57 protein-coding genes and 1 other annotated feature (1 of these 58 running past the window's edge) are annotated in these 57,671 nt (G+C 41.8%); of the genes, 36 read left to right on the top strand and 21 right to left on the bottom strand.

The window, feature by feature from the left end; all coding sequences use genetic code 11:
• Positions 1-1,359: the 5' portion of a chloride channel protein gene (locus Q4546_RS01220; protein WP_102439263.1), read on the bottom strand. Its footprint begins 366 nt before the window's first position; the window shows 1,359 of its 1,725 coding nt (coding positions 1-1,359); it begins with the start codon at positions 1,357-1,359; its stop codon lies beyond the left edge, outside the window.
• A 67-nt stretch (positions 1,360-1,426) separates the two neighbouring features.
• On the opposite strand from Q4546_RS01220, the gene Q4546_RS01215 reads away from it, so the two are divergent.
• The gene (locus Q4546_RS01215; protein WP_102439262.1) at positions 1,427-2,140 is read left to right on the top strand and encodes a DUF6776 family protein; all 714 of its coding nucleotides are present in this window, start codon (positions 1,427-1,429) and stop codon (positions 2,138-2,140) included.
• Between the two features lie 79 nt (positions 2,141-2,219).
• Positions 2,220-2,570, top strand: a complete 351-nt coding sequence (gene erpA / locus Q4546_RS01210; protein WP_055024237.1) for an iron-sulfur cluster insertion protein ErpA — start codon at positions 2,220-2,222, stop codon at positions 2,568-2,570.
• Positions 2,571-2,639: 69 nt separating this feature from the next.
• Here the strand turns inward: erpA and Q4546_RS01205 are convergent, their stop codons facing one another.
• The 5 genes from Q4546_RS01205 to Q4546_RS01185 form a co-directional block, all read right to left on the bottom strand.
• The gene (locus tag Q4546_RS01205; RefSeq protein WP_102439287.1) at positions 2,640-3,065 is read right to left on the bottom strand and encodes a hypothetical protein; all 426 of its coding nucleotides are present in this window, start codon (positions 3,063-3,065) and stop codon (positions 2,640-2,642) included.
• Positions 3,066-3,184: 119 nt separating this feature from the next.
• Positions 3,185-3,571 carry a DUF2750 domain-containing protein gene (locus tag Q4546_RS01200; RefSeq protein WP_102519304.1) on the bottom strand — a complete coding sequence of 129 codons (387 nt, stop codon included), beginning with the start codon at positions 3,569-3,571 and terminating at the stop codon, positions 3,185-3,187.
• Between the two features lie 182 nt (positions 3,572-3,753).
• Positions 3,754-4,458, bottom strand: coding sequence for an aquaporin Z (gene aqpZ, locus Q4546_RS01195; RefSeq protein ID WP_102519303.1), 705 nt, complete (start codon positions 4,456-4,458; stop codon positions 3,754-3,756).
• Between the two features lie 247 nt (positions 4,459-4,705).
• Positions 4,706-5,818, bottom strand: a complete 1,113-nt coding sequence (locus Q4546_RS01190; RefSeq protein ID WP_102519302.1) for an anhydro-N-acetylmuramic acid kinase — start codon at positions 5,816-5,818, stop codon at positions 4,706-4,708.
• Positions 5,819-5,919: 101 nt separating this feature from the next.
• A complete protein-coding gene (locus tag Q4546_RS01185) occupies positions 5,920-7,434 on the bottom strand; it encodes a peptidoglycan DD-metalloendopeptidase family protein (RefSeq protein WP_102475601.1) in 1,515 nt (504 codons plus the stop codon).
• Positions 7,435-7,558: 124 nt separating this feature from the next.
• On the opposite strand from Q4546_RS01185, the gene tyrS reads away from it, so the two are divergent.
• Positions 7,559-8,755 (top strand): tyrosine--tRNA ligase, encoded by a 1,197-nt coding sequence (tyrS, locus tag Q4546_RS01180; RefSeq protein WP_102439257.1) that lies wholly within the window; start codon positions 7,559-7,561, stop codon positions 8,753-8,755.
• Between the two features lie 124 nt (positions 8,756-8,879).
• On the opposite strand, the gene Q4546_RS01175 is transcribed toward tyrS, so the two are convergent.
• From Q4546_RS01175 to gltB, 7 genes are all read right to left on the bottom strand, one after another.
• Positions 8,880-9,365 (bottom strand): nuclear transport factor 2 family protein, encoded by a 486-nt coding sequence (locus Q4546_RS01175; RefSeq protein ID WP_102439256.1) that lies wholly within the window; start codon positions 9,363-9,365, stop codon positions 8,880-8,882.
• Positions 9,366-9,992: a trimeric intracellular cation channel family protein gene (locus tag Q4546_RS01170; protein WP_102439255.1), complete on the bottom strand. Its 627-nt coding sequence runs from the start codon at positions 9,990-9,992 to the stop codon at positions 9,366-9,368.
• Positions 9,985-10,365: a DUF2721 domain-containing protein gene (locus Q4546_RS01165; protein ID WP_102439286.1), complete on the bottom strand. Its 381-nt coding sequence runs from the start codon at positions 10,363-10,365 to the stop codon at positions 9,985-9,987. Before Q4546_RS01165 ends, Q4546_RS01170 begins: the two co-directional genes overlap by 8 nt.
• An 81-nt stretch (positions 10,366-10,446) precedes the next feature.
• Positions 10,447-11,448, bottom strand: coding sequence for a cobalamin biosynthesis protein (locus tag Q4546_RS01160; RefSeq protein ID WP_157936105.1), 1,002 nt, complete (start codon positions 11,446-11,448; stop codon positions 10,447-10,449).
• Between the two features lie 103 nt (positions 11,449-11,551).
• Entirely contained in the window at positions 11,552-12,244 is a 693-nt protein-coding gene (locus Q4546_RS01155; protein WP_102439253.1) for a 5'-methylthioadenosine/adenosylhomocysteine nucleosidase, read from the bottom strand.
• A 205-nt stretch (positions 12,245-12,449) separates the two neighbouring features.
• Positions 12,450-13,862, bottom strand: a complete 1,413-nt coding sequence (locus tag Q4546_RS01150; RefSeq protein ID WP_102439252.1) for an FAD-dependent oxidoreductase — start codon at positions 13,860-13,862, stop codon at positions 12,450-12,452.
• A gap of 6 nt (positions 13,863-13,868) precedes the next feature.
• Complete coding sequence (gene gltB, locus Q4546_RS01145) at positions 13,869-18,317, bottom strand: glutamate synthase large subunit (protein ID WP_102475605.1); 4,449 nt, start codon at positions 18,315-18,317, stop codon at positions 13,869-13,871.
• Positions 18,318-18,832: 515 nt separating this feature from the next.
• On the opposite strand from gltB, the gene Q4546_RS01140 reads away from it, so the two are divergent.
• From Q4546_RS01140 to oxyR, 3 genes are all read left to right on the top strand, one after another.
• Entirely contained in the window at positions 18,833-19,768 is a 936-nt protein-coding gene (locus tag Q4546_RS01140; RefSeq protein WP_303445538.1) for a TIGR01212 family radical SAM protein, read from the top strand.
• Between the two features lie 176 nt (positions 19,769-19,944).
• Positions 19,945-20,310 carry an Hpt domain-containing protein gene (locus Q4546_RS01135; RefSeq protein WP_076542524.1) on the top strand — a complete coding sequence of 122 codons (366 nt, stop codon included), beginning with the start codon at positions 19,945-19,947 and terminating at the stop codon, positions 20,308-20,310.
• 164 nt (positions 20,311-20,474) lie between these two features.
• Positions 20,475-21,380 (top strand): hydrogen peroxide-inducible genes transcriptional activator OxyR, encoded by a 906-nt coding sequence (gene oxyR, locus Q4546_RS01130; RefSeq protein WP_102439249.1) that lies wholly within the window; start codon positions 20,475-20,477, stop codon positions 21,378-21,380.
• Positions 21,381-21,419: 39 nt separating this feature from the next.
• Here the strand turns inward: oxyR and Q4546_RS01125 are convergent, their stop codons facing one another.
• Together Q4546_RS01125 and mutH are read right to left on the bottom strand one after the other, a co-directional pair.
• The gene (locus Q4546_RS01125) at positions 21,420-22,496 is read right to left on the bottom strand and encodes an adenylate/guanylate cyclase domain-containing protein (protein WP_102439248.1); all 1,077 of its coding nucleotides are present in this window, start codon (positions 22,494-22,496) and stop codon (positions 21,420-21,422) included.
• A gap of 121 nt (positions 22,497-22,617) precedes the next feature.
• Positions 22,618-23,283: a DNA mismatch repair endonuclease MutH gene (mutH, locus tag Q4546_RS01120; RefSeq protein ID WP_102439285.1), complete on the bottom strand. Its 666-nt coding sequence runs from the start codon at positions 23,281-23,283 to the stop codon at positions 22,618-22,620.
• 733 nt (positions 23,284-24,016) lie between these two features.
• Here mutH and rppH point away from each other — a divergent pair.
• The 9 genes from rppH to Q4546_RS01075 all read left to right on the top strand — a co-directional run bounded on the left by rppH (position 24,017) and on the right by Q4546_RS01075 (position 32,483).
• Complete coding sequence (gene rppH / locus Q4546_RS01115; protein ID WP_076542529.1) at positions 24,017-24,535, top strand: RNA pyrophosphohydrolase; 519 nt, start codon at positions 24,017-24,019, stop codon at positions 24,533-24,535.
• 24 nt (positions 24,536-24,559) lie between these two features.
• Positions 24,560-26,794 (top strand): phosphoenolpyruvate--protein phosphotransferase, encoded by a 2,235-nt coding sequence (gene ptsP, locus Q4546_RS01110; protein WP_102475607.1) that lies wholly within the window; start codon positions 24,560-24,562, stop codon positions 26,792-26,794.
• A gap of 160 nt (positions 26,795-26,954) precedes the next feature.
• Complete coding sequence (locus Q4546_RS01105; protein ID WP_102439246.1) at positions 26,955-27,758, top strand: sulfite exporter TauE/SafE family protein; 804 nt, start codon at positions 26,955-26,957, stop codon at positions 27,756-27,758.
• Positions 27,759-27,833: 75 nt separating this feature from the next.
• A complete protein-coding gene (locus tag Q4546_RS01100) occupies positions 27,834-28,685 on the top strand; it encodes a thymidylate synthase (RefSeq protein WP_102439245.1) in 852 nt (283 codons plus the stop codon).
• 501 nt (positions 28,686-29,186) lie between these two features.
• Positions 29,187-30,359 carry a Na+/H+ antiporter NhaA gene (nhaA, locus tag Q4546_RS01095; protein ID WP_102439244.1) on the top strand — a complete coding sequence of 391 codons (1,173 nt, stop codon included), beginning with the start codon at positions 29,187-29,189 and terminating at the stop codon, positions 30,357-30,359.
• A 14-nt stretch (positions 30,360-30,373) separates the two neighbouring features.
• Complete coding sequence (locus tag Q4546_RS01090; RefSeq protein WP_102439243.1) at positions 30,374-30,760, top strand: hypothetical protein; 387 nt, start codon at positions 30,374-30,376, stop codon at positions 30,758-30,760.
• 28 nt (positions 30,761-30,788) lie between these two features.
• A complete protein-coding gene (gene nhaR, locus Q4546_RS01085) occupies positions 30,789-31,721 on the top strand; it encodes a transcriptional activator NhaR (RefSeq protein WP_076542538.1) in 933 nt (310 codons plus the stop codon).
• Between the two features lie 30 nt (positions 31,722-31,751).
• Complete coding sequence (locus Q4546_RS01080) at positions 31,752-32,000, top strand: succinate dehydrogenase assembly factor 2 (RefSeq protein WP_102439242.1); 249 nt, start codon at positions 31,752-31,754, stop codon at positions 31,998-32,000.
• A 51-nt stretch (positions 32,001-32,051) separates the two neighbouring features.
• Positions 32,052-32,483, top strand: a complete 432-nt coding sequence (locus tag Q4546_RS01075) for a protein YgfX (RefSeq protein WP_102439241.1) — start codon at positions 32,052-32,054, stop codon at positions 32,481-32,483.
• A gap of 11 nt (positions 32,484-32,494) precedes the next feature.
• Here the strand turns inward: Q4546_RS01075 and nadB are convergent, their stop codons facing one another.
• Positions 32,495-34,105, bottom strand: a complete 1,611-nt coding sequence (nadB, locus tag Q4546_RS01070; protein ID WP_076542542.1) for an L-aspartate oxidase — start codon at positions 34,103-34,105, stop codon at positions 32,495-32,497.
• Positions 34,106-34,329: 224 nt separating this feature from the next.
• Here nadB and rpoE point away from each other — a divergent pair, with 224 nt between their 5' ends.
• The 12 genes from rpoE (at position 34,330) to Q4546_RS01010 (ending at position 44,564) form a co-directional block, all read left to right on the top strand.
• A complete protein-coding gene (gene rpoE / locus Q4546_RS01065) occupies positions 34,330-34,908 on the top strand; it encodes an RNA polymerase sigma factor RpoE (protein WP_102439239.1) in 579 nt (192 codons plus the stop codon).
• Between the two features lie 24 nt (positions 34,909-34,932).
• Positions 34,933-35,547, top strand: coding sequence for a sigma-E factor negative regulatory protein (locus Q4546_RS01060; protein WP_102439238.1), 615 nt, complete (start codon positions 34,933-34,935; stop codon positions 35,545-35,547).
• A gap of 12 nt (positions 35,548-35,559) precedes the next feature.
• Positions 35,560-36,492: a MucB/RseB C-terminal domain-containing protein gene (locus Q4546_RS01055; RefSeq protein WP_303445537.1), complete on the top strand. Its 933-nt coding sequence runs from the start codon at positions 35,560-35,562 to the stop codon at positions 36,490-36,492.
• 181 nt (positions 36,493-36,673) lie between these two features.
• Complete coding sequence (locus Q4546_RS01050; protein ID WP_102439284.1) at positions 36,674-37,141, top strand: SoxR reducing system RseC family protein; 468 nt, start codon at positions 36,674-36,676, stop codon at positions 37,139-37,141.
• A 141-nt stretch (positions 37,142-37,282) separates the two neighbouring features.
• Positions 37,283-39,073, top strand: coding sequence for a translation elongation factor 4 (gene lepA / locus Q4546_RS01045; protein ID WP_102475611.1), 1,791 nt, complete (start codon positions 37,283-37,285; stop codon positions 39,071-39,073).
• A 208-nt stretch (positions 39,074-39,281) separates the two neighbouring features.
• Complete coding sequence (gene lepB, locus Q4546_RS01040) at positions 39,282-40,196, top strand: signal peptidase I (protein ID WP_102475612.1); 915 nt, start codon at positions 39,282-39,284, stop codon at positions 40,194-40,196.
• Positions 40,196-40,876 carry a ribonuclease III gene (rnc, locus tag Q4546_RS01035; RefSeq protein WP_102439234.1) on the top strand — a complete coding sequence of 227 codons (681 nt, stop codon included), beginning with the start codon at positions 40,196-40,198 and terminating at the stop codon, positions 40,874-40,876. The genes lepB and rnc overlap by 1 nt, the downstream gene beginning before the upstream one ends.
• A complete protein-coding gene (era, locus tag Q4546_RS01030; protein ID WP_102439233.1) occupies positions 40,873-41,877 on the top strand; it encodes a GTPase Era in 1,005 nt (334 codons plus the stop codon). The genes rnc and era overlap by 4 nt, the downstream gene beginning before the upstream one ends.
• A 47-nt stretch (positions 41,878-41,924) precedes the next feature.
• Positions 41,925-42,632 carry a DNA repair protein RecO gene (gene recO, locus Q4546_RS01025; protein ID WP_303445536.1) on the top strand — a complete coding sequence of 236 codons (708 nt, stop codon included), beginning with the start codon at positions 41,925-41,927 and terminating at the stop codon, positions 42,630-42,632.
• Between the two features lie 113 nt (positions 42,633-42,745).
• Positions 42,746-43,483, top strand: coding sequence for a pyridoxine 5'-phosphate synthase (gene pdxJ / locus Q4546_RS01020; RefSeq protein WP_102439231.1), 738 nt, complete (start codon positions 42,746-42,748; stop codon positions 43,481-43,483).
• A complete protein-coding gene (gene acpS, locus Q4546_RS01015) occupies positions 43,483-43,863 on the top strand; it encodes a holo-ACP synthase (protein ID WP_102439230.1) in 381 nt (126 codons plus the stop codon). Before pdxJ ends, acpS begins: the two co-directional genes overlap by 1 nt.
• Before the next feature lie 158 nt (positions 43,864-44,021).
• Positions 44,022-44,564, top strand: coding sequence for a DUF962 domain-containing protein (locus Q4546_RS01010; protein ID WP_303445535.1), 543 nt, complete (start codon positions 44,022-44,024; stop codon positions 44,562-44,564).
• A gap of 78 nt (positions 44,565-44,642) precedes the next feature.
• On the opposite strand, the gene Q4546_RS01005 is transcribed toward Q4546_RS01010, so the two are convergent.
• Positions 44,643-45,926: an HlyC/CorC family transporter gene (locus Q4546_RS01005; protein WP_102439228.1), complete on the bottom strand. Its 1,284-nt coding sequence runs from the start codon at positions 45,924-45,926 to the stop codon at positions 44,643-44,645.
• A gap of 100 nt (positions 45,927-46,026) precedes the next feature.
• A complete protein-coding gene (locus Q4546_RS01000; RefSeq protein ID WP_102439227.1) occupies positions 46,027-46,815 on the bottom strand; it encodes an inner membrane protein YpjD in 789 nt (262 codons plus the stop codon).
• A 266-nt stretch (positions 46,816-47,081) separates the two neighbouring features.
• Here Q4546_RS01000 and ffh point away from each other — a divergent pair, with 266 nt between their 5' ends.
• The 8 genes from ffh (at position 47,082) to Q4546_RS00960 (ending at position 53,552) form a co-directional block, all read left to right on the top strand.
• Positions 47,082-48,455, top strand: coding sequence for a signal recognition particle protein (ffh, locus tag Q4546_RS00995; protein WP_102439226.1), 1,374 nt, complete (start codon positions 47,082-47,084; stop codon positions 48,453-48,455).
• Between the two features lie 216 nt (positions 48,456-48,671).
• Entirely contained in the window at positions 48,672-48,923 is a 252-nt protein-coding gene (gene rpsP / locus Q4546_RS00990; protein WP_102439225.1) for a 30S ribosomal protein S16, read from the top strand.
• An 18-nt stretch (positions 48,924-48,941) separates the two neighbouring features.
• Positions 48,942-49,472 (top strand): ribosome maturation factor RimM, encoded by a 531-nt coding sequence (gene rimM / locus Q4546_RS00985; RefSeq protein ID WP_303445534.1) that lies wholly within the window; start codon positions 48,942-48,944, stop codon positions 49,470-49,472.
• Between the two features lie 15 nt (positions 49,473-49,487).
• Positions 49,488-50,234, top strand: a complete 747-nt coding sequence (trmD, locus tag Q4546_RS00980) for a tRNA (guanosine(37)-N1)-methyltransferase TrmD (protein ID WP_076542576.1) — start codon at positions 49,488-49,490, stop codon at positions 50,232-50,234.
• Between the two features lie 35 nt (positions 50,235-50,269).
• On the top strand, positions 50,270-50,623 hold the full coding sequence (gene rplS / locus Q4546_RS00975) for a 50S ribosomal protein L19 (RefSeq protein WP_076542580.1): 354 nt from the start codon (positions 50,270-50,272) through the stop codon (positions 50,621-50,623).
• A 249-nt stretch (positions 50,624-50,872) separates the two neighbouring features.
• Positions 50,873-51,946 carry a 3-deoxy-7-phosphoheptulonate synthase gene (locus tag Q4546_RS00970; protein WP_076542582.1) on the top strand — a complete coding sequence of 358 codons (1,074 nt, stop codon included), beginning with the start codon at positions 50,873-50,875 and terminating at the stop codon, positions 51,944-51,946.
• Between the two features lie 25 nt (positions 51,947-51,971).
• On the top strand, positions 51,972-53,111 hold the full coding sequence (gene tyrA, locus Q4546_RS00965; RefSeq protein ID WP_102439223.1) for a bifunctional chorismate mutase/prephenate dehydrogenase: 1,140 nt from the start codon (positions 51,972-51,974) through the stop codon (positions 53,109-53,111).
• A 108-nt stretch (positions 53,112-53,219) separates the two neighbouring features.
• Complete coding sequence (locus tag Q4546_RS00960) at positions 53,220-53,552, top strand: hypothetical protein (RefSeq protein WP_102439222.1); 333 nt, start codon at positions 53,220-53,222, stop codon at positions 53,550-53,552.
• Between the two features lie 100 nt (positions 53,553-53,652).
• Here Q4546_RS00960 and pheA read toward each other — a convergent pair whose 3' ends face one another.
• The 3 genes from pheA to Q4546_RS00945 all read right to left on the bottom strand — a co-directional run bounded on the left by pheA (position 53,653) and on the right by Q4546_RS00945 (position 56,574).
• Positions 53,653-55,608, bottom strand: coding sequence for a prephenate dehydratase (gene pheA / locus Q4546_RS00955; protein ID WP_102475616.1), 1,956 nt, complete (start codon positions 55,606-55,608; stop codon positions 53,653-53,655).
• A gap of 62 nt (positions 55,609-55,670) precedes the next feature.
• Positions 55,671-55,786 (bottom strand) — a sequence feature (Phe leader region).
• A 131-nt stretch (positions 55,787-55,917) separates the two neighbouring features.
• Positions 55,918-56,271 (bottom strand): ribosome-associated translation inhibitor RaiA, encoded by a 354-nt coding sequence (raiA, locus tag Q4546_RS00950; protein ID WP_102439283.1) that lies wholly within the window; start codon positions 56,269-56,271, stop codon positions 55,918-55,920.
• 162 nt (positions 56,272-56,433) lie between these two features.
• On the bottom strand, positions 56,434-56,574 hold the full coding sequence (locus tag Q4546_RS00945) for a hypothetical protein (protein WP_157936104.1): 141 nt from the start codon (positions 56,572-56,574) through the stop codon (positions 56,434-56,436).
• Between the two features lie 296 nt (positions 56,575-56,870).
• On the opposite strand from Q4546_RS00945, the gene Q4546_RS00940 reads away from it, so the two are divergent.
• Entirely contained in the window at positions 56,871-57,551 is a 681-nt protein-coding gene (locus tag Q4546_RS00940; RefSeq protein WP_102439220.1) for a cytochrome b/b6 domain-containing protein, read from the top strand.
• Positions 57,552-57,671: the final 120 nt, after the last annotated feature.

The following is a 57,671-nucleotide window of genomic DNA, read 5'->3' as shown; positions in this document are numbered from 1 at the left end:
AACCGGCGGCACTTTATAGCCAAGCCCCATAATGTCCAATTGTTTTAAAAAAACCGAATTGGTATTAAAGCCCTGATAGGCAATCAAAAAGGCGGGGATAGTGACAAACATGGCAGGTAAAATAATCGCAGCGTCATTGGTGAGCTCTAATAGTGCCACTAATGCGGCTAGTGGCGCACTTAAACACACCCCCATCATCGCCGTCATTCCGATCACGGTATAAAGGCCAACATAAGGCGCAATTGACGGAAAAAAAATCGCACTAACAAGGGCTAACATGGCGCCAATTAATGCCCCTATTCCGTACAAGGGGCCAATTAAGCCACCAGGAATGCCAAAACTGATTGCAGCAATGGTGGCGATTATTTTAGCCACAAGCAATGCGCCTAAAAACCATAAACTTGGATGCTCGCTAATGGCGGCTTCAATGGCTAAATCACCAGAGCCTAGTGCTTGTGGCAGTATTAAGCCGATTAAGGTGGTGATGACCGCGGCAATCATTAATCGATAAATTAAAGGCCAATGCTGACCAATGGCGGTCATTTTAAGTAATGAGTGATTAAACAGCGCCGCAGTGCAGCCTAAAACGATACCGCCTATGGCAAGAATTGGGTATTGATCTAACGGAATACGAGTGACGTTGATTAAGTCATATTCATGAATATTGCCGAAAACTAACTGGCTTGATAATGCACCACATATGGCTGAAAGCATGATCGGAAAGAAGTAATGAATCTTGTATTCGCGCACAATCACTTCAAATACAAATAATACAGCGGCTAATGGCGCGTTAAAAATGGCGGCGATACCTGCAGCAATGCCACTGGCACACATAATGCGCACACTGTTGTCAGGCAATTTAAATTTTTCAGCTAAAAAGCTCGCGCTCACCGCGCCAAGGTGAATAGCTGGGCCTTCTTTACCCACTGAAAAATTTGCCACTAGCGCAATTAATGCTTGAAAAAACTGACCCGCAGCCGATGGTAACGGCACTTTGCCGTAATGTAATTTGAATCGGTGTAAGACATAGGCAATGCCCATACGGCGATAGCGTTTGGAACCAATACCAGCCACCAACCAAATAAGTAATGCGCCTAAAATGGGTAAGTAAGTGCGCCAATCACTGACTGTGTCAGTGAAATGGGTGGCTTCAGCAAGGGTATACACTTGTGCCCAGTTCAAGGTTAAGCGAAATAAGATGATCACACCGGAGGTAATGAGAGCAAATAGAAGCGCTAACGCACAAAGTTGCACACTAATTTTCGCTTGAGAAAGTTTATCTCTCAAATCGTTACGAAGATATTTGCGTGTAACTGCTTTGGTGTGAATAATAGCGGCTTTACTAAACTTGAATTGCACTTTATTGCCTAACTTCCATCTGTGGGCATATTGTTAGCATTGTATTTTATTAAAGGCTTGTTACCTAATGTTAAATTATCGTCGCTTGCTGAACCGCTTGCAAGTTTTAGAACGAAAAAAGCGCACTTCAGGTCTGTATTTATTTGGGCTGATTGTGATTAGTTTCACCATTGGGGTGCTGAGCCAACATTTTGTTATGTCAGAAGTGATAGAACCCGAGCTTAATGCGGAAGAAATTCAGGCATTACAAACGGCTTACCAGAAACAATCTCTGGTGATTTCACGGCTTGAAATGGCAGTATCAATTGCTGAAAAAGCCAATAGCAACATGCAAACCATGTTCAAAGAACAACTGCAACAGCAAAAAACTATCGAACAAGAGTTAGCATTTTATCGCAGCTTAGTGTCACCAGAAAAAGAGGTGGATGGCATTGCTATCCATGGTCTCGAACTGTCAAAAGGCTTAGTCGCCAATAGTTATCAATTAAGATTAATTTTGACCCAAAACCAAAAGCGTAAAACCAGCGTTAAAGGGGTTGCAGATATTGTGTTGGTGGGTTTACAACATGAACAGCAAGTTGAAATTTCATTATCTGACATTGATATTGAAAAATTTGCATTTGGTTTTCGCTACTTTCAAATATTTGATACTGAAATGAACCTGCCTGAAGGCTTTGCTTTACAACGTGTAAAAGCGGTAGTGCTAGTCTCAGCTGCCCGCGGGGTACGAGGTGGACGTATTGAGCAAACGTTCGATATCGCAGAGTTACTAGAAAGCTAAAAAAGAACTAAGGGTAATACTTGAACAAATTAGTCAGGTAATAGATAATCCCGATCTGAAACTGAAGTTAGAGGTAGTAATGACTGAACAAACAGATGCAGCAATGCCAATCCAATTTACCGATGCTGCGGCAACTAAAGTTAAAGGGCTGCTAGAAGAAGAGCAGAATCCTGAATTAAAACTTCGAGTATACGTAACTGGAGGCGGTTGTTCAGGTTTCCAGTATGGTTTTACTTTTGATGAAAAAGTGAATGAAGGTGACTTCACTATTGAAAAGCAAGGGGTACAACTGGTTGTTGATCCTATGAGTCTTCAATATCTTGTTGGCGGTGAAGTTGACTACACTTCAGGCTTAGAAGGGTCACGTTTCTTCGTGAAAAACCCAAATGCAACAACAACCTGTGGTTGTGGGGCCAGTTTCTCAGTTTAATAGCTAAACTGAGACCAATAAAAAAGCCGTCATGTGACGGCTTTTTTGTGTCTTAAATTGACTATCAAATCAACTAATAATATTGAAGTTCATCCGCGGCTTAAACCACTTCAGCACTTTTGCATTAAAGCTAATCCACACTTGGATTAATGCCAAAATAATTAGCGCTGTAAAGATAATCCAATCAGGCAGTACCATTTGCATAAAGCCAAAATCAAAAGTAGTCGGCCCAGCGACTAAGTTGTCAGGATCATACATAATGACAGGTAGCATGCTATATAAGGCCAGCTGCAAGATCCCGTAGCCACGAAGCATGTATAAAGCCGCTTTTTGACGTCCTGTAATACCGAGCACCATCATTAAGGTCAATATACAGAGCAATACACCTTGCTGGGCCATTAAACCGCTGACGGACGAGATAACGTAGACCGCCAATAAAGCCATTAACCTTTTAGGGAAAACAGCTTTAGTTTGGCTTTCAGCGCTTTGCTCCATTGCGGGAGTATTATCTTTATCAGGGCATATCTCGCTTGTGGTCACATTTTTATCTGTCATGGTTTATATCTGTATTAAAGTATTATGTTTGTGCTTAAGAATTATGTTTTGCTTAAGAGTTAGTGCTTTGATTGCTTTTTCGGCGTTAAACGTGAATCAAGTTCAAATGGTGGGATCACTACACCCAAATCTTCATGAACTGGGAATACGGCAATGAATAAATCATCTTCTTCCATACCGCTTACCCAACGCTGTTGAAATTCATTAAGTGGAATTGATAATGGTTCACAATCACTCCATTCATCAACAGCCCATAATTTTGCCGCATCTTCAGAAGGCCACATTGGAATACAATCTTCATCTTCAGTGGTGAGCATCACGCAGCCATCTTGATCTTGTAGGCTCCAGATTTGCTGCTCTTGCTTAACTTGCTCAACAAGGTAATCGTATCTTGCTTCTGGGGTCATGTTTAATTGGTCGGCAATAGATTTTGATTTGCTACTCATGGTGTATTCTCAATAAAATAAGTAAATAGGTTGCGGTATTGGCTAAATTGAGCAGCTAAAGAGCAAGCTTTAGCGTTACCAAATCCCGTCGGTGGCTCATGATAACATCGACTTTTAGATTGAAAAAGAAAAGAGCACTCAAGGTGCTCTTTTATTCGTGACTCAGTGGCTAATGAGTGTGCTTATGTATTGTCAGCTGGCTTTTCAAAAAAGCGATAAATCAAACCTGCAATAATCGCCCCTGCAATGGGTGCAAGCCAAAATAACCACAGCTGAGATACCGCCCAATCGCCGACAAATAATGCAGGCCCAGTGCTACGAGCAGGGTTAACTGAGGTATTTGATACTGGAATACTGATCAAATGAATTAACGTTAGCCCTAAACCAATCGCAATCGGGGCAAACCCCGCAGGAGCACGAGAGTCTGTGGCACCTAAGATGATTAATAAAAAGAATAACGTCATTACCACTTCAGTAATTAATACCGCCGTTAAACTGTAGCCACCAGGAGAGTGCTCACCAAAACCATTTGAGGCAAAACCGCCTGCTAAACTAAAGCCATCTTGACCTGTGGCAATAAGGTATAAAATACCTGCGCCAGCAATACCGCCAGCCACTTGGGCAATAATATAGGGCGCTAGCTCAGATGCGGGGAAGCGACCCCCAGCCCATAAACCAAATGAAACTGCTGGATTTAGATGGCAGCCAGAAATATGACCAATGGCAAATGCCATGGTGAGTACGGTTAAACCAAAAGCTAAGGATACGCCCAATAGCCCAATACCTACTTCAGGAAAAGCCGCGGCCAATACCGCACTACCACAGCCGCCTAACACTAACCATAAGGTTCCTAGAAACTCTGCAAACATTTTTTGCGAAATACTCATTTAACCTTCCTTAATTTAAATTGAATACTGCTGTACGAACAAAAAATAATCACTACAAAGAGTTAAGCAGTAATTTACCGTTATTACAATGTGACTTTGTACAAGAGAGGGAATTTAAAGAAAAAGTATTAACGCTGAACAAAGCTTGTGGGTGAAACCCTACTCACTTTTGTTCAGTTATATGCATCGCTTTGATATCGAGTTTTGATAGCGAGTTTAGGTACTAGTATTGCTATCTATTCACTTACTAAATAGCGCTGTAAAAGCTGCCAAGGATCGCCGCTCTACTTGCGCCAGTCACAGCGGGTAAGTTGGCCGTTAAGCCGTGGTGATGTCTCATAGCAAGCCAGGCAAAGGCGATGGCTTCAACCCATTTGGGGTCCATACCGATTGCTGTGGTACTTGACAGGGTAAAGTTAGGCACCAGCATGGCTAAACGCTGCATCAACTCAGTGTTAAAAGCGCCGCCGCCACAAACAAAAATATCGCCAGCATCCGTGAGTTGATTAATATCATTGGCGATTGTCTGACAGCTAAGATCAAGTAGCGTGGATTGAATATCCTCTAGTGCTAGATGAGAAAAATCAGCCAATTGCTGTTCAAGCCAAGCATGATTAAATAGCTCTCTACCAGTGCTTTTAGGATAGGCCATCGAAAAGTACGGGTGAGTTAACAGGTGAGTTAATAACTCGGCATTGGTGTTACCTGATGCGGCCCATTGACCTGATTCATCAAAACTGAGCTGCTGCTGTTGCAGAATGAATGCATCCATGAGGGTGTTACCTGGGCCTGTATCAAATCCAATAACCTGATCAGATTCCCCTGGCAAGTAAGTGATATTAGCAATGCCGCCAATATTTAAAATAATCCGTGGTGTGTGAGCTTTAGCAAATAACGCTTGATGAAATGCTGGTACTAACGGCGCCCCTTGACCGCCTAAGGCAATATCTTTGCGCCTAAAGTCTGCAATGACGTTAATACCCGTGGTAACCGCTATGGTATCCGCATCACCAATTTGTAAGCTGAAACCATGCTCAAGATTGGGCATGTGGCGAATGGTTTGGCCGTGACTACCAATGGCTATGACATCGGCTTTATTAATAGTGGTGGTTGCTAATAATTCGTTGACCGCCTGTGCAAACAGTAAGCCCATACTTCTGTCCATGCGGCCCATAATGTTCAGTTCATCATTATTAGGACTACATAGACGGTGTAATTGATGCAGAACATGCTCTGGAATTGCTACCGTATAGGTAGCGATTAAGCGGGTTTGGTTATTGCTAAAATCAACTAAAACAGCATCGACACCATCCATACTGGTGCCTGACATTAAACCGATATAATACTGAGGTTTATCCATGGTATTGGCTCATTTATGAAGCGGGCTAGATTCTGTATGAAACTAGCCCAACAAAGGAATGGGTGACTAGAGAAACGCTAGTTCAATCGCGGCATCACAGGTTAATTACTGGCATAATGCTGCTGCTTGTTTTGCTCAATTTTAGCCATTATTTGCTTGCTGAGTATATCAAACTGCGCTTTTTCTTTTTTATCAATTGGCTTAGATTGCGGTAACTTGATGGTTCTTGGATTGCGATGCACGCCATTAACGATAAATTCGTAATGTAAGTGAGCGCCAGTAACGCGACCTGTTTTTCCTAAAGTACCAATAATCTGCCCTTGCTTAACGGTTTCGCCACGTTTTACTTTGCGTTTTGTTAGATGCAGATATTTAGTGGTGTAGGTATCGTTATGCTTGATAAAGACATAGTTACCATTGTATTTGTTATAACTTGACTCAATCACTTTACCGCGACCTGCAGCTTTAATAGGGGTACCAATAGCAGCCACATAATCTACCCCACGGTGTGCTCTAACCTGGCCTGTGACTGGGTGTAAGCGACGCGGATTAAAGCTTGAGCTGACATATTTAAAGTCAACAGGTGAGCGAAGGAAGGCTTTTCGCATGCTACTGCCTGTTTCTGAGTAATATTCGCCATCGGTATAACGTACAGCTGTGTAGCGCTCACCTTGGTTAACAAATTCGGCGGCTAAAATGTTGCCGGTACCAATAAATTGGCCATCAACAAACTCTTCTTCAAACATCAATGAGAAATGATCGTCTTTACGTATATCTAGAGCGAAATCGATATCCCAACCAAAAATGTTGGCAAGTTGCATAATATGGTTAGCTGATAAACCGGCGCTGGCTGCAGCGCTCCAAAAATTAGTACTAATATTGGCGGTGATGAACTTCGTTTCTAAGGTAATGGACTTAACATTGACCTTTTCTTCGAATTTATCATCAAACTTTGAAATCAATAGGGTAGAGACTTTGTCCATTTGATAACTAATTTGAGTCACTTCATCTTGGGCATCTTTAGAGACAATAATCTCTTCACCGGGCATGATTTTGAGTAAATTTTTCTTAGATACAGGCAAACGGGTAATTTGATAAACATCTTTTGGACTTAAGCCTGCTCTATTGGCTAAGCCACCAAAAGTGTCACCTTTAGCGACTTTAAAGGTTTTATGTGACAGTAAATCTGCTTCACGATAGGGTACGGCATTTTCAACATCTGCTTGGGTGGCTAATAAGCCGTCTGAGGCTGTCATTAATGGGTTTAAATCAGCAATAGGATTACTTTCTTGCGAAGGGCGAAGCTGAGCATCATTATTGCTTGCCGTTATAGTGTTTGCTGGGGCGCTGCCTCCAGGCGGAGTTGGGGTTCTAAAGGCCAGCGGTACAGAGTATTGGCTTTGTTTGTCATTGTTACTGACATGACCTTCTTCAGACGAAGGGGCTTGGATGCCAATTCTATCGGAAATATCAACTGTACCAGTGTTAGCTTGTTTGGATGCTTGGGCATTATCTGATGGGAATAACACGATAACTATCGTGAGAATAACTAATGAACACAGTGCAATTTGGTGCACTTTAGGGAGCAATTTAAATAAAGTGATAAACTTTGCCATTGACCTAGGTACCAATTTCTCTTTTTCGTTGTAATCCCCTTAGTGTACACACTTTCAATTACTGTGGCTAACAAGTAACATAGGCGTCTTATTTTTTATCCAAGCTGCAGGAGTAGGTGCCGAAATGGCTGATTTAGACCAAGTGTTAGCAGAAATTAAACGCGGTACTGACGAGATTTTAGTTGAGTCTGATCTGCTAGAAAAACTTAAAGAAGGTCGTCCTTTAAGAATTAAACTAGGTGCAGACCCAACCGCTCCAGATATTCATTTAGGTCACACGGTGATCTTAAATAAGCTACGTACCTTCCAAGAGTTAGGTCATGAGGTGATTTTCCTTATTGGTGACTTTACCGGTATGGTTGGTGATCCTAGTGGTAAAAACACCACGCGCCCGCCATTAACTCGTGAAGATGTACTGGCCAATGCTGAAACATACAAAGAGCAGGTATTTAAAATTCTTGACCCGGCAAAAACCCGCATTGAGTTTAACTCATCGTGGTTAGAGTCACTGGGCGCTGCTGGTATGATCCGTTTAGCATCACAACAAACCGTTGCACGCATGATGGAACGTGATGACTTTAAAAAGCGTTATGCAGGTGGTCAATCAATTGCAATTCATGAGTTTATGTATCCATTACTGCAAGGCTACGATTCAGTTGCATTAAAAGCTGACGTTGAATTAGGCGGAACCGATCAAAAGTTCAACCTATTAATGGGTCGTGAGTTACAAAAAGCGGAAGGGCAAAAGCCACAAACCGTGATCATGATGCCTTTATTAGTGGGTTTAGACGGCGTGAAGAAAATGTCTAAATCGGCACATAACTACATTGGCGTTAGCGAGCCTGCAAATGAGATGTTTGGCAAAATTATGTCAATCTCAGATGACCTAATGTGGAGCTACTTTGAATTGTTGTCATTCCGCCCATTGGCTGAAATTGCACAATTTAAGCAAGATGTTGAAAACGGTCAGAACCCACGTGATATCAAAATTGCCTTAGCAAAAGAAATCATCGCTCGTTTTCATGATCAAGCTCAAGCAGACTCAGCACATCAAGCCTTTATTGATCGTTTCCAGAAGGGCGCTATTCCTGATGATATCGAAGAAGTTGAGCTTGAAGCTGGCGAAGGCTTAGCGATTGCTAACTTACTTAAGAGTGCGGCACTGGTTGCTTCAACATCTGATGGCATGCGCATGATCAAGCAAGGCGCGGTTAAAATGGATGGCGAAAAGCTCACTGATACTCGTCAGGTATTTACTGCGGGTATGACCGCGGTATTCCAAGTAGGTAAGCGCAAGTTTGCTAAAGTTTCGCTTGTATAGGCAGACAATAAATTCTGATGGGGCTTAATCCCTAAAAGCAAAAAACGGCTCAATGAGCCGTTTTTTTATGGGTAAAATTTACCAAATAATGGCAATCTACACAGGTTTTTAGCGCGAGTTAACTTTATTGTGACTCAAGTTGATCGGACATGGTTTGATAGTCCATTAAGTCAACTTGTTCTGTCACCCGCTCGGTTTTCATATCGAACTTTAAGGTGGTAACACCAGGCACGGCGATTTCAATAATCTTGCCGGGTTTGCCAAATTGATCACCTGGGCCTCTAAGGTGATAGTTACCAATGAGTACCACTAAAGAGCCAGTATTAAACATGTGCTCAATATTCAATTTATACTCAAGAACGCCATCATGGGCGCGCTGGAAAAACTCGATAATATGACGACCGCCGGTGTATTTTACATTGGCGGTTTTATCAAAAAAGACGCTTTCACGATTATAAAACTTCTTTAAAGTGCGGTAATCATGGCTGGTTAATGCTTGCATGTATTGCACTGCAAGCTGCTGCTGTTTTGGCATTTCGCCGCTATTAGCCAGGCTTGAAGTGCTCCAAATACTACTCAATAAACAGCATACTAATAAAATGAGTCGCATCTAATGGCCCTTAGTTTTTAAATCGAATGCAGGTAATGATAAATGCCAGCGAATTGCACTTAAGCGAATAATCAAGGTGCTAAACATGGCCAAAAACAGCGCGTAAGTGCTATCCATACCCACTGCAATACTCAAGGTATAACAGATACCGCCAACAATAGAGGCTGTGGCATATATTTCGGTGCGCAGTACCATAGGCACTTGCTGGCATAATAAGTCTCGGATAATACCACCACCGACACCGGTGATTAAACCTAAGATCACCGCAGACATGCCAGATAACCCTAGTTGCAATGCTTTTTCTGCACCAATCACGGTAAACAGAGCCAAGCCAAAGGCATCGGCTATGGGGAGGGTTAACTTAGGTAATTTATGAGGTTTACGAACTAAAATGAAACAGGCAATCACGGTTGCCAAAATGACCACCACATAACTGGGGTTACTGATCCAAAACACCGGTGTTGAGCCAATAAGCGCATCACGAATACTGCCGCCACCAATGGCGGTCACTGAGGCCAAAACAATTACCCCAAATGGGTCCATTTTATGCTTACCTGCGGCTAATGCGCCTGATAAGGCAAAGACCGCGGTGCCACACAAGTCAAAAAAGTAAATCCACTCAATCATTGCTAAGCTCTTTTAAGTGGATATTGAGTGCATCGACCGAAATACGGATTTCAACTACAGATAAAATCAGTGAATAAAGTAAAAATAATAAACTCACCCCAAATACCATTGAGCCGATATCAAACAGCCCCAAATAAATAAAAATCATGCTAATGACACAGATGGCAAAACTGATGACGCCTGCTTCTTGCATGCGTCTAATAATCTTAATGCGCTGACGAAGGTTTTTAATTTGTTCGCTATTAATTGGCTTACCTGAGGAGCTTAAGTTTCTGATTAAAGCTGCTAATGCGAAAAAACGGTTAGTGTAAGCTAACAGCAATAATGAAATAGCTGGGAATAACAAACCTGGGGTCGTTAAAGATATTTGCAGATTATCTAACAAAAGGAGTCGCCTCTACATCAAACAACAAAAAATGACTAAGCTGGGTATAATAACCTTTTTATAATAAAGTTACATCGCTTGAAACCACCTTAATGCGGTCCACAAAATCGGAATGGCAATGGTAAAACAAATCCAAAAGCTGATTGCCCATGATGTCAAGCTGATCGCGTTGCGGATATCTTGAGTAAGCGGCATTCTTGATGGGTTTATCTTGCTTAATTCAACTCGTTGCAATTGGTGTTTTAAGATAAATTTTTGCGGCCCGCCTAACTCCACTTCCAACACTTTACTGCCAATGTATAAGCTTGAGTAACCGAACACTCCAGCTGTATGAGCTGGCTGTTTAACTAATGCTGATACGTTTTTTAATTTGCCTTGCAAAATTAAAGTCAGATTCCACAGTAAACTGGGGAGAGCAAAAATGATTTGGTTGAGGGCATAAATAGGGGCGCTGAAGTAGCGGTATTGCGGCACGTAATTAGGCCAGCAATGTTCTAATTGACGTAGCAAATGGATAAATAACACCAAGGGGGCACCGCCAATGGCAAAAAATAAGATGGTGGCGACAGTGCCATAACTTGGGCTGATTAATAGCCTTTCAATGGTGGCTTTACAAATACCGACTTCTGACAAACTATCGGTTTGCTGAATTAGCCATGGGCTCAGTAACTTTTTGGCTCGTTGTTTATCATTAAGCTTTAGGGAGTTTACAACGTCATTCGCGACGGGTCTAAAGCCTGCGTCACTGATGCAAAAATACACTAATAAAAAGTCAAAAAACCACGGGTATACCGCGAGCGACAAGATAAAGTAGACGCTAAACCACAGTGGTAAAATCAGTAACAGTGTTGCGAGTAGGCCGGCGGTAACTTGCTGTTGAGAAGAACGCTGTGGATGGTTAACTTTCGCGCTTAATTTATTAGCCAGTAGCTGAAAAAAAACAATTGGCTGCAAATGTCTAGGTATTGGCGCCACTCTAGAAATGAGCAACGCCATAAAAAGCACCAGACAGTTAGCTAGAAAACTACCATCAACCGTAATGAGCTGTTGGTAAAAAGAACTATCAAACAATGTCATAGCACCTTATTAGTCCACATCCACAGTGTTAACCCTATTGGCAGAACGACATCATTTTGCTGCCAATAACGGCTAAATTAAATTACCTTGGGCTTCTTTATAGGTTTTTTAGTAATGCAATGACCATTAATGCTGAGTAATGACCTGCTTTTACAATGTAGGAATCAAAATCAACAGGCGAGTCGTTGTTAGCATTATCTGATAATGAGCGGATGACAACAAACGGCACCTTAAATTGATGACAAACTTGCGCAATCGCAGCGGCTTCCATTTCACATGCCGCCATAGTTGGGAAGTTAGCCAGCATCACTTTTGTGCGTTCAGGATCGCAAATAAAGCTATCACCTGTGGCGATTAAACCTTCAATCACCTTAGCTTCACCTAATGATGAAATAGCCGCTTTTGCGGCAGTGACTAACTTTTCATCAGGGATGAAAGCAGCAGGCTGCGATGCCATTTGACCAATTTCATAACCAAAGGCGGTTACATCAACATCGTGATGACGTACTTCAGATGAAATAACAATATCGCCAATATTTAAACTGTCAACAAATCCACCTGCAGAGCCAGTGTTAATCACAGCGTCAACCTTAAAGTTGTTGATAACTAATGTGGTTGCAACGCTGGCAGCGACTTTACCAATGCCTGAACGGGTGACGACAACATCTTTACCTGAAAGTTGTCCTTCAACGAATTCGATTCCCGCTACAGTTGAGTGTACTGGATTGGTCATTGATTCAATTAGGTGAGCAACTTCAGGTTCCATTGCACCGATAATAGCGATTTTCATAATTAGCGTCTCAAACAGTTCATTTAAATAATGGCGGCTAATATAGCACAAAAGCAAACAGGGAATGAGCACTGTAGTAGCAATTTCAGCAAATAAAAAAGCGCATCAAAAGATGCGCTTTAAGAGCTTTGCTATCACAAGTTTTGCTATTAATCAGCCCAAGCTGTGTTATTGACCGCGGCTTGTCAGTGGCTGCAAAAGTGAGTTATGCGTCTTCAAAAGCGTTTAAAATCCCTTGAGCTGCATCGCGGCCTTCAGCAATAGCGGTAACGACTAAGTCTGAACCACGTACCATATCACCACCGGCAAACACTTTCGGGTTGGTTGTTTGGAAAGGGTTATCGTCAAACTTACTGGCTTTTACTAAACCCCATTCATTGGTTTCAATGCCAAAGTCGCTAAACCAAGCTGCAGGGCTGGCTTGGAAACCAAAGGCAATGATAATGGCATCAGCTTCAAGGGTTTGCTCACTACCGGCAATGACTTCAGCTTTTTGACGACCAGATTCATCGGCTTCGCCCATTTGAGTTTCTACACACTCAATGCCTGTGACTATGCCATCTTGCTCTTTGATTGCCACCGGTTGACGGTTAAATAAGAAGTTGACGCCTTCTTCGCGGGCATTTTGCACTTCACGGCGAGAGCCTGGCATGTTTGCTTCATCACGACGATAAGCACAAGTGACGCTTTTAGCCCCTTGGCGCACAGCAGTGCGGACACAATCCATAGCTGTATCACCACCGCCTAATACCACCACGTTTTTACCTTCAAGGCTTAAATATGGGTTTTCAGAGCATTCAGTGCCCATTAAATGATGAGTATTACCAATCAAGTAAGGCAGTGCTTGAATGACACCTTGACTGTCTTCACCGGGTAGGCGAGCTTTCATTGCTGTGTAGGTACCCATGCCGAGGAACACAGCATCATAACCATCTAGCAGGCTTTGAAAGGGAATGTCTTTACCAACGGTAACGCCCATTTTAAATTCAATGCCCATACCTTCAAGTACACTACGTCGGGTGGCCATAACCTCTTTATCAAGCTTGAAAGATGGAATGCCATAAGTTAGCAAACCACCAATCTGTGGGTATTTATCATATACCACAGCTTTAACACCGTTACGACTTAAGATATCAGCACAACCAAGGCCCGCTGGCCCTGCACCAATAATTGCCACGCGCTCTTTGCGTGGCTTCACTTTTGTCATATCGGGTCGCCATCCCTGGCTGATTGCAGTATCGGTAATGTATTTTTCAACATTACCAATGGTGACTGCGCCGAAATCATCATTGAGGGTGCAAGCCCCTTCACATAGACGATCTTGAGGGCACACTCTGCCACATATTTCTGGCAAGGTATTGGTTTCATGAACCAAATCTGCCGCTTCTAGAATACGACCTTGTTCGGCCAGTTTTAGCCAATTAGGAATGTAGTTATGCAGTGGACACTTCCACTCGCAATAAGGATTACCACAATCTAAACAACGGTCTGCCTGCTCAGCCACTTGAGGCTGAGAAAACGGCTGATAAATCTCAATAAATTGAGTTGAACGTTTCGAAGCGGCGTGTTTAGTTGGATCTTTACGATCGACTTCTATAAATTGAAAATCATTACTCATCTTAATTTACCCCGCCTTTACTGCAAGTTCCGGGCTTTTTTGCTCAATTTTGAGCAAGTCAGCAACGGCAATGTTCTTCGGCTTCACTAATACAAAACAATCTAACCAGTTCTCAAAATCACTTAAGATCATTTTGGCATGCTCACTGCCAGTGGCGCTTGCATGCTCTTCAATCAAGCCTTTAAGGTGTTGCTGCTGTATTGTTGATTCTAGTTTTTGGGTATCAACAAGCTCAGTATTAACTCGGCGACTAAAGTGATTAAAGCGATCAAAGATATAAGCAAAACCACCCGTCATACCTGCGCCGAAGTTAACCCCTGTTTTACCAAGAACAACTACGATGCCGCCAGTCATGTACTCACAACCGTTGTCACCCACACCTTCAACCACAGCTACGGCGCCAGAGTTACGCACCCCAAAACGCTCGCCAGCTTGACCTGCAGCATAAACTCGGCCGCCAGTTGCACCATATAGACAGGTATTACCCATAATGGCACTGCGCTCACTTTGGAATGGGCTGCCAACAGGAGGATGGATAATAATCTTACCGCCAGACATGCCTTTACCGACATAGTCATTAGCATCACCAATTAGCTCTAAATCTAACCCCGGGCTATTCCATACCCCAAAGCTTTGACCTGCACTGCCGTTAAATTGCAGTGTGATAGGTGATTTAGTGCCTTCTTTACCAATGTTGGTGGCAATAAAACCTGATAATGTCGCGCCGATTGAGCGGTCGGTATTGTTAATGGCATATTGCTTGGTTAACGCCTCACCGGCTAATACCGCTTGGGCTGTGTCTGAAACAATTTGTAGATTTAACTCACCTTTATCAGAAGGCGGGTTTAACTCTTTCCAAGTTATAGCACTTCCGTCAGCGACTTTTGGCTGATATAAAATTGGCGCTAAATCGAGTCCTAACTGCTTGGCTGTTTGGCCTTCAAGGGCATATAACCAATCAGTACGGCCGACTAAATCTTCAAATTTAGCAACGCCTAATTTTGCCATCCATTCACGGACTTCTTGAGCGACAAACTCAAAGTAAGTAATTACTCGCTCTGGCAAGCCATGATAATGCTTGTCACGTAAGTTTTTATCTTGGGTTGCTACACCGGTTGCGCAGTTGTTTAAATGACAAATACGCAGGTATTTACAACCTAAAGCAATCATAGGTACGGTACCAAAGCCAAAGCTTTCTGCACCTAACAACGCGGCTTTAATGATGTCTTGACCGGTTTTTAAGCCGCCATCGACCTGTAAGCGAATTTTATGACGCAAACCATTCTCAACCAGTGATTGATGCACTTCCGCAAGGCCAAGCTCCCATGGTGAGCCAGCATATTTAACTGACGTAATTGGACTGGCACCAGTACCGCCATCGTAACCTGATATGGTGATCATATCGGCGTAAGCTTTCGCAACACCCGTTGCGATGGTGCCAACGCCCGGCTCAGATACCAGTTTCACTGACACTAAAGCTTTAGGGTTGATTTGCTTTAAATCGAAAATCAGCTGGGCTAAATCTTCGATAGAATAAATGTCATGATGCGGCGGTGGCGAAATTAAGGTAACCCCAGGGCGCGCATGACGAAGACCAGCGATTTCAACACTCACTTTATGGCCAGGTAACTGACCACCTTCACCGGGTTTTGCCCCTTGAGCGACTTTAATTTGCAATACATCAGCATTAACAAGGTAGTGGGCTGTAACGCCAAAACGGCCAGAGGCAATTTGCTTAATCGCTGAGTTACGTTCGCTATTGAAACGACTTGGGTCTTCACCACCTTCACCAGAATTTGAACGGCCACCAATGCGGTTCATAGCAACGGCTAAGGCTTCATGGGCTTCCGGACTTAATGCGCCGATACTCATTGCAGCGCTATCAAAGCGTGGGAATAAGTTTCCGGCAGCTTCAACATTTGACTCGTCAATGGCCGCATTTGTGCCTTTAATGCCAATTAAGTCACGTAAGGTCGCAATAGGGCGGTCATCGACTAACGCTGCAAATTTCTTATATTTAGGGTAATCCTGATCTTTAAGACTTTGCTGTAACGTATTGACGACATCGGGGTTGAAACTATGATACTCGCCGCCTTCAACATACTTTAATAAACCGCCTTGTGGCAGTGGTATGTGAGCGCGAAACGCTGCGGTATGAAGCACTTTTTGATCGGTAGCTAAATGTTCAAAGCTTGCACCTTCAATACGGCTAATCACGCCTTTAAAGCACAATTCAATTACATCTGAAGATAAACCAATGGCTTCAAATTGCTGGCTACAACGGTAAGAGCCTACAGTACTGATCCCCATTTTCGACATGATTTTACGCAGGCCTTTTTCAATACCTTGGCGGAAGTTCAACATCAAGATACTGTCATCTTCTACTTGATGTTTCTTTGCCATGGCTGAAATAGACTCATAAGCCAGATAAGGGTAAATCGCTGTCGCGCCAAAACCTAATAGCACGGCAAAGTGATGTGGGTCGCGCGCTGATGCAGTTTCAACAATAATGTTGGTGTCACAACGTAAGCTTTGATCAACAAGGCGTTGCTGCACCGCGCCCACAGCCATAGCGGCAGGGATCACTTGAACATTTTTAGCGGCGGCTCTGTCTGACAGGATTAGTAAGGTTGTGCCACTTCTTGCTAAACGCTCAGCTTCATCGGTAATGCGCTCGATAGCTTGCTTTAAGTTTTCGTGGGCGTCGTAGTTTAAATCAATAGTATTCGCACGGTAGTAACTGCTATCAAGACCAAGTAACTGATTAAAATCACTAAAAAGTAAAACGGGTGATTCAAACATCACTCGATAAGCCACGCCGGTTGTTTCGCAAAATAAGTTTTGCTCGCGCCCAATACAGGTGGTTAACGACATCACATGTTTTTCACGTAATGGATCAATAGGCGGGTTGGTGACTTGTGCAAACTTTTGACGGAAATAGTCATACAGTGAGCGAGATTTTTTCGACAATACCGCCATTGGAGTATCATCACCCATTGAGCCAGTAGCTTCTTCACCTTTACTTGCTAGCACCCAAATAACTTGCTCTAACTCTTCACGGCTGTAACCAAATTGCTTTTGATACTGAAGTAACACATCAGCACTAAAATTACTGGCGCCTTGTTGAGCGGCATCAATTTTGGTCGCAGGTTTTAAGGTGCGGCTATTTTTAGCCATCCATTCTTTGTATGGGTGGCGACGTTTTAAGTCATTATCGATTTCAAATGACGAATACAAACGGCCATTCATGGTATCGAGTACTAATAATTCGCCAGGGCCAACACGGCCTTTTTCTACCACTTCATCGGCAGAATAATCCCAAATACCCACTTCTGATGCCAGTGTTAGGATGCGATCCTTGGTTATAACGTAGCGAGAAGGGCGTAGGCCGTTACGGTCTACGGCGCAGGCAGCATGGCGGCCATTGCTCATTACGATGCCAGCAGGGCCGTCCCACGGCTCCATATGCATCGAGTTGAAATCATAAAATGCTTTCAACTCATCATCCATTTCAGGATTACTTTGCCAGGCTGGTGGTATAAGTAAGCGCATAGCACGGTATAAATCCATGCCACCGGCTAATAGCATTTCCAGCATATTATCCAATGATGATGAATCAGAGCCAGTTTCATTAACAAAAGGCGCGGCTTGTTGTAAATCAGGCAATAGCGGTGAATTAAATTTATAAGCACGGGCTCTGGCCCATTGGCGGTTACCGGTAATGGTATTGATTTCACCATTATGTGCTAAAAATCTAAATGGCTGCGCTAATGGCCACTTCGGCGAGGTGTTAGTTGAAAAGCGCTGATGGAATAAGCAAATGGTGCTTTTGAGACGAATATCGGCTAAGTCAGAATAAAATGCTGGCAAGTCTGCAGGCATCATTAAGCCTTTATAGACAATAACCTCACCCGATAAGCTGGCAACATAGAAGTCGCTATCATCGATGATTTGCTGTTCAAGACGGCGTCTGGCCATATAAAGCCGACGTTCTAAATCTTTTTCACGCCAGCCCACAGGGGCATTAATTAACACTTGGTAAATTTGTGGCAGGCTTTTGCGGCCAATCTCACCCAGTACATCAGGGTTTACAGGCACCTTTCTCCAACCGGCAACACTTAAGGTTTCACGCTGGAGTTCTTTTTCTAAAATGGCTTTTGCGGTTTCAGCTTTGACTGGATCTTGGCTGAGAAATAGCATGCCCACTGCAAACTTGCGGCTAAGGTGCCAATCATTTTCAGTTGCAATGGCTGCAAAAAAGTCTTTCGGCATCGACATTAATAGTCCACAGCCATCACCTGTGCGACCGTCTGATGCTATCCCGCCACGGTGTTTCATTCTATCCAAACCGTGAATAGCAGTACGGACAATACGATGGCTAGCATCGCCATCCATTTGGGCTATTAAACCAAATCCACAATTGTCCCGCTCAAAACTGGGATGATATAAGCTCATACAAAAACTCCCTAAACCTAACTTAATACGACTCGGATAATGCGGAGAAGTTCTCATAGATATGCACCCGAACCACCCAAATTAGCTTGATAATGGATAAAGGTCAAACTTAAATTACTCAACAAAATGAATTGTTACTGTTATTACAAATGTTATAAAAAAGCTACCTTACGTTAACGTAAGATGTTTTTTTGTTCGTATAACCTTATGAATAAAAAGAATTTTAAAATTACAAAATTGTCACTTTTACTTTTGGTTAACATTTGGTGTTGATTGATATTGATTTATGGATAGTGAATTTATTTTCAAGTACAGTTTGAACAGGTAAATTGCCTTAAATGATTATTTATTCAATTAATTTGACTAAGAGTTGTAACTGCCAAGTTCAAAAATGTGCCCTTTGTCACTGTGTGAATATAAATTAATCGATTTATTTACTGTTTTTTTGATGTGGCACTAAGTTTTTATCTGTCAGAGCCTGTATTGTCTGCCACTTTTTGCCGTCAGGAGCAATTGTGGGTTTAGATGATTTTGTAAATACCTTCGGTGCAGTATGTAAGCAGCAATATGGCGGCAGAATTAAAAAGCTGACAATTGATGCTAAGTTCACTTGCCCAAATCGAGATGGAACCTTAGGTAAAGGCGGCTGCACTTTCTGTAATGTGTCGTCATTTAGTTATGAGCAAGGCACTGAAGCCAGTATCTCTGAGCAATTAAAGCAAGGTAAGCAGCGCTCGCTAAATGATAGTGCCAAATATATTGCTTATTTTCAGGCTTATACGAGTACCTATGATGAGTATCAGGTGCTAAAGACGAAGTATGATGAGGCCATTAAAGATTCAGATATTGTTGGCTTACATATTGGTACCCGCCCGGATTGTGTACCAGATGATATTTTAGATTTGTTAGTCAGTTATCAAGATAAGGGGACTGAAGTCTGGCTTGAGCTTGGCTTACAAACTTCAAACAATGACACCTTAAAGCGCATTAACCGTGGTCATGACTTTGCTTGTTATCAAGATACAGTGCAGCGCGCTCGAAAACGTGGCATTAAAGTCTGTGCTCATTTGATCCTTGGCTTGCCCGGTGAAGACTATAGTGATTACTTGCGCAGTTTGAACAGTGTCATTGAAACCGGAGTTGATGGCATTAAACTGCATCCATTACATATAGTAGAAGGGAGTGTAATGGCTAAGACATGGCGTCATAAAGGGATGGCATTACTCACAAAAGAAGACTACGCCAACTATGCCAGTGAGCTTATTCGTCATACACCTAAAGATATTATTTTTCACAGAGTCACAGCTTATGCTAAAAAACCGCTATTACTGGCGCCTGATTGGTGCGGTTATCGATGGGAAGGCTTAGTGGCTATCGTGCAAAATTTAGCGGCTAACGGTGGACAAGGGCACTATTTGTCAGCCCAAAAAAAACTAAAACTCAATCTTTAACTGCAATTTATGAAAGTTTATTCACTTACTTTATAAAGTTTTTTTAACAGCTTGTTAAAATACTGTGCTCATTTGCCAGAAATTAGACTTGAAAAGCCTTGTTTAGTTGCATAGGGGATTTTAGCGAGTATTATAAATTCAATTTTAAAGTTATGAATTGATTAAGAGGTGCCGAGATGGCCACAGTTGAGTTAGAGTCTGTATTGGATCTCAATACGTTAGAGCAATATTGTAGTGCTATTGGTGCTGGAACTTTATTAAAAAGTGTCGTGTTATTTGAGCAGCTAATGCCTGAATATTTAGGAAGCCTCATTAAAGCGAATGAAGCGAATGACAAAGATACCCTTTGTGCTGAAGCGCATAAATTTAAAGGTGCTGCAGGTTCTGTTGGATTAAAGCGTATTCAGCAATTTGCACAGCTTGTTCAACATGGCGAAGAGCCAGCTTGGGATACTGAGCATGATAAATGGTTAGGTCAAATCGTTGAGCATGCAGGTTCAGATCTACAGCAATTAAAAGAATTTTTAGAAGCAAAAGCTTAATTGCTTTTGACTTTTAAAAGCCCCGCAAGGGGCTTTTTTTTGCCTTTAAAAAAGTAACAGCATTAAATTTGCTGATTATGAGGACTAGATCCAGCTTAATTTATTGTTATTTATGTTTAGTTAATTCATTATTTGAATGACATCATCTTATGGTAATCGATTAAATGAAAAACCTGCCAAGCCTTAAAAATCTATTTTATTTAGTGAATTTGCATCAAGAGCAAAACTTTAACCGAGCGGCAAAGTCTTGCTTTGTTAGTCAGTCGACTCTTTCAAGTGGGATTCAAAACCTTGAAGAGCAATTGGGATATCAGCTTATCGAGCGTGATCATAAATCATTTATGTTCACAGCCATTGGTGAAGAGGTGGTTGATAGAGCGAGAAAATTATTGACGGATGTTGATGATCTTGTCGAATTAGTCAAAAACCAAGGTGAACCAATGACAGGTGAAATCCGCTTAGGTTGTATTCCGACCATAGCGCCTTTTTTATTGAGTCGAGTGGTAAAACAGTGCCAAGCTGATTATCCCCAATTGAGTTTATTGCTAAGGGAAGACACCACAGAAAGTTTGTTAGCATCACTGGGAAAAGGTGAGCTGGATTTACTTATTTTAGCTTTGCCTGTGGATACTACAGGTTTTCATAGTATGAAAGTGGGCATTGACCCGTTCAAAATGGTGGTTCATCAGGAACTATCTAATGGGATCCATGTGCCTATTGATTATCAACAAATGCCCGATGAAAGTATTTTCTTACTGCAAAGTGAGCATTGTATTACTGGCCATGCGATTACGGCTTGCCAATTAGGCAATAGTGCTAAGATTAACCCCTTTGCCGCCACGAGTTTACATACTCTGGTGCAAATGGTGGATAGTAAGTTAGGAACGACCTTTTTACCGCAAATGGCCATTGATGCTGGTATTTTGAATGACACTGAACTTCAGATTATGACACCGCCTGGTGAAGCGCCATATCGTGATATTGGATTGGTTTGGCGACAAACCACTAGTCGTATTTCAACCTTTAGAACCTTAGGCTTGATGCTAGAAGGCTTATTGCAAAAGCAGTAATCAAGCTGGCAACGGTTTATCTTGTTTGGTGTTGTTTCATTAAGGGGTTATTTTCGGAGCTACACCAAATACTTCAATTTCGTGTTTTTTACCTTTTAGCATCATTGCACCTAAATCAGTTAAATCGTATTGGCTGGTTTGACGTTCTAAACGGTGGGCGACTTCACCGGAGATCAACATTCTCTGACCTAAAGGGTTACACTGATCTTGAAGCCTTGCGAGGGTATTGAGTACATCGCTAAAGTAGCTAATTTCTTGCTTATGAACGCCAACTACGGCAGCGACAACCTGACCACAATGGGCAGCAGCTTTAAATTTGGGTACAAAACCATAATGTTCTTCAAAGTAAGCGCGATGCCAGTTTAACTGTTGGCTGAATTCATAATAGATATTCATACAGCGATCTTCTTTAACACCTTCATCTAACGGCCAATGAATTAATACGGCATCACCCATATAACGGTAAATTTCAGCTTCATTATTGGTTACTGTATCTGCCAGCATGCTAAAACTATCTTGGATTAGACGACTGAAACGGTAATCACCTAATGTTTCTGCATGAGCGGTAGATGACACCATATCCACAAATAAAAATAGTCGGTGTTCATAACGTGGCTGGTGGTATTTACCTAAACCTATGTTAAGTAACACTCTTGGGCCTACAAGTAGCGCCATTTGTTCAATAAAGGCTAAGCCGACGCGTACCACGGCGAGATAAATCACTAAGGCCTGAAATGCTGGGCTGTATAAAATATGCGCAGTAAGCATTTGCCTTAGTGATACTAAATGGTTTTCTATGGCCCACATGTTTAAAAATTGGGTGACATAAGCCAGCGTCATGGCACCGAGTAGTAAAAATAGGCCTTTAAATATGACTGAAAAAATATAAGGCAGGCGGCTGATGGCGCTAAAATCGGCAATAAGGTTAGACATCCAATGCAGGCAGCCGAATACGAAGCCCATAAAAATAGCTAGCGTTGCTAAGTCTATTTTTCCGATGGCCCATTGAGGTAAATCAGGAGTTTGTGAATATCGGAAAAAGACAAATGCGCTCATGGCAATACACCATGCTAAAATCGCAAATAATAGCTTTCTTGTCTGACGACGTACTTTCACAGGATTATATCGAGTCCGTTGATATTTTAAGACAGGCTAGTTTATAGAAAATTCCCATACTTGTCATAGTGGTATTTACAATAGTTTTAATAAAAAGCCTTTATATTTACAGTTTGTAACGCTAACTAAATGCATTTGTTAGTATTTGGTGGGTAAAGTTGATCTTTAAATAGAAACCTCGGGGATTAGAGAGCTTAATCAGACCGTCTTCGGCAATTGACTCAGTTAATGCTTGGCTATTGGCTGCCTTTGGTCTTAGTTGTAATACTTCACCATGACGAGCGGTGATTTGCTCTACTTTTCCTATGGCGATTAATTCCATTATCTCTTCCCAGTCTTGCTTTAACTGGACATATTGTTGTTGATTGGGTTGCCATAATACTGGTGAGCCTATTTTTCGCTCAGCGACAGGGATACTTCTTTCACCCTGAATGGGGATCCACAGCACGTGTTGTAATTTATGATAAACCACACTGTCTTCCCAAGTGAGCCCTTGAATATTGGTCAGTGGGGCAACGGTGACATAGGTTGTTTCTATTGGTTTACCCTGTTTATCAATTGGAATGGTTTTTAACTCAATCCCCAAATGAAGAAAGTCTTGCTGTGGTTTTGAGCCTGCCGTTGCCCCTAGCTCCATTTCAATCAGTTGTCCTACCCAGCCTTTGTCTCTTCTTAAGTTTTCTGGCACGTTTACGCCATGCTCTTTTGCTATGTCACCTAAACTGACACCAGCCATGTCATAGGCTCTTTGCATCAATTCATCGATTGAGTTTGGTGGGGTATTCATCATGGAGCAATGTCTTACTTTTAAAAGTTCGCGTGTATTAAAGTGTACTGTTTTATCTATTATTTTAAAATGACAACTACTGGTTGTTTTTTGAGCGCCTTGGCAGGTTAAAGTTATCCAAGGTTTTGCAGTAATATATTGCTTTGTTTATTAACGACTTTTATGAATGCTGGTGAGTTTGTTTGACCATTTTATAAAGTTACACTCCTTTTGCTCCACTATTTCACACACACTTATCCACAGAATGAATGAATAACTTTAATTTGTTTATGCTTAGCGGATATTTTTTTGACAGTCAATGGTGAAAAATAGCTTTATTTTGATATTTATAAAATAAATATGTTGTTTTTTGTGTATAACTTATTTCGCCTGTATGGCCACAATTAATAATTACCTTTGCTGTTTAAAAAGTGACCTCTTGTGTAATTTAATTATAAGTTAACAATGCTCTAAAAGGTCAAGTTGTTGTATTGATTCGTTTTTTTGCTGTTGATTTGGTTTTGTTAAGGACAGTGGCTGTCACTGTAATTTAGCCTGTTTAGAGTTATTTTAGAGTTTCAAACAGAGATATCCACAGATTTTGTGGATAATAATGATAACTAAGGTCATCATCTGTTGATAAAAGTTGCTAAGGGCTTATTTTATCCAAGTGTTCTATTGAAATAGTCGTTTGCCCGTAGGCGAGCTTTATGAAACAATCTAGTCATTAATTTGTAGTGAAATTGGAGTCCATGTGATTGATAGCGACGGCTTTCGCGCAAATGTGGGCATTATTATCTGTAACAAATATGGTCAAGTAATGTGGGCCAGACGGTTTGGACAACATTCATGGCAATTTCCTCAAGGCGGTGTAGATGATGGTGAAACCCCAGAACAAGCCATGTACCGAGAATTGTATGAAGAAGTCGGTCTTAAACCTGAAAATGTGCAAATTTTAACGTCAACACGTTCATGGCTGAGATATCGTTTGCCTAAGAGGTTAATTAGGCAAGAAAGTAAACCAGTTTGTATTGGTCAAAAACAAAAGTGGTATCTATTACAACTGAAAGGCAGTGACGACACGATTAATTTGAATTCCTGTGGTCATCCAGAGTTTGATGATTGGCGTTGGGTGAATTATTGGTATCCAGTCAGACAAGTCGTTTCTTTTAAGCGTGATGTTTACCGTAAAGTTATGAAGGAGTTTTCCTCTATTACATTGGCATTTCAAGGCCGCGAGCCTAGCCGAAAAAGAGGCCGTTATAGAAATTAGCTGATCAAAAAAGGATGTGAAGCAGTGCTAAATACGCTTAGGGATATTACACAGTCTGTCGCCAGTGCTAATAGCTTAGAGACGGCATTGTCATTATTGGTTTCCCAAACCAAGTTGGCAATGCAAACGCACTGCTGTTCTATTTATATTCTTGAACAGCAACAATTGGTGCTTTCTGCTACAGAGGGCCTTGCACCTAATTCCATCAATCGTGTCAAAATGCCTTTATCTGAAGGCTTAGTGGGCTTAGCGGCAGAAAAAGAAGAAGCTGTTAACCTTGCCGATGCAAAATCACACCCCAGATTTAAACTATTTCCTGAAGTTGAAGAAGAAGAGTACCGCGCATTTCTGGCAGTACCTATAATCTTTCAAAAACAGGTTGTCGGCGTCATTGTGGTGCAGCAACCGCAGCCGAGACAGTTTAGTGAAAATGAAGAAGCCTTTTTGATGACTTTGGCGGCCCAACTAGCGGTTGTGGTACGTAATTTGAAAAACAAAGCTGCGATCAGTAATGTTCAACAACAAGTCGTCTTCAAAGGTACTTCAGCGTCAAAAGGTATCGCCATTGCTGATGGCTTTGTGCTTGGTGGTGCTATCTCTCTCGATCAGCCCGAAGAACAAGCCACAGACTTAGCAACAGAAATTCAGCGTCTAAAAGCTGCTATGCAACGCTGTAGTGATATTATCAGCACTTTATCCCAACGTTTTGATCGTGAAAATGTAGATGATGTGGCCTCTATTTTTTCTGCTTTACAATTACTGTTAGGTGAAGCCAGTCTTGGTGGCGAGTATCTACGGGAAGTGAATTTAGGTTGGCAAGCCGAATCTGCCGTTAGCCGGGTGTCTAAACGCTATATTGAGCAGTTTATCGCGATGGAAGACCCGTATTTAAAAGAGCGGGCCAGTGATATTCGTGAATTAGGCCAAAAAGTTTTACGCCAATTAATCGAACCAGACAAATTAGAACTCGCACCTGATAAACCGGTCATACTGGTGGCGAAAGAGGTTGATGCCACATTATTAGCAGAGTTTCCTCGAGGAAAACTTGCAGGAATAGTCACAGAACTTGGCGGGGTAAATGCCCACGCAGCAATATTGGCAAGAGCCTTGGGTGTGCCAGCAATTGTTGGTGTTGATCAGGTTTTATCTGCAGATGTTGACAACAAAAAGTTAGTGCTAAATGCCAATAGCGGCCAATTATTAATTTCGCCATCTGATGCCATTATTCATGAATATCTTTGCTTAATTTCTGAGAGTAAAGCCCAGCAACGACAATTTTCTGCTGAAATATCCTTACCCGCTGAAACCTTAGACGGTCAAAGAATACAGCTTTATTTGAATGCCGGTTTATTAAGTGGTTTAAGCACCGATATGGCAGAAGGCGCTGATGGTATTGGACTGTACCGCACTGAAATTCCCTTTATGCTGCATCAACGCTTTCCCAGTGAACTTGAGCAAGTTCAAGTTTATAAACAAGTACTATCGGCAGCGCGAGACAGACCTGTGGTGATGCGCACCCTTGATGTGGGCGGTGATAAACCATTGCCTTATTTTCCTATCACAGAAGATAATCCTTTTTTAGGCTGGCGTGGCATCCGCTTATCTTTAGATCATCCAGAACTGTTTTTAATGCAATTACGCGCGATGTTGACAGCCAATGCTGACTCTTCACAATTGCAGATATTGTTGCCTATGGTCAGTAATTTAGACGAAATCGATCGAACATTACTTTACCTAGAACAGGCATATTCAGAGCTGACTGAAGAGCTCGCAAGAGAAATACCCAAACCTAAAATAGGGGTAATGCTTGAAGTCCCATCTTTGCTTTTCCAATTAGAAGATGTGGCTAAAAGAGTTGATTTTGTTTCTGTAGGTAGTAATGACTTAACCCAGTATTTGCTTGCGGTGGATAGAAATAACCCCAGTGTCAGTCCATTATTTGATAGTTTTCACCCTGGCGTATTAAGGGCGCTAAAATGGACTATTACTGACTGTAACCGTTTTCAGCTTGATGCCAGTATTTGCGGTGAACTTGCTGGCGAGCCCATGGGCGCGTTATTGTTAGTGGCTATGGGCTACGAAAAACTCAGTATGAACCAAGGCAGTATTGCGCGGATAAACTATCTACTTAGACGGATTAACAAAGCTGAACTTGAGCGATTACTAGATCAGGTATTAAGCTTGTCTAATGGTGAGCAAGTCAGGCAATTATTGAATCAATATTTGCAACAGCGTAATTTGCTGTCGATTTTAGACTAATGACAGGCCAACGTGACGCTTATTGCAGTAATTTCAAATCAGCAATTTAAAATCAGCAAGTTGAAATAAAAATACTGAAGCAAAGTTAGTTAATTAAACAAGTTGATAAAAGCAACTTGGCTAAGTCAATTTACACATTTTTCATTGTTAGGGCTGTACGTTGGACAATATATTGTTAGTTTTTTCACTTTGCTTGTTATTAGGCGCAGTGGTTGGATTTTTTGCTGGTTTGTTAGGCATAGGTGGCGGGCTTATTATTGTACCGGCACTGATTTATTTACTGCCCTGGATAGGCATAGAGTCCAGCCAACTCACCCATGTAGCCATTGCCACCTCGTTAGCCTCAATTATTATGACCTCGTTTAGCTCTGCTATTGCCCATCATAGACACGGTAATATCCCTTGGGAGCTTTTTAAGCCCATGTTGCCGGGTATTGTGGTTGGTGCGTTAGCATCGGCTTTTATCTCAGAACAAATAGCAGCCAATGTATTACAGCAGGCTTTCTCGATATTTGTCACAGTGATGGCAATACAAATGGCATTTCCATTAAAACCCAAAGCCGTAGCGAAAGTGCCAAGTTTTAAGCTGATGTTTATCGTTTCAATGCTAATCGCTGTTGTTGCCGGCTTAATGGGCATTGGCGGCGGGGTACTGCTGGTGCCTTTCTTGTGCTATTGCGGTTTACAAATGCGTCAAGCGGTTGGCTTTGCGTCGGTAACAGGTTTTTTAATCGCGATAGCGGGTACTGCGGGCTATGTTATTGCCGGATTAAATGCCACTGACTTACCCACTTGGACAGTCGGTTATATTTATATTCCCGCATTAGTGGGGATCATCATTACCTCTATGCTTATTGCACCTTTAGGGGTAAAGGCCGCCAGTATTTGGCCAACGCCGATACTGAAAAAGATATTCGCAGTTTTGCTGATGGTAATAGGTTTAAAGCTCGCGCTTTCTGCTTAAAAAAATTACACTAGCCACGAGTTTTGATAATTAATATTCTGCAAATAATAAACGTTTTAATAATAGGACAATAAAATGCGTCAGTATTTAGATCTCTGCAACCACATCGTTGAAAACGGCCACTGGATTGAAAATAAACGTACAGGTAAGCGCTGTTTAACGGTGATCAATGCAGATTTACAATACGATGTTGCCAATAATCAATTTCCCATTATTACGACTCGTAAAAGCTTCTGGAAGGCTGCAATTGCTGAGCTTATTGGCTACATTCGTGGTTACGATAATGCCGCAGATTTTCGCGCCATCGGCACTAAAACCTGGGATATGAACGCCAATGACAACCAAAGTTGGTTAAACAATCCACACCGCAAAGGTGAGGATGATATGGGCCGAGTATACGGAGTGCAAGGAAGACGCTGGCAAAAACCTTGTGGTGGAAGCGTTGATCAGCTTGCTAAAATTGTCGATAACTTATCTAAAGGTGTTGACGATCGTGGTGAGATTATCACTTTCTATAATCCTGGTGAGTTTGACATGGGCTGCTTAAGACCTTGTATGCATACTCATACTTTTTCGCTTCTCGGTGATACCCTTTACCTAACAAGCTATCAGCGTTCATGTGATGTGCCTTTGGGGCTTAACTTTAATCAAATTCAGGTGTACACCTTTTTAGCACTAATGGCGCAGATCACTGGAAATAAGCCAGGTCTGGCTTATCACAAGATCATTAATGCGCACATTTATGAAGATCAACTTGAATTGATGAAAACTGAGCAACTTGTCCGTGATCCATTCCCATCGCCACAGTTGAATATTAATCCTGATATAAAAAGTTTACGTGACTTGGAAACTTGGGTCACCATGGATGACTTTGAAGTGATTGGTTACCAACATCACGAAGCAATTAAGTATCCCTTCTCCGTATAAATCACATTTCAGCCATCATTTCACCCAATGGCTTTGGTTTACATCTAAACCAAAGCCATTGTCTTCTACTGCGTAAAGTATCGACGATTTTTAAACCCGATAATGAAAATAACAGCTAACCTTTAATGATCTTATGGGGACAGTGTATGCAAAACAGCCTCATTGCTAAGTTGCTTTTTAAGACTAAAAAGACAATGTTAGTTAATAATGCTTGTGATAATAATTTTGCAGAGTATTGTAAATAAAAGATTAATTAATTTAGCTGATTGTATTTTTATTCAGCAGTTGATATTTTTTTCAAGAAGCTTGTTGGTAATTGATTAGCTTAAAAAAGCGATATGTTGGCAATTTGGGCTCACGTTAATACACTTAAATGTGATCTTGTTCGTGTTATTTTGTTTAATACCTCGGAAATCCCGACATATAAGACCCAAACTAACGATTATGATTGTTTGAATAATTCCGCTAGACTCGAATTAATTGTTTTTTGTGGAGAAAATTATGGAACGTGCAATTAAGAATTTCTTAAGTCAAGAATCTGCAGGGGGTATCATTTTGATGATCTCTGTAGTGCTGGCGATGTTAATGGCAAATTCGCCATTAGCGGGTTTATACAGTGGTTTTCTTGATACAGAAGTCCAAGTACGTATCGGTTCACTGGATATAGATAAGCCATTACTGTTGTGGATTAATGATGGTCTTATGGCGTTATTCTTCCTACTAATTGGTTTAGAAGTTAAACGTGAACTGCTAGAAGGTGCGCTTTCAAGCGTTTCAAAAGCATCATTACCTACCTTTGCTGCTATTGGTGGTATGTTGTTCCCAGCGTTATTTTATTTAGCGTTCAACTACTCAGATCCTGTGACTCAAGTGGGCTGGGCAATTCCAGCTGCGACTGATATTGCCTTTGCACTCGGTATCATGGCGCTACTTGGTAGCCGTGTTCCGGTGGCATTGAAAGTCTTTTTACTTGCATTAGCCATTATCGATGACTTGGGCGTAATCGTCATTATCGCACTATTTTACAGTGCTGATTTATCGATGGTAAGCTTGATTGTTGCAGCTATTTCAATTGTATTAATGGTTGCTCTGAACCGCAAAGGTGTCAGCTCACTGATCCCTTACGGTTTACTTGGTCTGATCTTATGGGTTGCAGTGCTTAAATCTGGCGTACATGCCACATTAGCAGGTGTGATTATTGCGTTCTGTATTCCATTGCGGGCTAAAGACGGCTCATCACCATCTGAGCATTTAGAGCATAGCCTACACCCTTGGAGCACCTTCTTCATTCTACCCGTATTCGCCTTTGCCAATGCAGGCTTATCACTTGCAGGTATGAGCGTAACCTCGTTAGTTGAGCCAGTAACTATCGGTATTATCTTAGGCCTACTATTAGGTAAGCCTGTAGGTGTATTACTGTTTAGTTATGTTGCGGTAAAACTAAAATTAGCTGAATTACCACCAGGAATTGGCTGGAGTCAAATTATCCCTGTGGCAGTGATGACTGGTATTGGTTTCACTATGTCAGTATTTATTTCGTCGCTTGCCTTTGATGGTGCACCTGATCAATATGGTGATTTTGCAAGATTAGGTATTTTAACCGGTTCAATGCTAGCTGCATTAGTGGGTTATTTCTGGTTAAACAAGGTGCTTCCTAAAACTGAAGCAAAATAAGCTGGAGTGATTAAATGAAACTTAAACTGCTAATGTTAGCCTTTGCTATTGGGGCCGTTGTTCCTGCCCAAGCAACGTCATTCAATGTTTGTCAAAAGGATGTTGAATCAAGCGAGTGTAAAAGTTACTTAGATGGTGTGGTTGATGGTGCATTGATGTACCACGACGACGCTTCTGCTAGCCGATTAGACGCTGATAGTGGCTATGAGTCTCGAGCGCTTAAATACCGCGCAGGTAAACGCTATCAAGAGGCTAACCGCAGTTTTTGTGCAGAAAGAGTCCCTGACAAGGCAGATATTGTTTTGGCCATTCAAGAACAAACGGCCAATAAAAACATCAATGACCTAAATGAGTTGTCGATATTAATTGATAGCTTGTTGAACTGTCAGAGACTAAAATAAGTCATCTTTCATTAGCTGGCTTATATGAATGCAACATTTAAATTATAACCATCTATATTATTTTTGGATGGTTAGAAAGAAAGGGACGGTAGCCAAGGCTGCCGTCGCTTTATGTTTAGCCCCGCAAACTATCACAGGTCAAATTCGCGCTTTAGAAGAACGCCTCAATGGCAGTCTATTTAAACGTGTCGGCCGCAACCTTGAATCCACCGAACTTGGTGAAATCGTATTTCGTTATGCTGATAAGATGTTTAGTCTAAGCTACGAAATGATCGATTTACTCTCTTATCAAAAAGATGACTCAGTGTTATTTGAAGTGGGTATTGCTGATGCCCTGTCTAAAGCCTTAGCCAGTCGCGTTTTACTGACAGTGATCCCAAGTGACGGTTCAATGCATTTGAGCTGTTATGAATCAACCCATGAAAGCCTGATAGCAAGGTTACGTGAACATAAATTAGATATGATTTTATCTGATTGTGCTGGCGTATCACTTAAATACCCTGAAATCTTATCCAAAAAGTTAGGCGAGTGCGGTATTAGCTTTTTCTCTTCATCAAAGCCCTCTGCTGACTTTCCAGCATGTCTTGAGCAAGAGAAATTACTGATCCCAGGCAAGCGTACTTCCCTTGGGCAACAGTTACATCGCTGGTTTGCTGAAAAAAATCTTAATGTGAGTATTTTAGGTGAGTTTGATGATGCAGCTATGATGAAAGCATTTGGTTTGTTTAAGCGCGGTATATTTGTTGCTCCCTCTATTTATCGTCATGATATACTCTCCCAAGGCATGGTATTACTGGGTGAAACCACTGATATTAAAGAAGAGTATCATGTCATGTTTGCTGAGAGGATGATTCAACACCCTGCGGTTCAACGCTTGTTAGAAACAGACTTTAATGATTTGTTTGCTGGTGTTGATCCACAAGTTCAAGATGTTGAGCATCGAAGTTTGCAACATCTATAAAGTATCCGAAGAGATGTTAGGAGAAGTACATTGGAATTAATGAATATAGCAAGAGTGCGCTGGGCTTGTCGAAGAGGGATGCTTGAGTTAGATGTTCTTTTTCAACCTTTTGTAGAGCAACATTACCAAGCTTTAGCTGATAAAGATAAGCAAACCTTCATTGATTTATTAGCCTGTGAAGACCCTGAGTTATTTGCTTGGTTTATGGGGCATGAAGTTTGCCCTGATGCTGCTATGGCTGACATGATAGTTACGGTTCGTGGTCGCCCTCAACCATAAGCTAGTTTATAGCGATATGAGCTTACTGCAAAAGATGAAGGTGCTTAACTGATGCATTTCAGCTTAAGCGCTTCATTTAATCAATTTTTATCACATATTGTATTGCTCTGTGTGTGTTTAAGCAGCTTTATTCTTTGGCCAGATTATCGCCACTGGGCTTATCAACTGGCATTCTATTTTATTCTTATCTCGTATCTGGCTTTTTTTGTCGCTCATCTGTTGGCGTTAAGGCATTGGCGTTGCCAATTTTCTTTACTTGATGCAAGTAAAGGTAAGTTATCCCAAGGGCAAGAATTTCAATTATGGCGCAGTTCAATAGTCACTGTATTTGCTACAGTGATGTTTATTGAACTTGACGTTTTAGATGAGCGGGGAGTTGCAACTCGGGGAAAAAGGCAGTTATTAATTGTCTGGAGCGACATGCTTGACGACAGCAGTTACCGAAACCTGTGTCGTCAATTAATCGCATATCAAAAGCGTTAATAATCTTAACGCTATCGTTCAGGTTGTAAAATAGTTGGCTTTGGATTATCGACTTGCTCTGGGTAATCGGCATTATAGTGTAGGCCACGACTTTCTTTTCTTTCCATGGCGCAGCGAATGATTAACTCAGCTACTTGAACCAAGTTTCTCAATTCCAGTAAATTGTTACTGACTCTGAAGTTACTATAATATTCTTGAATTTCTTGTTGTAACAATGCGCAGCGGCGTAGCGCGCGCTCCAAGCGTTTATCGGTTCTAACAATTCCTACATAATCCCACATGAATAAACGCAGTTCATGCCAGTTATGGGCAATGACCACTTCTTCATCTGAGTTACTAACCTGACTTTCATCCCAGAGTGGCACAGGCCCGGGTGTCGGCACTTTTTCAAGCAAGCTTTCAATATCTTGAGCAGCAGCTCTAGCAAAAACCAAGCACTCTAATAAGGAGTTACTGGCCAGTCGGTTGGCACCATGTAAGCCGGTGTAGGCTACTTCACCAATGGCATATAGGCCATTGATATCAGTTTGACCATGCAAATCTGTCATGACGCCGCCGCAGGTGTAATGGGCTGCAGGCACCACAGGGATGGGATCGGTGGTGATATCAATACCAAATTCTAAACAGCGACTGTAAATCGTGGGAAAATGTTTGATGACAAATTCAGCGGGTTTATGGCTGATATCTAAATACAGACAATCAGCACCCAAGCGCTTCATTTCATAATCGATTGCCCTTGCCACAATATCACGGGGAGCAAGTTCCGCGCGTTCATCAAATTCAGGCATAAAACGGCTACCATCAGGCCGTTTTAAATATGCGCCCTCACCACGTAATGCTTCAGTGAGCAGATAATTTCTAGCATCAGCATGATACAAGCAAGTTGGATGAAATTGATTAAACTCCATGTTGGCAATACGGCAACCCGCTCGCCAAGCCATGGCGATTCCGTCACCACTAGCAATATCCGGATTAGAAGTATATTGATATACCTTTGAACAGCCACCTGTCGCGATAGCAACAAATTTGGCTGTTACCGTTTCAACGTGCTCAGCATCGCGGTTCCAAATATAAGCACCCACTACACGATTACCGGGGCGGTTTAATTTGCGAGTGGTGATTAGGTCAATGGCGTTATATCGCTCAAGTACTTTAATATTCGGGTGCGCGATTGCGCGTTCTTGCAAGGTTGATTGTACTGCTTTACCGGTTGCATCGGCAGAGTGCAAAATACGTCGATGGCTGTGACCACCTTCACGGGTCAAATGATAAGGTGCTGCGCTTTGATCGCCGTCAGTTTCTTCTTTATCAAATGCCACACCGCATTGAATTAACCATTGCATCGACTTTTTGGCATTTTCAGCCGTGTAAGTCACCACTTCTTTGTCACAAAGTCCTGCGCCAGCAATGAGCGTGTCGTTAACATGTGATTCAATAGTGTCCGATTCATCGAATACAGATGCGATTCCACCTTGGGCATAATAAGTCGAACCTTCCGCCAAAGGGCCTTTAGAAAGTAAAATAACTTTAGACTTTTCAGCTAGATGCAGGGCAAGTGTTAATCCTGCTGCACCGCTACCTATAACCAAAATATCAGACTGGTGTTCAACTGCTTGTTTCATAAGGTATCATGGAGTACTTAATATGTTCCTCAATGGTAAATCAATTACGCTTTTTTGGGTACTTAGACATTACTATTAGATGGGGTAATCGCTAATTTTTTAATTAAATTAATTTTTTTTCATTCAATATCGAACTTTTTCAAAGCATGCGAGTCTACTTTAATGTGAATATGATTCGAGCGACTGAGAAATCAGTATTATAGATTTAGGAGTAGTCGGCTCGGATGAGTGGACAAATAAGTGATCAACAGTTAGTTGAACGTGTTCAGCGTGGTGATAAAAACGCCTTCAATTTGCTAGTCCAAAAATACCAAAATAAGGTAATGAGCTTAATTTCGAGATACATACGAAACCAAGCGGACATAGCAGATGTTGCACAAGAAGCCTTTATTAAAGCTTACCGTGCATTACCCAACTTTCGGGGTGAAAGTGCTTTTTATACTTGGCTTTACCGCATTGCAGTAAACACTGCAAAAAATCATTTGGTTTCTCAGAGCAGAAAAACACCGGCTAACAGTGTTGACGCCGAAGAAGCTGAATACTACGAAGGCAGCGATGCATTAAAGGAATTTGCTTCACCAGAACGCTTGGTGTTATCAGATGAAATTAATCGGGTGATTTTTGAAACGTTAGAAACGTTGCCAGAAGAATTGAAAATTGCAATATCATTACGAGAACTCGATGGTATGAGTTACGAGGATATTGCCAATATCATGGATTGTCCTGTTGGGACGGTGAGATCAAGGATCTTCCGCGCACGGGAATCAATCGATAAAAAACTCCAGCCTTTGCTGGAACAGTAACAGTCTTTATGACATGGGTGAAAAATGCTTAAATCAGGTCAAGAATGGGTTTCATCAGCAGTTGACGGCGAAGTTGATGCAAAAACATTAGCGGAATTGTCAGCAGACGAAGGCTCACATAGCAAATGGCAAAACTATCACATGATAGGCGATGCAATGCGCGGCGAGTTACCACAGACAATTGATTTGGATCTTTCTGCTAATATTGCAGCGGCAATAGAATTAGAGCCAGCCATTATTGCACCTCAGACTCAAACAACTTCAGTACATGATACTGAAACCGTGAACGAGACTAAGAAAGATAATGTGGTACCGTTTTTCAAACAGTTTGGTCAATATGCAATTGCTGCAACTGTGGCTATGGTAGCAATTGTTGGTGTGCAAAATTATGAGCAAGACCCAAGTGTCGACTCACCATTACCTGTGTTAAATACTCGTCCTTTAATTGGGACTGCGTCACCTGTTAGTCTCCAAACTGGGGCTGTACAAAATCAATCTAATATCAGTAACGATAATATGGTTGAGCAACGTCGCCGTATAAATTCTTATATCCAAGACCATATGCTACAACAAAGGTTGAATTCAGGTGCGGTTGTGGACAACAATAGCGAAATTGAACTAAACGATTTTAATCATTAATTCGGAGTTAGCTTGCGTCTAATCCTGTTAGTACTTGCTGTATTGGCTTTCCCTAGTATTGCCGAAGAAGAAAAATCAGCGAAAGCTTGGCTTGAAAGTATGAGCCAAGCATTACAAACCAAACAATTCAAATCTTCTATTATTCAACTGCAAGCCGACCACATACGACCACTGGTTTATCTGCATGGTACGGTCAATGATAAAGAAGTCGCTTTTCTAGAGTACCTCAATGGCCCCCCTAAAAATGCGGTCAGAGTTGCTGATACGGTAACATTTATTGAGCATGACCAACCGGTATACAGCATCAGCGCTCCCCGTATTCAAGGTCTTTGGCCTGCTATTTTTGCATCTAATATCAATTCTTTAGAGCGGGGGTATCAATTTGTTTTAGGTGGAAGAAGCCGTATAGCTGGGCGCCCTGGGCAAATGATCCGCATTATTCCGGTTGATGAACACCGCTTTATGTCACAAGTTTGGGTGGACATGGAAACCCATTTACCACTGCGTTATGACATGATTAACCAAGACAAACAGCTTATTGAGCAAATGATGGTCATTGAGCTAATAGAGCTTGGTGAGCCAGCGAGCATTTTAGTCGAAGCTGAAAAGCAAGAACTGCCGCCTGTGATGAACCCAGCTGAACGGATTGAAGGACAGAATTGGCAATTTACTTGGTTACCTGCAGGGTTTCATTTAGTAGTAAAAGATCATCACCGCTTACTTGGCAGTGATGAATCAGTTGAATATATCGCTTTAACCGATGGCTTAGTTAACATTTCAGTGTATGTGGCCAGAATGGGTGATAGTCCAATGCCTGATGAGCTAATTACCCGCAACGGCCTTTCAATGGTGGTTGAGCAAGTGGGCAATGTTGAAGTAGTTGCTGTGGGTAAAGTGCCTGCAGATACGCTTAATCGTATTGCTAAAAGCCTAGTGTTGAAATAAAGATTCTTGAAATAAATGGTCTTGAAATAACGAGTATTAAAGTAACTGGCCATAAAACAAGCGTTAAAATAAGTGCTAGAATCACTAGCACTTAACTTACAGGGCGCCTTTCGCTATGACTCAACAAGTAGACTCAACATCAGCGCAAAAACCTCAATCACCTCCAGCATTATCGCAATCGATGTTGGAGGAGGTGGCGACGGTAATCGCTTACGATCCCAAAGGGTGGGTCACCGTTGAGATTGAACTTAAGAGTGCTTGTAATCATTGTTCAAGCAGTGACAATTGTGGCACCTCAACGGTTGCTAAAGCCTTTTCGATTAAAAAGCAGCAATTCTCTCTTATGGCAGAACAAGCCTGCGAAGCGGGTGATTTACTGAAACTTGCTCTGCCTGAATCCGTGATATTAAAAGCAGCAATGCTGGTTTATATCACTCCTTTAGTTGGGTTATTTTTAGGCGCTATTATGGGGCAGGGCTTAGCTGGTCTTTTGGATATCAACACTGACCATGGCGCAATGATGCTTGCAGCGATAGGCAGTTTCATGGCTTGGAAAGCCGGTAAAAGCAAAGCGCTAACGCTTGAAAAAGCCTCGACGCCCATCATTACAGCGTATTTAGGCCAAGGGATCAGCCTTTCGCGGGGGTAGATAGCATTATTTATCAGATATGAAGGGTGATTTTATTATTGTTTTTTGTCCAGTTATTGATTGTGATTGGTATTAACCCCTTTATCAGGTACAATTCGACCTCATTATATCCACCATTTTAGTAGTAGCCATTTCACCCACATGAAACACATTAGAAACTTCTCAATTATTGCCCATATCGACCATGGCAAATCAACATTGTCTGATCGCCTTATCCAATTTTGTGGTGGTTTATCAGACCGTGAAATGGACGTTCAAGTTCTCGATTCTATGGATATCGAACGTGAGCGCGGCATTACCATTAAAGCGCAGAGTGTTACCCTCGACTATAAAGCCGATGATGGTGAAACTTATCAGCTGAACTTCATTGATACACCCGGCCACGTTGACTTCTCTTATGAAGTATCCCGTTCACTTGCTGCGTGTGAAGGTGCATTGCTAGTAGTTGATGCCGGTCAAGGCGTTGAAGCACAGACACTTGCAAACTGTTACACCGCCTTAGAAATGGATCTTGATGTGGTACCGATTTTAAATAAAATCGATTTACCTCAAGCCGATCCTGAGCGTGTCGCTGCAGAAATCGAAGATATTGTTGGTATCGATGCTATGGAAGCTGTGCGCTGCTCAGCTAAAACGGGTATCGGTATTAAAGATGTACTAGAAGTCATCGTATCGGATATCCCACCACCAGAAGGTGATATCGATGCACCACTTCAAGCGCTGATTATTGATTCATGGTTTGATAGTTACCTTGGTGTTGTCTCGTTAGTACGTATTAAGCATGGCGTCTTGAAAAAAGGTGACAAGTTTAAAGTTATGTCTACCGGTCAAAACTACAATGCTGACCGTGTTGGTATCTTTACGCCTAAACAAACAGATACACCTGAGCTTAAAGCCGGTGAAGTTGGCTTTGTTATTTCGGGCATTAAAGAAATTCACGGCGCACCAGTAGGTGATACCTTAACTCACGCTAAACATGGTGCCGAAGAGCCTTTACCTGGGTTTAAAAAGGTTACACCGCAAGTTTATGCCGGTGTATTCCCAATTTCGACAGATGAGTTTGAAAGCTTCCGTGATGCATTAAACAAGCTAAGCTTGAACGATGCATCGCTGTTTTTCGAGCCTGAATCATCTTCAGCATTAGGTTTTGGTTTCCGTATTGGTTACCTTGGCTTATTGCATATGGAAATCATTCAAGAGCGTCTTGAGCGTGAATACAACCTTGATTTGATTACCACAGCACCGACTGTTGTTTATGAAGTTCAATTGAACAATGGTGAGGTGGTGTATGTAGATAACCCATCAGATTTACCGCCAATCAATAACATCGACATGATCCGTGAACCTATTGTTGAAGCAAACATGTTGGTGCCTAAAGAGTACTTGGGTAACGTTATCACTTTATGTGTCGAGAAGCGTGGCGTACAAACCAATATGGTTTATCACGGTAATCAAGTTTCTGTGACTTACGAATTGCCAATGGCTGAAGTCGTCATGGATTTCTTTGATAGATTGAAATCAACCAGTCGTGGTTATGCCTCATTAGAGTATAACTTTATTCGTTTTGAAGAAGCGGATATGGTGCGTTTAGATATCTTGATCAATGGTGACAGAGTTGATGCGCTAGCAATGGTTATTCATCGTTCAAACATTCGTCATCGCGGCTTAGCTTTAGTTGATAAAATGAAAGAGCTGATCCCAAGACAGATGTTTGATATCGCGATTCAAGCTGCGGTGGGTAGTCAGATTATTGCCCGCTCAAACATTAAAGCAATGCGTAAAGACGTTACCGCTAAATGTTATGGTGGTGATGTCTCGCGTAAGAAGAAACTACTAAATAAGCAAAAAGAAGGTAAGAAGCGCATGAAGCAAGTCGGTAACGTTGAAGTGCCTCAAGAAGCGTTCTTAGCTGTATTGAAACTTAATGATTAATCCTGCATAGGTTTCATTAGAGTTCAGATAACGCCGCAGTTTGCGGCGTTGTCATTAGCAAAAGTTAATTTTGCAACAACGGTTTATTCGTATAATTTGTAACATTACAGTTAGTGCTTAACGATGTATTCCATAGGATACTCATTATTCAGCGGTTTATTCATTAAACTATTATTTGAAAGTGTCAAAGGCAGGAGCTTAAATTTCAATGGCAGCCCATTTTTCTCTTATTTTAACCATAATAACCCTTGTGAGTGGGTTAATTTGGTTAATCGATGCAACGATATTTGCCCCTAAACGTCGTGAAAGCTTAGCCCTTGCAGAAGCAAAGCAACCTGATTTGAGTGATGATGCAAAATACAGCATTACGCGTGAATCAACCTTGGTTGAATTTGCCCATTCAATTTTTCCGGTTATCGCATTTGTATTGATATTGCGTTCATTTATTTATGAGCCATTTCAAATACCATCGGGCTCAATGAAACCGACTTTACTGGTAGGTGATTTTATTCTGGTAGAAAAATTCAGTTATGGTTTACGTGACCCCGTCTTTCGCAGCAAGCTAATTGAAACAGGTGAGCCTGAGCGTGGCGATGTGTTTGTGTTCAAATATCCTCAGCAGCCTGAAATAGACTATATTAAAAGAGTGGTTGGTTTACCCGGTGACCGTATTATTTACCAAAATAAGCAATTTCTTATTCAGCCTAAATGTGATGCAGCAACAAATTGTCCGCCAGCAAAAGCAATTAAGCTAACGCCAGTTAATCGTGGTGAGTTTACCCATGAAGGTGTGTCGTTATCTCGCTATACCGAGCAGTTAACTGATGTAGAACATGATATTTTAATCAACCCATCTCGCCCTGATTTTAGCTCACATTTCTTTGAGCAACCGGGTACGGCAGTGGGTGAATTTATTGTGCCAGAAGGTCAGTACTTTGCCATTGGTGATAACCGTGACAACAGCACTGATAGCCGCTTTTGGGGCTTTGTCCCTGAAGCTAACTTAGTAGGTAAAGCGGTAGCGATTTGGATTAGTTTTGAATTTGAACGACCTGCAAGTAGTTGGTTACCAACATGGGTACCAACCGGGGTGCGTTTTGACAGAGTAGGTGCGATCAAGTAATGGAACCAATTAAAAACTTACCGCGACTGTGTCGTACGCTGGGTTATGAGTTTACTAATGTTGATTTATTAACTCAGGCATTAACTCATCGTAGTGCTGCATCAAAACATAATGAGCGCCTAGAGTTTCTAGGTGACTCGATTTTATCAATCATTATTTCTGATGCCCTTTATCATCAGTTCCCTAAGGCTACTGAAGGTGATTTAAGCCGTATGCGTTCCACCTTAGTCAAAGGTGAAACCTTAACGGTTATCGCAAAAGAATTTAAGCTAGGCGATTACCTCTACTTAGGCCCTGGCGAGCTTAAAAGTGGTGGATTTAGACGTGAGTCTATTTTAGCTGATGCGGTTGAAGCAATTATCGGGGCGATTTATTTAGATGCTGACATAGAGACCTGTCGTAAGTTATTACTGACCTGGTACCAGCAGCGTTTGGCTGAAATCAAACCTGGCATCAATCAAAAAGATCCGAAAACGATTTTACAAGAATATCTGCAAGGTTATAAAAAGCCCTTACCTGAATACCATGTTGTTGATGTAAAAGGTGAGGCCCATGACCAGACATTTACAGTTGAATGTCGCGTAGCAGAAATCAATAAAGTAGTGACAGGCGTCAGTACTTCAAGAAGAAAAGCTGAGCAGCTAGCTGCCGCTCAGGTATTGGAGCTTATTAATAAATGACCAAAAAAACAGACTTGCCAGAGAACTCACCAGTTGAGCCGAGTTTAGATGAATTATTGGCAAGGATGAATGGCGCTGCGCCAGCCGCTACAGCAAAATACGAGATCACCTATTGTGGCATGGTTGCTATTGTCGGCCGCCCTAATGTGGGTAAATCGACCTTACTGAACAAGTTACTTGGGCAGAAGGTCAGTATTACCTCTAAAAAACCGCAAACCACTCGTCATCGCATTATGGGTATCCATACCGATGAAGCTAGGCAAATTGTTTTTGTTGATACTCCAGGCTTACATATTGAAGAAAAGCGTGCGATTAACCGCCTCATGAACCGTGCTGCAGCAAGTTCGCTTGCTGATGTCTGCATGGTTGTGTTTGTGGTTGATGGCATGACGTGGACTGAAGATGATGAGATGGTGCTCAAGAAATTAGAGCAAGGCAGTGGTCAGCGTAAAACGGTTTTAGCTATCAATAAAGTCGATAATATTAAAGATAAAGAGTCTTTATTCCCTTATCTTGAAAAGTTATCTGCTAAGTTTAAATTTGATGAAATTCTGCCTATCTCGGCTACTAAAGGCACGAATATTCAACGAATTTTAGATTTAGCCAGTGAGTCGTTACCTGAAGCTGGATTTTATTTCCCAGAAGATTACGTCACTGACCGTTCGCAACGCTTTATGGCATCAGAAATTGTCCGTGAAAAGCTAATGCGCTTCTTAGGTGATGAATTGCCTTATGATGCCACCGTTGAGATTGAACAGTTCAAAATGATGGAAAACGGCGTTTATCAAATCAATGCTTTGATTTTGGTCGAGCGTACGGGCCAAAAACGTATGGTTATCGGTAATAAAGGTGAGCGTATCCGCACTATCGCCACCCAAGCTCGACTTGATATGGAAACCTTGTTTGATAATAAAGTTTTCTTAGAAGTTTGGGTTAAGGTTAAGTCAGGCTGGGCAGATGACGAACGTGCTTTACGAAGCTTAGGCTATGGTGAAGACTAAGCCGATGCTTTACTTAATACCGACTTTAGCGACTGTGTAACCCTGCTATGTTAAGGGGGTACATACTACATCATCGACCATACAGAGAATCCAGTGTGATCGTTAACCTGTTAGTTGATGATGTAGGAAGGGTCGATGCCTTAGTCAGAGTAGGTAGCGGAAAAAAATCTCTTAAAAGTATCATTCAGCCATTTCAGCCGCTGATATTCCAGTTCAATAGCAAATCAGGCTCTACTGATTCTTCGCTTAAATTTATTACCCAAGTTGAACCCGCAGCGCCGGCATTACCCCTTAAAGCTGAAAGTTTATATTCTGCTATGTATCTTAATGAGCTGCTGGTTAGGGTACTTAATTCAGGCCAACATGCTGAAGGGTTATTCCTGCATTATCACCGCAGTTTAATGGGCTTGGCGCAGCAATTTAGTTCCAGTTATTTACGCTATTTTGAGATGGAGCTACTTTTAGAATTAGGTGCTTTGCCATCACTGGACTACGACATCTTAGGTGAGATGATCATGGCAGGTTGCAGCTATCGTTTTGTTACTGATGCCGGTTTTGCTGTCGTAAATCAAGCCGCATCAGAGCATTTTACAAGCAGTCGTAACTTGCTCGCTGGTGAGATGCTCATTCAGCTCAAGCAAAAACAATTAACCCCAGAGCACCTAAATCAAGCCAAAGGGCTCATGCGCTATCTGTTAACGCCGCTATTAGGCGGTAAGCCATTACTTAGCCGTAAGTTATTTATTAAACAATAACTTTTTAATATATGAGCAGCCAGTGGTTTACATTAGAATAGGCCCACTAGTTTGTAATATTACTTTTTAGATTTGCTAGTTAGCGAGTCAGTTTTGCCAATTAAGGAGCCACAATGAGTGGAATTTTATTAGGAATTAACATCGATCACATTGCCACTCTTCGTCAAGCTCGTGGAACCAGTTACCCTGATCCTATCCATGCCGCAGCGGTTGCAGAACATGCTGGCGCAGATGGCATCACTATTCATTTACGAGAAGATCGCCGCCATATTCAAGACCGTGATGTGTATTTGTTGGCTAAAACCCTTAAAACGCGGATGAATTTTGAGTTTGCCGTTACCGATGAAATGATTGCGATAGCCTGTGAAGTCAAGCCCGCCTATGCCTGCCTAGTGCCAGAAAAGCGTGAAGAGCTGACCACAGAAGGTGGCTTAGATGTGGCAGGTCAACTTGATAAAATCACTCAAGCTGTCACGACGTTAGCTGCAGAAGGCATCAAGGTATCTTTATTTATTGATGCCGACAAAAGCCAAATAGATGCTGCTGTAGCATCGGGCGCACCTTATATTGAAATCCATACCGGTTGTTATGCCGATGCTGAAACGGATGCTGAGCAGGCTATAGAGTTGGCGCGCATTACTGAAATGGCCAAATATGCTCACAGTAAAGGCTTGATTGTTAATGCAGGACATGGATTGCATTACCATAACGTCAAAGCTATTGCAGCTATCCCTGAGTTGTATGAGTTAAATATTGGGCATGCTGTTATCGCTAGAGCAGCCATTGACGGTTTAGCGACTGCAGTAAAAGATATGAAAACATTAATGCTAGAAGGGCGTAGAGGCGAATAATGGCCATTGTGGGTATTGGTACAGACATTATTGAGATAAACCGCATTGAGCTGCAATATGCCCGTTTAGGGGATAAGTTAGCTAAGCGTGTACTCACGCCTACAGAGCTTGAAATTTACCAATCTTCAAAAATAGCCCATCGATACCTAGCAAAACGTTTTGCTGCAAAAGAAGCCGCAGCGAAAGCCTTAGGCACTGGTATTGGCCGCGGAGTTTCATTTCAGCATATTCATATCAGTAATGATGACAATGGTGCGCCACTAATTAGCTTTACTGATGGTGCATTAGCAAGGCTTGAGCAACTTGGCGCAACCCGCGGCCATATTACTATTGCTGATGAGCAGCATTATGCCGTTGCAACTGTGATTATTGAGTCTTAGTGACTGAAATTGTTAATATTAAATATCTAAAGGCGCTTAATGCGCTTTTTTTGTGGTTGAGTCTTTTTAGGGCGAAACTTGAGTTTGCTGATATCGATAGGGTAAGTTAATGTGAGTTAACCATTACTCACAAAAAACTAACAACTAAAGGTGGTGATATGAAATCAGCGGTCGAGCAGTTAGCAACTTATAAAAGTGTGCACTTAAACCCGAATAATATTCGCACCCATTTCATCGGCGTACCGCTGATTATCTGGTCAGTATTTTTGATGTTAAATTTTATACCGGTGAATTTGCTGTCTTTGCCAAATTTGTATATCAATGTGAATGTGGCATCCGCGTTTGCTATCGGTACTTTAATTTACTACTTCATCTTGCATAAAGGTTTAGCGTTAGGATTAACGATTTTTATTGTTCCAGTGCTTATCACCACTACGCTGGCAGCGCAGCATGGGGCGGGCTGGCTTGTGGCCATTGCTGTATTTGTTGTTGGTTGGGCGATTCAGTTTATCGGCCATAAATACGAAAAAGCCAAACCAGCTTTTATTGACGATTTAAATCAACTTTTGATAGGGCCGTTTTTTTTAATGGCAGAGTTGTATTTTATGCTTGGCTTTGGCAAAGAACTTGAAGAAGAAATCACCCCAATAGCGTGGGATAAACGCAGAGCGTTAGAGGCTAAAAAGCGTCAAACCGCATAAGTTTGATTGAATTTTTGGTATTAAAAAAGGCGCTCAATGCGCCTTTTTAGCTTTTTAATAGCTTAAAACTAACTAATGTTAGTCATCCTGCTCAACTTCAGTAAGCGCAGCATCCGGTATGACTTTTACCGTTTTAATCATGTTATCTGATACCTCTAAAACCTCAATGTCATAGCGACCTATTTTAAGGCGAGTACTGGCTGATGGTATCTCTTCAAGGTGTTCGATGATCAACCCATTTAAGGTTTTAGGTCCATCGATGGCAAAATCCCATTTCATTTCTTTATTTAAGTCACGTATGGTGATGCTGGCTTCGATAATGAAACTGCCATCTTGTTGAATATCAATATCTTCACTGGCAGTGGTAATCATTGAAGTGGTGAAATCACCGACAATTTCTTCAAGAATATCTTCTAACGTCACCAAACCTTGAATATCACCATATTCATCCACTACTAAGCCAAAACGTTCTTTATTCTGCTGAAAGTTAGACAGTTGTACCGTTAACGGCGTGCCTTCTGGAATGAAGTACAATTCTTTTACGGCTCTTAATAATGTCGACTTACTAAATTCTTCTTTTGACTGCAGTCTTAAGGCATCACGCAGGTGGATAAAACCGACGGCATCATCGATATTATCGCGATACACCAACACTCGTGTGTGCGGGCTTTGAGTCACCTGTTTATTAATCAGTTTGAATTCGTCATTAACGTTAATGGCATAAATGTCTGAGCGCGGGATCATAATGTCTTCAACCGTGACTTTTTCTAAATCTAGAATCGACAAAAGCATTTCTTGATGTCGCTGCGGGATCAATGCCCCAGCTTCATGAACAACCGTGCGTAATTCTTCTTGGCTAAGGGCATCATTAACACTGACATTTTTAATTCCTAATACCCGTAAAAAACCAGAAGTGATTAAGTTAATTACTTTCACTAGCGGCCATAATATCGACAGTAAGGCTTTTAATAGCAAGCTTGACGGAAAGGCAATACGTTCAGGGTGTAAGGCGGCAATGGTTTTTGGGGTGACCTCGGCAAAGATGAGAACCACCAAAGTCAAAACACCTGTGGCAATAGCTACGCCCATGTCACCAAATAAGCGCATGCCAATAATGGTTGCTATAGCAGAGGCTAAGATATTAACCAGATTATTACCAATTAAAATCAGGCCGATTAAGCGGTCGGGTCGCTCTAACATTTTTAGTGCACGAATAGCACCTTTGTGGCCGCTAGCTGCTAAATGACGTAAGCGATAGCGATTTAAGGTCATCATGGCGGTCTCACTACCCGAAAAATAGGCTGAGATACAAATTAACACCAACAGAGAGAAGAGGAGTGCGCTGGTAGAAATAGCGTCCAAAAATGGCTCCAGTTATTGTAGTAAAAAAAGACGAATGATGAGTATCAATCATTCGTCATGAGTGTCAAGCTTGGTTAATACTATTCAACCAAATATACGGTTATCGTAAAATAATTTCAGTAACGATTCGTGCGCCAAAATAAGCCAGAGAAAGTAACGTTGCCCCAGATAAGGTATATATTACAGCTGTACGAACACGACAACCGATGCTGTAATGCTGCCAAAGCATCACACAGTAAACCACCCAGGCCATAATTGATAAAATAGCCTTGTGACCTTTGCCATCTTCAAACATATCTTCCAAGAAGATAAACCCTGTCGCCAGTGATAATGTTAGTAGCATCACTCCGATAGTCACCAAATGGTACAGCTGTTTTTCAACTGTCATTAATGGCGGCATGCCGGGGCTCATCATGGTTTTCTTGTTTTTCAATTTATTTTGGATTAGCCACAACTGAATAGCGTACAGAGCTGCAATCATCAAGGCACTGTAGGCCATAAGCGATAATACAATATGTGCTAGGATTTCTGGGTGAACATCAAAGTGGATGATGTATTGAGGGGGAATGAGCCACAGCACAGCAACCGAAATAACTGAGCAAGCATAAACCACAGGCACCACAACAATCACTTTTAAGCGGTGCATGATAATGGTAAAGCTAAAGGCAATAATCCAATTAACCAGTGAAATCACATTGGTTAAACTAAAGTTTTGCCCATCAGCGGTAAAAATGGTTTGTGATAATGCAATGCCATGAAGCACAACGGCAATGGATGCAAAGATAGCAACGAGCTTGCGATTGGGACCTTCTACGTGGAAAAGTCGGCTTGTCACTAAAATAAGTGCAATGCAATAAAACAACATCGCCGAAGCTGGGAAAATGACCATCTGGAATAAACCTATCAAGTTATGAGTGCCGTTGTTTTTTACAATATAAAATCAGCACATCTTTAGTTAGTTAAGATTAACACGAACGCCCCCCAATAGTGGAGTGACCTAAGACTCAAAATTTAACAGTTTCCATCATTTAACTGCAAATTCTTTACGAAAGATGATGAATATCAAATCTGATAGCGCAGGCTGATGTCGCATCTTGAAGTAGTTTGGGTATAATGGGCGCCAATTATGGAATCGTTTAAGGTATACAGCAGCGCATGTTTGAGAATCTATCTGACAGACTGTCACGCACCCTCAAGAATATTAGTGGTCGTGGTCGCTTAACCGAAGACAACATTAAAGATACCTTACGTGAAGTGCGCATGGCGCTGCTTGAGGCTGATGTTGCTTTGCCAGTGGTACGCCAATTTGTTAACAGTGTAAAAGAACGCGCTGTTGGTCAAGAGGTGTCAAAAAGTTTAAGTCCAGGACAAGCATTCATTAAAATTGTCCAAAACGAACTTGAAATTGCAATGGGTGAGGCCAATGAAGCCTTAGACCTCGCTAGTCAACCGCCAGCAGTATTAATGATGGCAGGTTTACAAGGTGCGGGTAAAACCACCAGTGTTGCCAAACTGGCTAAATTTTTACGTGAACGCGAAAAGAAATCAGTACTGGTAGTGAGTGCCGATGTTTATCGCCCTGCAGCGATCAAACAGCTAGAAACCTTAGCCACCGAAGTAGAAGTTGAGTTTTTCCCATCGGATGTGAGCCAAAAGCCAGTAGATATTGCTACTGCCGCGATTGCCCATGCCAAGCTTAAGTTCATTGATGTTGTGATTGTCGATACCGCAGGTCGCTTGCATGTTGATGAAGCGATGATGGATGAAATTAAAGACCTTCATGCAGCCGTTAATCCTGTAGAGACGCTCTTTGTTGTCGATGCTATGACTGGCCAAGATGCAGCTAATACTGCAAAATCATTTAATGAAGCATTACCGTTAACCGGTGTGATCCTGACAAAGATTGATGGTGATGCACGTGGCGGCGCGGCGTTATCGATTCGTAATATTACTGGAAAACCGATTAAATTCTTAGGTGTCGGTGAAAAAATTGATGCCCTTGAGCCATTCCACCCTGAGCGTATTGCTTCACGTATTCTTGGTATGGGCGATGTGCTTTCACTCATTGAAGAAGTAGAACGTGGCGTTGATAAAGACAAAGCCATGAAGCTTGCTTCAAAAGTGAAATCAGGTGGCGGCTTTGATTTAGAGGATTTTCGCGAACAACTGCTGCAAATGAAGAATATGGGCGGCATGATGAACATGATTGAAAAGCTGCCAGGTGTAGGCCAATTACCACCCGAAGCGTTAGCCCAAGTTCAAGATGGCAAGATGACCGGCCAAATGGAAGCTATTATTAATTCAATGACACCAGGTGAGCGCAAGCGTCCTGATATCATTAAAGGTTCACGAAAACGTCGTATTGCCTTAGGTTCTGGCACTCAAATTCAGGATGTTAATCGTCTTTTGAAGCAGTTTACTCAAATGCAAAAAATGATGAAAAAAATGTCAGGTAAAGGTGGCATGAAAAAAATGATGCGCAGTATGGGCGGTATGATGCCTCCGGGAATGAAGTTTCCAGGACGTTAATGCCTAAGTTTTTCATGGATATCTATTCAAATACCGCCGGTTAGATTTATTTTGACCTATTGCAGGCATTAGCCTTCGATGTAAAAATCGTCGGATTTGGTTGCAATAGTTGAAAAGTCAGGTAAAATCTTCCGGCTTTCTACTGGGGCCCTTCGCGAACACGGAGTCCCAGTTTTTTATTTTTGCTTCTAGCAAATCATTAGAGGAATAAAACGCATGGTTACCATTCGTTTAGCTCGTGGCGGCGCAAAAAAGCGTCCATTTTACAGTATCGTTGTAGCAGATAGCCGCAATGCACGTGACGGTCGTTTCATCGAACGTGTTGGTTTTTTCAACCCTTTAGCTAAAGGTCAAGAAGAAACTTTACGTTTAGATTTAGATCGTGTTGATCATTGGGTTGCAACTGGTGCTGCAACTTCAGATCGCGTAGCAAAATTGATCAAAGACGCTCGTAAAGCTGTTGCTTAATAGCGTTAAGGTATAAAGATGAGTAGTAATCAACAACCCATCGTACTAGGCAAAATAGGTTCTAGTCATGGTATTAAAGGTTGGATGAAAATCACCTCTTATACCGATTCTGTTGAAGGTATTTTTGAATATTCCCCTTGGTACATAAAAGAACAAGGTGAATGGCGTGAGGTTAAGGTCTCTCAGTGGCGTTTTCAAGGTAAAGCACTCGTGGCTTGCTTAGAAGGCGTAAATACACGAGAGGATGCGCAAGCACTTACAAATTGTGAGATTGCCATTCAGTCAGACCAAATGAAAAACTTGTCAGAAGATGAATTCTACTGGCGAGATTTGATTGGTTGTACTGTGACTAACACCAAAGGTTACAACATGGGTGAAGTCGAGCAGATCGTGGAAACAGGATCGAACGACGTACTCCTTGTTAAAGCTAACGTAAAAGATGCTTTTGGCAAAGCGGAACGAATGATTCCCTTTGTCCCTGAGCAGTTCGTCCTTGAGGTGAACTTGCAAAGCAAACAGATATTAGTGGATTGGGATCCAGACTTTTAAGTCGAGGTACATCATATGCGGTTAGGGGTAGTAACCCTGTTTCCTGAGATGTTTCGTGCCGTTACAGACTTTGGAGTCACGGGTCGAGCCGTTAAAAACGGCCTGTTAGAGTTGCAAACGTGGAATCCTCGTGATTTCACCCATGATCGACATAACACTGTTGATGACCGACCTTACGGTGGTGGTCCAGGCATGTTGATGATGGTGCAACCGTTACGCGATGCTATTCATGCAGCGAAAGCTGCGGCAGGTGACGGTGCAAAGGTGATTTATTTATCACCTCAGGGACGTAAGCTGGATCAGCAAGGCGTTTCTGAGTTAAGTAAATCAACAAGTTTAGTGTTGGTATGTGGTCGATACGAAGGTGTTGACGAACGTATTATTCAATCTGAAATTGATGAAGAGTGGTCAATTGGTGATTATGTGCTTTCGGGCGGAGAATTACCGGCGATGACCTTAATTGATTCAGTTGCAAGGTTAGTACCTGGTGTACTAGGTAAGCAAGCGTCAGCAGAGCAAGACTCTTTCTCTGATGGCTTATTGGATTGTCCACACTATACACGCCCTGAAACTTTAGATGGTGTCGGTGTACCAGCAGTGCTTTTAAGCGGTGACCACAAAAAAATTAGACTCTGGCGGTTGCAACAAAGTCTTGGTAGGACTTTTTTAAGACGACCAGAATTATTTGAAAATCTAGCTCTGACTGGCGAACAAAAGACTCTTTTAGCGGAGTTTGTCAAAAATTTAGACAAACCTGTGTAGTCATAAGCCCAGTTATTTCTAGAACGGAGTAAGTTATGAACAACATCATTAAAATGCTCAACGAAGAGCAAATGAAAACAGATGTACCTGAATTTGGTGCTGGTGATACAGTAGTAGTTAAGGTACGTGTAGTTGAAGGCAACAAAGAACGTCTTCAAGCGTTTGAAGGTGTGGTTATCGCTAAGCGTAACCGTGGTCTTCATTCTGCATTTACAGTACGTAAAATCTCTAATGGCGAAGGTGTTGAGCGTGGTTTCCAAACGCACAGTAAACTAGTAGCTAGCATCGAAGTTAAGCGTCGCGGTCGTGTTCGTCGTGCTAAGCTTTACTACTTACGTGATCGTTCAGGTAAATCTGCACGTATCCGTGAAAAGTTGGCAACTAAGTAAGACTAGTTACCCGCTTAAAAAAATTAGATGCAGTGTTCGCACAATAGCCCGCCTTTATGGCGGGTTTTTGTGTTTTTGGAGAAAATTAAATTTAGTGGTTGATTAGTGGCTTAATCCAAGGCATAGTTAGCCCAACCTTGTAATGGTGTAGCGGTACGGTGTTACTTTTTTGGTAAGGTCAGTTAGTGCAGTCATGGTTTACGCGATAGCCCCAAGACAGAAATAATTTTTTAAGAAGTGAGAAATATCATGCAGCAAGATACGATTAATAACGTTCATATTAGTTCAGAGAAAGTACTGGTCACCCCAGCAGAATTAAAAAAAGCATTGCCGCTGTCTGATCACGCTTATCAGTACATTCTTGACGCACGTAAAACCGTTGCCGATATTGTCCACAAACGTGACAATCGAGTATTAATCGTTACTGGCCCATGTTCTATTCACGATATCGATGCTGCCAAAGAATACGCCCTAAAGCTTAAAAAATTACATGATGATCTCAGTGATGAGTTTTATATCTTGATGCGGGTTTACTTTGAAAAACCACGTACGACAGTAGGTTGGAAAGGCCTTATCAACGATCCTGATATGGACGAGTCATTCGATGTTGAAAAGGGACTGAGAATGGCGCGTGAGTTGATGATTTGGCTTGCAGAGCTCGAGCTGCCGGTAGCGACTGAAGCGTTAGACCCCATTAGCCCACAATATATGTCAGAGCTGGTGACTTGGTCGGCCATTGGTGCCAGAACCACAGAGTCGCAAACTCACCGTGAAATGGCATCTGGCTTATCCATGCCAGTAGGATTTAAAAACGGCACTGACGGTAAACTTGGAGTGGCGATTAATGCACTGCAATCTGCGGCAAGCAGCCACCGCTTTATGGGCATTAACCAGCAAGGGCAAGTGTCATTACTGCAAACTGCAGGTAACCCCGATGGCCATGTGATTTTACGTGGTGGCAAAACACCTAATTATGATGCTGACAGTGTGGCAGAGTGTGAAGCGCAGTTACATCAAGCCAAATTAAATGCCAGATTGATTATTGATTGTAGTCATGGCAATTCATCAAAAGACTATACAAGACAGACACTAGTTTGCGAGGATGTATTTAAACAAATACATGCAGGTAACCGTTCAATTATTGGGGTGATGCTTGAAAGTCACTTAAATGAAGGTAATCAATCCAGCAATAAGCCTCTGTCAGAACTGGCTTATGGGGTATCGGTAACCGATTCTTGTATAAATTGGCAAACTACTGAGACATTGTTGCGTAGCAATGCTAATTTACTTAAAACAGTATTACCTAATCGATTCGCAGCATAAACGCGGCGATGGATGGATTTAAGCGATGAATGAAAAAACCACTTTAGATTTAGACAATTTGCGTGAGCTCATTGACGGCGTTGATCAGCAACTACTGCATTTATTACGTAAGCGATTAGATCTTGTTGCTCAAGTCGGGGCGGTTAAGCATGCTGCTGGTGTGCCGATTTACGCACCGCAGCGTGAAGCGTCAATGTTGGCGAAACGCCGTAAAGAAGCCAGTGAGATGGATGTTTCACCGCAACTTATTGAAGATATTTTACGTCGTTTAATGCGTGAGTCCTATTTGAATGAAAAAGATGTCGGATTTAAGCAAGTAAAAACGGATCTTGGTCATATTGTCATTGTTGGTGGTGAAGGCCAACTTGGTGGTTTATTTAGTCAAATGCTGACGCTGTCTGGCTATACTGTAAAAAGCCTTGATAAAAACGACTGGCATCGCGCAGACGAGTTATTTGATGGCGCTGGCATGGTGATCGTTACCGTGCCAATTAATGTCACTTGCGAGGTGATCAGCAATCAATTAAACAATTTAGCTGATGATTGTATTCTTGCTGATTTGACCTCAATTAAAACTGAGCCTTTAAATGCCATGCTTGCCGCTCACAATGGCCCTGTAGTGGGTTTACACCCAATGTTTGGCCCTGATGTGGGCAGTTTAGCAAAACAGGTTGTGGTGGTGTGTGATGGCCGTGAACCCCAAGCTTATCAATGGTTGCTCGATCAAATTATTATTTGGGGTGCACGCATTGTTAACGAAGATGCACAAAAGCATGATAAAGCCATGCAACTAGTGCAAGCCATGCGTCACTTTTCAACTTTTGTTTATGGTTTGAACTTATGTAAAGAGCAGGCCGATATTGAGACGCTTTTACAATTTAGTTCGCCTATTTATCGTTTAGAGTTGGCTATGGTGGGGCGTTTGTTTGCTCAAGATCCAAAGCTGTATGCTGATATTATTTTTGCCCAAGAAGGTAGCCAAGTCGCCATTAGTGATTATCTCGATAACTATGGTCAAGCGCTTCAACTACTTAAGACCGGCAATCGAGATGAATTCGTGTCTCAATTTGAGCAAGTTGCAAAATGGTTTGGGGATTTTGCGCCACAATTTCAGCAAGAAAGCCGCGCTATGCTACAGTCTGTCAATGATATGAAGACCAATTAAGCCGAGTTAACGCTGAATAATATTGCGAAATCATCAAACAGGGATTAAGGTTAAAGGGAGCTGCTTTTAAGTAGCTCTTTTTTTCGGACTAATAGGAGTGATAATCTAATGACAAATACTGAGGTTTACACCGCAGAAGATTTATCGCTTGGGCATTTTTTATATGCACTAATGAGCGCCTTTCCACTCTTTTTTTTACCAGTGTTTTTTAGTTTATTAATTAATATTTCCCAAAACCGTATTCCAGCAAGCTCTTTGCTGGGCTCTCATTTAAGATGGCAACGTAATAGCATGACAGGTTTGATGCCATTATTGATCTTAGGCTATTTTACTCCTCAATTATGGCTTAGTGTCCCGATATTTGTATTAGCTTTAGGCTGGTTTAGTTATCGTATTTTTAAAGGATGGCTTGGGTTAAATGATAATGTCAGCATGTATTAATTGTTGATTAACCAATAAAAAACCGAACTTAAAGTTCGGTTTTTTATTGGGCTAAAAGCAACCGCATGGTTTGGATAAATGATGCGGTTGGTTGCTGGTTTTATTGATGAAGCTCGTGTAGCAAGTGATGTTGGTCATCTGCCTCTGCCAGTTGTTGCTCATTCAGAATCAGCCCGTTGGCCTGTAGTTGCTTAACCGCTATGGCTTGCTGATGTAAAAGTGGGCTGTTAACCGCGTAACTGGTATTAACAATAACTGGCAAGTGGCATTGATGCTTTATTGCAATTAATCCGGCTAAATCCAATGACAGTTGCTCAGGATTAGTAAAGCTTCTAATGCCTGCTTCAACCAAGATCAGTTGTTGATTACCCGTGGTTAAAACTCTATCTGCAGCAGTAAGCCAGTCAGAGGTACTTGCCATAGTATTGCGCTCAAGCAATACCGGTTTACTGATAGCGCCAGCTGCATCTAACAGTTCTTTATCAAACATCGCCTTACCGGCAAGATAAACCATATCGGCCGACTTTACTGCGATATCGAAGCTGCTTACTGAGTCAACTTCAATGGCACTGAACAAGCCTGCTTGCTCAACGATATGACAATAGTTTTTAAGGTTTAACGGCGATAAGTTATCTGTAGATGAAGCTTGTAGCAATACCCCTTGATAACCAGACTCTTTCACCTGCTTCACCTTAGCGGCAAATAAGTCATCGGTGTCTGTAAGGGTCATTTGTTGCAGCGCAACTAAGTCCTTTTCACCAATGGCACACTGTTTGGTTTCAATAATGGTCTGCTCTTGTCGATACAACTTCGAATGCTTAGGGGCATCAAGATTGTCACTGGTAGTTTTATTGGGGGCTTTAGAGCTATTTGGCTCAATCACTAGCTGACTACTATTAAGTTGAGTTGGTTTGACGGTTTCACAAGGGTAACAGCCCAGCACTTTTATAAAGCGTGTCAGTCTTTCTAATTCTTTTAAGGCTTGCTGCATATCATGGTTTGCAAGATTTTCATCAACATCAAGGTAGAACATTTCTTCCCACGGGGTGCCAGGGATTGGGCGAGACTCTAACTTACTCATATTAATGTTATGGGCTTTTAATACGAGTAGCGCCTCAACTAGCGCGCCGGGCTTTTGTCCTGTAGCCATAATCAAGGTGGTTTTTGCCGGCAGTTGTGACGGCACTGCTACAGCTTTGCGTGCAACCACAATAAAGCGGCTTTGATTAATTTTTTGGTTGGCTAACCCTTTTTCTGTGGCACTTAATTGATATAAGGCGCCGCCTTCAGCACTGCCAATAGCGGCAACACTGTCATCATCTGCGTCAATGACTTGCTGCATGGCTTCAGCACTGCTTGAGCAATAGGCCAGCGTTAAGTTTGGATGTTGTGATAACCACTGACTGCATTGGCTAATGGGCTGTGGGTGAGCAAATACGGTTTTGATTTGTTCTAATTCAGCATTATTTTTGGTGAGTAAGCAATGGCCCACTTCAATGGTTGTTTCTCCGACAATTGAAAGAGAGGTGTGTTGCAGCACGTCATACACTTCATTAATTGAACCCGATGAGGTATTTTCAATAGGTAAAAAACCTAAGTCAGCATGGCCGAGTTCAACTGAACTGATAATTTCATCAAAACTTTGGCAGCCTAAATCAATCATTTCTACTTGGCGGCGCTGACAAAAACGACTGGCGGCGAGATAAGAGTATGAGCCTCTAGCACCTAGGTAGGCGATGGTCGATTGTTGTTGCTGGATTTCAGGGTTAGCACGGCCATGTAAAAAGGCTTGTTGATTCAAGACTGAATCTTCAATAATGCTTTGATAAAGTGAGATAACAAAGTGAGCATCTAAACCTTGCTCTCTACCTTGTTGAACTAAGCGTTCTAATAATTCTTTTTCCCGCTGCGTATCTCTGATGGGCCTAACATCGACTTCTTTACTTCTGGCGACATCAAGGCTTAATTCACGCCTTTTGGCTAGTAAGGCTAATAAGTCCTTATCTAGTGAGGTAATTTGTTCTCTGGTCTGACTCAATTCTGGCGCTTTTTTCATAATAGCCTCAATGACGACTGCTTAGCTGACGTGGTGTTGAACAGCGAGCATTAAATATTTAATAATAAAAAGCCCCCCAGTTGGGAGGCTCTAAATTTCATTTTCGTTTTTACACAAAAAATCGGCCTCAATATGGGGGCTGAATAAAAAAGAAAATAAAATTGCGGCTAGTGATATTTTTCATACTGTAAAATTAAAGCGCTAAGCTATCAGTGTCAATCAAATAATGATCAAGTTTGCCCATTGTTTATGGTTTGCATAAAAAAGCGCACCCGAGGGCGCGCTTTGGTTTAAGAGTAATAAAAAACATCAAGCTGCGGTTTCCTCCTTATAGACATACTCAAAATCATTATCGGTTTCAGTTGTTGGTGAAACGTGACGTTGAGCCTGGGGTTTATGAGTCAGGCGATTTAGCTGTTTTTCCAGCTTTTTACCCATTGCAGTTATTGCTGCGTAAAGGTTTTCATTTTTCGCCTGGGCGAATAGTTCTCCACTTGGCAAGCCTACTGACGCTTCTATCTTAAAGAGCTGCTTTTCCTGAGTGATAATTACATGCGGGTTAATGAGTTGTAGATCATGTCTTGCGAGTTTTTCAATTTGTCCTTCGATACGTTCAAGAATCGGTGCAGTTACTTCAAGTTGCTTGCTAGTGATTTTCAGCATATTTCGAACCTTCTGTTGTTTGCTTAAGTTCAGATTACCAAGCTCTGAAAGAAAAATCGTGATCTAAATCACGTTTTGTGGGCCTTTTTAGACTGTTTGATTCATATTTGATCGCTTAGACAATTTAGCTAAAAAACCGCTTAAAAAGTCTTGAAACTCAATCTAAATAGGCGCATATTTGAATGGATAACAACCTAGCTTACCTCCCAGTTTTGAACGATTTTTGTTCACCAACTCCATTCTATGCAGCGGTTCAACGTCATTGAAACCATGTTTGCTGCCAACGTTTATACTGCTTGTCATCACTGGCTCCAAATATCTTTCTAAGTTTGACACTCATATCCAGATTTAAGGCCGCACTTATAGGCAAAGCCCTATTTTCAGAGCTGATTAAATAAACCCAAGTCTTGTGTTTTAATCCAATAATACAGAAACATGTAAGCTGTTGATGCTAATTGCTCCACAAGTGCTAGAGTTTGCACTTGTTTGATGAAACGCTGTAATACTTAATTACTTTTCTTTACCTTAAGGGTCTATGAGTGCAAGAATTTGCTCTTTATAATCAAGCATATTAAAAGAACTAAGCTTAAGGCACATCTATGAGTATAGAACAAAAAAAAATTAAGGTATGGGATATACCCACTCGATTATTCCACTGGTTTACGGTGGCGTTGCTGATTTGTTTGTGGTGGACAGCAGATGCAGGAGAGATGGAGTGGCACCAAGTTTGTGCTTATAGCTTTTTAGTGCTGATTGTCTTTAGGTTACTGTGGGGGGTTGTAGGTAGTGATACCGCAAAATTCAAAGACTTTGTCGCTGGACCTAAAAAAGTTATTGGTTATTTACGTGAGCCGTTAAAAGAGCCTGTTGTTGGCCATAACCCTATGGGTGGTTATATGGTGATGCTAATGCTATTTGTGCTCACATTGCAGTTGCTAACGGGCCTATTCGCTACAGATGATATCTTTACCGAAGGACCGCTTTACGCCATGGTGTCTTCTGATACTGCTTCATTTATGACATGGTTACACAAAATGAACTTCAATTTTATCCTTGGGTGCATCGCATTGCATCTTTGCGCGATTACGATTTATGCCATTAAAGGACACAAGTTAGTAGGTGCGATGATTTCGGGTAAAAAAACCTTAACCCATGAGGAACATAAATTACTGAGCGCTGAGCCTAAAATGAAATCACCGTTACTTGCTTTTGGGATTGTCATGATACTTGGTTCAGGTGTCTGGGTATGGCTTATTGCACCTATCATTGCGTTTATGTGATTGAATTAATTCAAGAGACTGTCAGAAAAAAGCCCACTTCAGTGTAATGCCGATCAGTTAAGGCCAATATGATCGGTTGACCGATCTTTAAAAGGCTTCAAAATCCAGTACAGACTCTTG

Source organism: Shewanella sp. 4_MG-2023 (assembly GCF_030548015.1).
Lineage (GTDB): Bacteria > Pseudomonadota > Gammaproteobacteria > Enterobacterales > Shewanellaceae > Shewanella.
This window is presented reverse-complemented; position numbering and strand designations above follow the sequence as displayed.

Excerpts from the sequence above, each read along its gene's own strand:
- Q4546_RS01215 (WP_102439262.1), top strand. The coding sequence starts at position 1,427 with ATGTTAAATTATCGTCGCTTGCTGAACCGCTTGCAAGTTTTAGAACGA.
- erpA (WP_055024237.1), top strand. The coding sequence starts at position 2,220 with ATGACTGAACAAACAGATGCAGCAATGCCAATCCAATTTACCGATGCT.
- Q4546_RS01205 (WP_102439287.1), bottom strand. The coding sequence starts at position 3,065 with ATGGAGCAAAGCGCTGAAAGCCAAACTAAAGCTGTTTTCCCTAAAAGG.
- Q4546_RS01200 (WP_102519304.1), bottom strand. The coding sequence starts at position 3,571 with ATGAGTAGCAAATCAAAATCTATTGCCGACCAATTAAACATGACCCCA.
- aqpZ (WP_102519303.1), bottom strand. The coding sequence starts at position 4,458 with ATGAGTATTTCGCAAAAAATGTTTGCAGAGTTTCTAGGAACCTTATGG.
- Q4546_RS01190 (WP_102519302.1), bottom strand. The coding sequence starts at position 5,818 with ATGGATAAACCTCAGTATTATATCGGTTTAATGTCAGGCACCAGTATG.
- Q4546_RS01185 (WP_102475601.1), bottom strand. The coding sequence starts at position 7,434 with ATGGCAAAGTTTATCACTTTATTTAAATTGCTCCCTAAAGTGCACCAA.
- tyrS (WP_102439257.1), top strand. The coding sequence starts at position 7,559 with ATGGCTGATTTAGACCAAGTGTTAGCAGAAATTAAACGCGGTACTGAC.
- Q4546_RS01175 (WP_102439256.1), bottom strand. The coding sequence starts at position 9,365 with ATGCGACTCATTTTATTAGTATGCTGTTTATTGAGTAGTATTTGGAGC.
- Q4546_RS01170 (WP_102439255.1), bottom strand. The coding sequence starts at position 9,992 with ATGATTGAGTGGATTTACTTTTTTGACTTGTGTGGCACCGCGGTCTTT.
- Q4546_RS01155 (WP_102439253.1), bottom strand. The coding sequence starts at position 12,244 with ATGAAAATCGCTATTATCGGTGCAATGGAACCTGAAGTTGCTCACCTA.
- Q4546_RS01150 (WP_102439252.1), bottom strand. The coding sequence starts at position 13,862 with ATGAGTAATGATTTTCAATTTATAGAAGTCGATCGTAAAGATCCAACT.
- gltB (WP_102475605.1), bottom strand. The coding sequence starts at position 18,317 with ATGAGCTTATATCATCCCAGTTTTGAGCGGGACAATTGTGGATTTGGT.
- Q4546_RS01135 (WP_076542524.1), top strand. The coding sequence starts at position 19,945 with ATGGCCACAGTTGAGTTAGAGTCTGTATTGGATCTCAATACGTTAGAG.
- oxyR (WP_102439249.1), top strand. The coding sequence starts at position 20,475 with ATGAAAAACCTGCCAAGCCTTAAAAATCTATTTTATTTAGTGAATTTG.
- mutH (WP_102439285.1), bottom strand. The coding sequence starts at position 23,283 with ATGAATACCCCACCAAACTCAATCGATGAATTGATGCAAAGAGCCTAT.
- Q4546_RS01100 (WP_102439245.1), top strand. The coding sequence starts at position 27,834 with ATGCGTCAGTATTTAGATCTCTGCAACCACATCGTTGAAAACGGCCAC.
- nhaA (WP_102439244.1), top strand. The coding sequence starts at position 29,187 with ATGGAACGTGCAATTAAGAATTTCTTAAGTCAAGAATCTGCAGGGGGT.
- Q4546_RS01090 (WP_102439243.1), top strand. The coding sequence starts at position 30,374 with ATGAAACTTAAACTGCTAATGTTAGCCTTTGCTATTGGGGCCGTTGTT.
- nhaR (WP_076542538.1), top strand. The coding sequence starts at position 30,789 with ATGCAACATTTAAATTATAACCATCTATATTATTTTTGGATGGTTAGA.
- Q4546_RS01075 (WP_102439241.1), top strand. The coding sequence starts at position 32,052 with ATGCATTTCAGCTTAAGCGCTTCATTTAATCAATTTTTATCACATATT.
- nadB (WP_076542542.1), bottom strand. The coding sequence starts at position 34,105 with ATGAAACAAGCAGTTGAACACCAGTCTGATATTTTGGTTATAGGTAGC.
- rpoE (WP_102439239.1), top strand. The coding sequence starts at position 34,330 with ATGAGTGGACAAATAAGTGATCAACAGTTAGTTGAACGTGTTCAGCGT.
- Q4546_RS01060 (WP_102439238.1), top strand. The coding sequence starts at position 34,933 with ATGCTTAAATCAGGTCAAGAATGGGTTTCATCAGCAGTTGACGGCGAA.
- Q4546_RS01050 (WP_102439284.1), top strand. The coding sequence starts at position 36,674 with ATGTTGGAGGAGGTGGCGACGGTAATCGCTTACGATCCCAAAGGGTGG.
- lepA (WP_102475611.1), top strand. The coding sequence starts at position 37,283 with ATGAAACACATTAGAAACTTCTCAATTATTGCCCATATCGACCATGGC.
- lepB (WP_102475612.1), top strand. The coding sequence starts at position 39,282 with ATGGCAGCCCATTTTTCTCTTATTTTAACCATAATAACCCTTGTGAGT.
- rnc (WP_102439234.1), top strand. The coding sequence starts at position 40,196 with ATGGAACCAATTAAAAACTTACCGCGACTGTGTCGTACGCTGGGTTAT.
- era (WP_102439233.1), top strand. The coding sequence starts at position 40,873 with ATGACCAAAAAAACAGACTTGCCAGAGAACTCACCAGTTGAGCCGAGT.
- recO (WP_303445536.1), top strand. The coding sequence starts at position 41,925 with ATGTTAAGGGGGTACATACTACATCATCGACCATACAGAGAATCCAGT.
- pdxJ (WP_102439231.1), top strand. The coding sequence starts at position 42,746 with ATGAGTGGAATTTTATTAGGAATTAACATCGATCACATTGCCACTCTT.
- acpS (WP_102439230.1), top strand. The coding sequence starts at position 43,483 with ATGGCCATTGTGGGTATTGGTACAGACATTATTGAGATAAACCGCATT.
- Q4546_RS01010 (WP_303445535.1), top strand. The coding sequence starts at position 44,022 with ATGAAATCAGCGGTCGAGCAGTTAGCAACTTATAAAAGTGTGCACTTA.
- Q4546_RS01000 (WP_102439227.1), bottom strand. The coding sequence starts at position 46,815 with ATGGTCATTTTCCCAGCTTCGGCGATGTTGTTTTATTGCATTGCACTT.
- ffh (WP_102439226.1), top strand. The coding sequence starts at position 47,082 with ATGTTTGAGAATCTATCTGACAGACTGTCACGCACCCTCAAGAATATT.
- rpsP (WP_102439225.1), top strand. The coding sequence starts at position 48,672 with ATGGTTACCATTCGTTTAGCTCGTGGCGGCGCAAAAAAGCGTCCATTT.
- rimM (WP_303445534.1), top strand. The coding sequence starts at position 48,942 with ATGAGTAGTAATCAACAACCCATCGTACTAGGCAAAATAGGTTCTAGT.
- trmD (WP_076542576.1), top strand. The coding sequence starts at position 49,488 with ATGCGGTTAGGGGTAGTAACCCTGTTTCCTGAGATGTTTCGTGCCGTT.
- rplS (WP_076542580.1), top strand. The coding sequence starts at position 50,270 with ATGAACAACATCATTAAAATGCTCAACGAAGAGCAAATGAAAACAGAT.
- Q4546_RS00970 (WP_076542582.1), top strand. The coding sequence starts at position 50,873 with ATGCAGCAAGATACGATTAATAACGTTCATATTAGTTCAGAGAAAGTA.
- tyrA (WP_102439223.1), top strand. The coding sequence starts at position 51,972 with ATGAATGAAAAAACCACTTTAGATTTAGACAATTTGCGTGAGCTCATT.
- Q4546_RS00960 (WP_102439222.1), top strand. The coding sequence starts at position 53,220 with ATGACAAATACTGAGGTTTACACCGCAGAAGATTTATCGCTTGGGCAT.
- pheA (WP_102475616.1), bottom strand. The coding sequence starts at position 55,608 with ATGAAAAAAGCGCCAGAATTGAGTCAGACCAGAGAACAAATTACCTCA.
- raiA (WP_102439283.1), bottom strand. The coding sequence starts at position 56,271 with ATGCTGAAAATCACTAGCAAGCAACTTGAAGTAACTGCACCGATTCTT.
- Q4546_RS00945 (WP_157936104.1), bottom strand. The coding sequence starts at position 56,574 with ATGACAAGCAGTATAAACGTTGGCAGCAAACATGGTTTCAATGACGTT.
- Q4546_RS00940 (WP_102439220.1), top strand. The coding sequence starts at position 56,871 with ATGAGTATAGAACAAAAAAAAATTAAGGTATGGGATATACCCACTCGA.